Consider the following 44710-nt stretch of genomic DNA (forward strand, 5'->3'; position numbering starts at 1 on the left):
GCATCGGATACATTGAGGACTCCCAAATGAACTAAGCTTCGGTACGCACCAACCGGCGCAATTGCCATGCGATATAGACGAGCATGATCGCGAAGAGAACGACGGCGATAGCGGCCGAATAGCCTTCGCGGTAATACTTGATCGCCTGGTCGTACATGAAATAGGCGAGGACCGTGGAGCTGTCGAACGGGCCGCCGCCGCTCATGACCGAGATCAAATCGAAACTGCGCAGTGCGCCGATGACGGTGAGCACCACCGCCATGAACGTAGCCGGACGCAACTGCGGCAGGATGATGTGCCACAGAAGCGCCACACCGCGCGCGCCCTCCATGCGCGCCGCCTCGATAATCTCGGGATTGATGCCCGTGAGCCCGGTCAGGTAGAGCAGCATGCAAAACGGAATCTGCGGCCAAAGCGCGGCGAAGATAATCCCGTACGTCACGTACCGGGGATCGCCCAGCACCGGAATACCGTGCCCCACGATAATCTTCAACAAGCCGAACGTCGGGTCGTAGAACCACGAAAAGACGAGGCCGACCACCACGCCGGGCAACACGAACGGGGCAAAGAACAGCGACTTCACGAGCCGAATGCCGAACACGTTCTGATTCAGATACAAAGCCAACCCAAGCCCGGCAGGCGGGGCGAGCAAGAACAATGCGAGCCAGATCAAGTTGTTCTTCAGCGCAACGTAAAACGTATCGGCGGCGAATAGCTCGCGATAGTTGTCGAAGCCGGCGAACGTCTTCGCCGTCATGCCGTCCCAGTGATGAAAGCTGAGCCAAATGCTGCTCGCGATCGGATAAATGACGAACACGGAGAAGAGCGCGAGGCCGGGCAATAAGAACAGCAATGCCGCGCGCGTTCGCCGTCGACCGAGCGGGATCGGCTTCTTGGCTGCCGGCCGCGACGCTCGTCGCAACGTTCGCTGAGTAAGGGAAATCGACATGATGGAATGCTCCGACTGGGTGGGGCGGAGGAACAAACATGCCCCTCCGCTCGCCAAGCGCGCTTACTTTTTGTAGATGCGCTTACGCGTGGCTTCGAGGCGCTGCAGGATCGAATCGAGCTGCGTCGGATCGGAATAGAACTGCTGCATCGCCTTCATCCCTTCGTCGGCCATTTCCTTGGTCATGTCGCGGTCGTAGAACTGTGCGATTCCCCCTGTCGTGGTCGAAAGCGTATGGAAGCCGACTTTCGAAATCGGGTCCTGCGGCTCGGCGGCTTGATTGTTCGACGGCAATTGCCCCCAGCCTTTGGCGAGTTCGCCGTTGATTTGCGGCGTACCCATGAACGCGAGCAGGCGACGGGCATCGGCCTTGTTTTTCGCCTTGGCCGGCATGATCAACACGTTGACGGGCCCATCCTCGGCTACGGGTACCGACGCATCGATGATGGGGAAGCGGAAGTAGCCCATTTCGTCGCGTGTAGCCTCCGGCAGCCCCGCCGAGAAAAACGTCCCCATGAGCAACATCGCGGCCTTCCCGTTCACGAGCAGCGGGCTGGTGGAATCGACGTCGTAGGAGAGCGCGTTGTCGATGAAGTATTTGTCGTCGATCAATGTCTTCCACGTTTCGTACACGTGCTTGACGCGCGGGTCCGTATAGGCGATATCGCCCGCCATCAATTGCTGGTGGAATGCGTAGCCATTGACGCGCAAGTCGAGATAGTCGAACCACGCCGCGAGCGTCCAAGCATCTCTAGCGGGCACCGCGATCGGCGCAATGCCGGCCGCCTTCAGCTTCTTGCAGTCGTCCAGGAACTGCGTCCAATTCGTCGGCTCCGTCGCGATGCCGGCCTTCTGGAATAGGTCCTTGCGATAGAAGAAGCCGTAGGCATCGGTGCCCAGCGGCACGCTGTATTGCTTGCCCGCGTAGGTGGACGACGTCTTTACGGCGGCGTACGTCTGATTCCAGCCGTTCTTCTGCCAATCGCTCGTCAGATCCGCGAGCAACCCGCGCTTGGCGAAATACGCCATCCGTTCGCCGTTGTGCCAGCTCAAGACGTCGGGCGGATCGGTGGCGAGCCAGCCCGACATCTGGACTTTGTAGGCCTCTTCGCCGACATAGCTCACTTTCAGGTCGACGTCCGGATTCGCCTTCTTGAATTCGTCGAACGCGTTTTGCCAAGTGGCGCGCTGATTGCCGCGCGCCGATACAGTCACGTTCAACGTTCCGGCTTGCACCGGCGCGGTGGCGGCGAATGCCGCGCATGCCAAGCAAGCAAGCGCGAGCCTGCGTACGGGTTGCTTCATCTCTGTCTCCTTTCGTTGGTCTCGGGTGCCGCTGCGTCTACTGCCTAATTACTCTTGCCGAATGGCTCATGACTGTTGCCGAATGCCGTCGGTCGACTCGTCGTCGGTTCAAAGCATCGAATTCTTATGCGGCGACAAGCGCCGCTCGATCGCGATCGAAGACGATGGCATTCCCCCGTTCGTCGAACAGGTGCCATGCGTCGTGCGACAAATGAAAGGCGTGGCGATCGCCAGGGCGCAACGCAGTGGTGCCTTGCGCCTTGGCCAGCAGCGGTGTACCGCCCGGTTGATCGAGGTGAACGTAGGCCGCCTCACCCAATTGCTCCACGAGCTGTACGGTTCGTACGATCGAGCACGCCGGTTTGCCGGCATTAGCTTCGGTGTGCGCGTCGGGCTTAGCCGACAGATGCTCGGGCCGAATCCCGAGCGTCACGCGCGCCCCATTCGAAAGCGGTTGTCGCGACGCGCGGCCTGCCATCGTCAAGCGCTCGCCGCTGCCGTCCAATCGCAGGTCGATCGAATCGGCACCGACCGATTCGATCGACGCCGGAAGGAAATTCATTCGCGGCGTACCGATGAACCCAGCCACGAACAAGCTCGCGGGCCGATGATAGAGTTCGAGCGGCGCACCGGCCTGAGCGATGCTGCCCATGCGCGCGACGTCGTCGCCGGAACGCAGCAAGACGATCTTGTCCGCCAACGTCATCGCTTCGATTTGATCGTGTGTCACATAGATGGAACTCGCCGCCTTGAAGCGGCTGTGCAACCGTGCAATCTCGATACGCGTTTGTCCGCGCAAGGCGGCGTCGAGGTTCGAAAGCGGTTCGTCGAACAGGAATACCTTCGGTTCGCGCACGATCGCACGGCCGATGGCGACGCGCTGCCGCTGACCACCCGAGAGCTGCTTGGGTTTGCGCTCGAGCAACGCGTCGAGCTGCAGCACGCGCGCCGCTTCGGTCACGCGCCGCCGTATTTCGTCCTTCGGGACACCGGCGATGCGCAGCCCGAAAGCCATGTTGTCGAATACCGACATGTGCGGAAACAGCGCGTAACTCTGAAAGACCATCGCGACGCCGCGCTCCGCGGGCGGCGTCTCGTTCATCCTTTGAGCGCCGATGCGCACCTCGCCCGTGCTCGCTTCTTCGAGACCCGCAACGATCCGCAGCAACGTCGATTTGCCGCATCCCGATGGGCCCAGAAAAACGCAGAACTCGTGCTCGTCGATGTCCAGATTGACGTCGCGCAGCACGGGCGCATGCTGCCCATACTGCTTCGATACGTGCCGCAACGAAATGGCCGCCATCATGCCCTCCCGTGCTCGGCGACAACGCATCGGGCGTCGCGATTTAAGCGCTTAAATTTCTGTCGCCAACAAGAGAGGTTTGCTCGTACCATGTCGTCTCCGGTCTTTTTCGATGCTGTGTCGATGGACTGGAACGTAGCGCAATCGATCGCGATTGCGCAACTTTTGGGAAGCCGTCCCAGCATATGAGAAATCAACATTTTATGCGTCGATATACCGGCGCTCGATAAAGTCGGGGAGACAGGGTGTGGTGACGCTTGCCGAAGTCGCACGGCGCGCGAAGGTCACGGGTGCGACGGTATCGAACGTGCTGCGCAATCCGCAGAAGGTGAAGCCGGAAACCGTCGAACGGGTCATGGCGGCCGTTCGCGAACTCGGCTATCGGCCGAACTTGACGGCCCGCGCGCTTGCGCGAGGTCGCACTTCGACCCTCGCGCTGATGTTGTCGAACATCTCGAATCCGTTCTATCCCGAGTTCGTCCTTGCGGCCGAACGCGAAGCGCGCAAGCGCGGGTATTTTCTGCTCGTCTGCAATACCGATGACGATCCCGCGATTACGCGCGCCTATCTGGAGCAAATCGCCGGCTCGCTCGCATCGGGCGTCATCGTCATGAATACCGATCTGGGCGAAGGCGAATTGACGGATGTGGCGAGCCGGGGCGTGGCCGTCGTGCTCTGCATGTGGGAACACGTGAAGGCAACGCGTGCCCTACCCTGCGTGACGATCGATTTCGCGGCCGCCGGGGCGCTCGCCGCAGCGCATCTGTCGGGCCTCGGACATCGCAAGTTCGGCGCGATCGTCGGCGTCGGCTCGGGGGGCCCGCAAACGATCCGGCTCGACGGGTTCGCCGCCGCGCTGGCTGCGCACGGTCACGCGGAGAAAGCGCTGATCGCCGTTCAGTCGCACGATTCGATCGAAAGCGGATACGAAGCGGCCGTCGGCCTCATGCGCGCCAAGCCGGCCGTGACGTCGATCTTTGCAACGAACGACTTGATGGCGATCGGCGCGATGCAGGCGGCCGCCGACCTCGGCAAGCGGGTGCCCGACGATTTATCGGTGATCGGCCTGACGGACATTGCCCTCGCGCAACAGTTCCGGCCGGCGTTGACGACGGTCCGCCTGCCGACAGCCGAGATCGCGGCGCGCTCGGTTGCGCTCGCGCTCGAGATCGTCGAAGGCGGCACCCCGGCTCAAGAGCGATACGTCGTGCGGGCGCCCGAACTCGTCGTGCGCGAATCGACCGGGCCCGCCCCGCCGCGCAGACGCTGAGCCGCCCCATGGCCCATGCCGCCGTATGATCACTCGCTATGCATCAACCTTGCCAGTTCGGCTCGCACGGCTATACTTCGAACGAATGCCACAAAGAGATTCGTTTGGACCGTTTTAATCGTTTTGAACCTTTGAATCGTTTGAATCGGCTCGATGAGGCGGGCCATGGCCGTACCGCTATTACAGTCATCGCCGCGATAAAACAAGACGCATATGAGGCAGACGGGGCCGCCATCACGCGGCACTGCGTTGCACCGCCGACACGCTGACCGCCGCTGGACTGCCGTGTCGTATCTTCGAATTCGATCTCCGGTGTCGAGCCCGCTCGACACGGACAGCAACCGAGGAGGCGCGCATGGCAGATCAGTTGGAACAACGCGAGTCGCTCGCGTTGATGCACCAAATGGGGCTCAACAGCGCGACCATCGAACGGCGTAAGCAAATCGTCGGCCTGATGCCAGCCGATGTCGAGCGCATCTCGACGATCAGAGAGGTGATGCTGCGCCAGTTGGACGATTATGTGGCCGCGTTCTTCGATCACCTGGCGAGCCTCGATGAAGCGCGCACGTTGCTCGAGAACCGTGCGCTGGCCGAACGGGCACGGCACCTCAAGCGCGAACACCTGCTCGGCCTGGTATCCGGCGATTACGGCAGCCAATACGTCGAGCAGCGTCTCGAACTCGGCTTGCTTTATGCGGCCGCCGGCCTCGAAACGCGTGTCTTTCTCGGGGCCTTTCTGAATCTGCTCAAGCACATCGGCACCCAGGTCATGAGACATGCCGATCGGCCCGCGATGGAGGCGTTCGACGCGTTCGCGTCGCTCAAGAAAGTCGCCTTCTTCGACCTTGGGCTCATCGTCGATGTGCTGGTGTTCGAACGCGAGCGCGTGATTCGCCAGCAGCAAGAAGCGATCCGCGAACTTTCCACCCCCGTGCTCCAATTGCGCGAGCGCTTGCTGCTGCTGCCTATCATCGGCGTCATCGATACCTATCGGGCGCGCCTGATCACCGAAAGCCTGCTGGAGTCGATTCGCAAGAACCGCGCACGGATGGTCGTCATGGATATCACGGGGGTTGCGACGATCGATTCGCGCGTCGCCAACCATATCCTGCAAACGGTTACGGCGGCACGGCTCATGGGCGCGAAGGTGATCGTCACCGGCATCTCGGCGCCGGTGGCGCAATCGCTGGTATCGCTCGGCATCGAACTCGGCAAACTCGACACCGTGGGAGACTTGCAAGGCGGCATCGAACAGGCGGAGCGCAATCTCGGCTATCGCGTCGTGCCAGGGGAGTCGATCGAGGCTCATATCGACGAAGGGAGCTGACACGGTGGCCGTTCCCATCCTCAAGCAAGGCGAGATACTGATCGCCTCCATCCAATCGGTTCTCTCCGATCAGGACCTCATCCAGTTGCGCGAGGATTTCGCCGACAAAGTGGGACGCTTCCGCAGCAAGGGCGTCGTGATCGACGTCACGGCGCTCGACGTGCTCGACTCGTTCGCCACGCGCACCCTGCGCGGTATTGCCTACGTGGCGAAGCTGCGCGGGGCAACGACGGTCGTGGTCGGCATTCAGCCCGAAGTGGCATTCGCCATGGTGCAACTCGGGCTCGCGCTCGAAGGCGTGGCGACCGCGCTCGATCTCGAGGAGGGCCTGGATTACCTGCGCCACGCCGCGAGCGGGAGCCTGGGCCATGCCGGCTGAAATCCGCGTGCCGATCGAACGCGAGGAAGACATCGTCATCGCTCGCCAAAAAGGACGCGAATTGGCCGCGGAGACCGGCTTTTCCAATACGGACCGCACGATCATCGCATTGGCGATCTCCGAGATCGCGCGCAATATCATCAGCTATGCGCACCGCGGCGAAGTCACGATATGCCAGATCGACGACGGCGTGCGGCGCGGGATCCAGATCGTCGCCGAAGACGAGGGGCCGGGCATCCCGGACATCGAGCTGGCGATGCGCGACGGCTATTCGACGGCGAAGAGCCTTGGCGTCGGGCTGCCAGGCACGAAACGCATCATGGACGAGTTCGAACTCAGGTCCGTCGTCGGCAAGGGCACCACCGTGCGGATGAAACGATGGCTGAGATGAGCACGCAAGGCGCGCCGCGAACGCCCATCATCGAATGGGGCTGGGCCGGCCGCCCACTCGAACAGGTCTCGGGCGACCTGCATGCCGTCGTCGAGCGCGATGGCGGCGCACTCGTCGCCCTGCTCGACGGCCTCGGCCATGGGATCGAAGCATTCGAAGCGGTGCGCGCGGCCGTGCCGGTCATCGAAGCTCATGCGGGCGAAGCGGTCGTCGAACTCGTTCAGCGATGCCACGATGCCCTGCGCAAGACCCGCGGCGCCGTCATGAGCGCGGCATGGTTCGACGCGCTCGATTCGTCGATGACATGGACGGGCGTAGGCAACGTCGATAGCGTGTTGATTCGCGCAGCCAAACGCTTTCCGCCGCGCAACGAAGCGATCGCCACGCGCGGCGGCGTCGTCGGCTATCGCTTGCCCTCGCTGCATGCCGAACGGCTTCCCGTGGCGCCGGGCGACCTGCTCGTGATGGCGACCGATGGTATCCGCAGCACGTTCAGCTCCGGCATCGTCACGCAATTTTCCGTTCAGGAGATCGCGGAATCGATTTTGGCTAGGCATGCAAAGGGAACGGACGACGCGCACGTGGTCGTCGCCCGTTATGTTGGAGCACCACCATGACGACCAGGCTTGGCGCGCTGCGCGCCGAGTACCTGTCCGGTCTTCGCGCCTACCTCGAAGACGAAAGCGAGGTGGGACTCGCCTGCGCGTACGAACTGGGCCGGCGCGCCATGATGGAGCGGCTGGGATTGCTGGACATGGCGGCCTTGCACCGCGCGGCCCTCGATACGCTCGTCTTGCCGGCGACACCCAGCGATCAGCCGCGGCTCATGGAAGCATCGACGGCTTTTTTCAACGAATTGCTCGCGCCGTTCGAGCTGTCGATCGAGGGCTATCGCGCCGCGCTAGCCGCGAGCGAGGAGCGATTCCAGCTTGCCGTCAGCGGCGCGATGGCGGGCCTGTGGGATTGGGATCCGCAAACCGACGAAATCTTTTTTTCGCCGCACTTCAAGCGCATCATGGGCTATGAAGACAGCGAACTGCCCAATGAGCGCCAGGCTCATTTCGGTGCCATCGATGCGCAAGATTTCGAGCGAGTGACGCAATCGCTAAAGGCGCATCTCGAGCTGCGTACGCCATACGATGTCGAATATCGCATTCGCACGAAGTCGGGCGATGTGCGCTGGGTGCACTCGCGCGGCCAAGCGCTATGGAACGAGGCCGGCGTGCCGTACCGGATGGTCGGCTGGATCCTGGACATTACCGAGCGCAAGCGCGACGACGAGGCGCTTCGCATGTCCCGCGAGGAATTGCGGCGGTTGTCGGCGCACATTCAGCATGTACGCGAAGAAGAAAAAGCGCGCATCGCTCGCGAACTCCACGACGACCTCGGGCAGCAATTGACCGCGCTCAAAATGGCGGCGTCGCTGTTGGAGCACGGGACAGGCGACGGCCGGGGCCGGCCGAATCGCGAGGCGCTGAATGGCATCTACATGATGATCGACGACCTCGTTCAATCGGTGCGGCATATCGCGGCCGACTTGCATCCGGTCATCCTCGACGATCTCGGTCTAATCCCGGCGATCGACAATCTAGCCGACGAGTTTTCCGCGCGTTATGCGATCCGGGTCATTCGCCATATCGATCCAGACGCCATTTCATTCAATCGCGAATGTCGGATCGGTATGTTTCGAATGGTTCAGGAAGCGCTGACGAACGTGGCACGGCATTCGGGTGCGTCGGAAGTCATCTTGGATATCGTGCGCGCCGATCCGCATTGCATCGTCCGCATTGTCGACAACGGCCGCGGCGTAGCGGCAGAGGGGCCGAAAGGGCGGCATTCGTTCGGCCTACTGGGCATGCGCGAACGCGCGGCGCTGCTCGGCGGAGAGATACGGATCAGTACCGAGCCCGGCGCGGGGTTCGCGCTCACCGCCATCTTGCCGCTCAGCGCAGTGGAGGCGAAAGACGCAGGCTGAATCCGGCCGCGCAAGTCATGCTTCATCCGGGGTATCTTGCGCCCACTGCGTGAGCGTGACCGTCACGCCGGCGCCGACGGCCGATTCGATCTCGAACTCGTCCACGAGACGCTTGGCTCCGGACAACCCCATACCCAGACTGCCCTTGGTGGAGTACCCGTCTTGCATCGCACGTGCGATGTCCGGGATGCCGGGCCCTTCATCGCGCGCCACGACGACGATGCCGCGACGCGCCCCATCCGCCACGGGGGCGAACGATAGCGTTCCCCGTCCGGCATGCACGACGATGTTGCGGGCGATTTCAGACACGGCGGTGGCCAATGCCACGGCCCTCGCCTCCTTGAACCCCTCTCGCAGCGCCATCTCATGGACCGTATGTCGGGCCCAATCGACGTCGGACGTGCCGCTGACGAATACGTGCATGCCCGCGCCGGCCGTGCGGCGCGAGATCATGGCGTCGGTCCGGAAAACAAGGGCAACGGGATGCTGGGCGAAAGCATAGCGGGCCTCGTTGGCGGTTCGCGTTTTGCGCATCGTACCATCGCGATCGACGCACCGTGCGCCAACCTGTTCAAGGATATGGGACTACGCCGTTCGAGCGGGGGCATGTGCGCGGCGCTGCGCCGCAAGAAACATCTCGCGCAGCCGAGCGCGGTCTTCCTCGGTGAGGTGAGCCGCGGCAGCCGGCATGGTCAAGACTACGCGCAGCGTCAGATCGCCTCGTACGCCGGTGCGGTCGGATAGCCCCTGTCCGCGTAGCCGAATCGTGCTGCCAGGCCCGGAGTTCGGTTCGATCGTCATCGGCAGGACATGGCCCAGCACCCGCGCTTCGTAGCTGCCGCCGAGCATGGCCGTTACGAAATCGACTTCGATATCGCACGCGATATGCAGCCCGTCGCGGCGATAGGCCGAATGGCAGACGATCACGACCGAGAAAGTCGCGTCGCCCGGCGGCCCGCCGTTGATCCCGGGGTGCCCGGCGCCTTCGACCGCCACGCGCTGGCCGTCCCACGCGCCTGGCGCGATTGTCACGGTCTCCACTTTGCGGTGGGTGACCGAGCCCTTGCCGAAACACGCCGGACAGCGGCCGCGCGCGTGCCCGTGACACTGATCGCAAGGCCCCTTTACCGTGTAGCTGACCTCGACGTCGCCGCCGTAAATCGCGGCCTCCAGCGGGACGAAGAGTTCCGCCGTGCAGTTCGCTCCGCGCATCGGCTGGCCGCTGCGATGGCTGCGCGGCGGCTCCTTCTCGGCACTTGCGGTCTCGCCCCACGCCCATTCCCAGGTCGGTCTGGGCCCGGGCCCCGGCTCGCGGCTGGGCGCAGCGGCCGACGCAGGGGAAGAAGCGGCTTGAGCGGATGTCGGGCTGTGCGGTGCCGGCGCTTTGCGCTCGCCGATCAGAATCTCGAACGCTTCTTGGATGCGCTTGAATACCGGTTCGACCGTGGCTTCGCGCCCCTTATTCCGATCCGGATGGTACTTCGCTCTGAGCCGCCGGTACGCGCGCTTGATCTCGGCCGGGGACGCCGTGCCCGACAACTCCAGCCGTCTGTAATATTCGTCGAGGCTCACGCGCTCTCCCCCGTTCTCTTGCTCGAACCGGGAGTTTACCAAGAAGACATGCGGGTTCCGCCCCGGGCGGGCGGTCGCAGGTAAATGTTCAGCGAATCGATCCGGCTTTTCGCGGCCTATTGAAGATGGGTCTGAAAGAAACCGAGCACTTCTTCGTCCAATGCATGATGAAACGTCACGCGGTCGAACGAGGCGGCATCGACGCACAGTGCCGGCGCAGCCTTCGTGAGTTGAGGCGGGCAAGGTGTCAGAAACGCGAAATGCGCTGCATCCGGCACCACGTGAAAATCGGGCGGATTCGGCAAGGAAGCGGCTAGCGCGTGCATCGTTTCGGGCAATACGCCGTCTCCGCCGAACTCGGATGCCCAGAGCTGAATCGGCGCCTTGACGTTTTTCAGGCTCTCGGCCGTCGGGAATTCGTCGAGAGGATCCGCGAGCACATAGGCCTTGATCCGCGGGTCATGCGTCAGCGGGCCCTTAGGAACGATCTTGTGCCGTAGTTGCTTGCAAATCGGAAGCGCCGGATCGGGGCATGGGACGTTGGCATGGAGGAAATCGGGATTGCCGCCGGCCAAGACCAGCCCCGTGTAGCCGCCGCGCGAGAAACCGAAAAACCCGATCTTCGTCGGGTCGATCTTATGTGCGTCGGGTGAAGAGCCGAGCATATAGTCGATCAGCCGTTTGATATCCGTCGGACGCTCCACGAATACCGATTCGTCCGCATGGCGGCTCATGTCGGAGTAACTATCGCCGGGATGATTGATGGCGGCGACGATAAAGCCGGAATCGGCTAGTACTTCGGCAAGGTCATGGTGATTGAGTAGCGACCCAGCGTGACCGTGCGAAATGACGATCAAGGGGAGCTTTTGGCCGACGGTAAGACAGTTCTGTCTGCCGCGCAAGACATAGGGTCCAACCTCCATCGTTTCAGCCGGTATCGCACAGGGCGTCCAGATCACCGCCTTCAACGCCGGCCCTTCGGCGCTGGCGGGAATGGCGGCGAACTTGATGCCCGCCGCCTGCGAGACCGTAGCGAAAAGGCAAAGCAATAGAATCGATATGAATCTCATGTACGCCCTCGGTGGAATTCGAGGCGACAATATTTCATTTGCCGAGAAATGGCAATCGCTATCGACGAATGCGGGTTAGAGCGAGTCGATTCTAAGATGCATAAGCATGGCGCTCGCTCTCCGACTTGCGTTCGATCCAACGTTCGAACGCGACATACATGGCCTGCAACGATACTTCGTTGTCTGCAATGCGCTCGCTGCCATGGACGAGACAAATGCGAGCGCCAAGCTCCACCGATCCTGGCACGGCCTCAGTTCGATCGCAACGATTCAAAGCATCCTGTGCATTGCGCCACGCCGCTTCCGGAGACTGATTGCAGCGCGCGGCAAGATAGGTAGGATTCAGCGGCTCGCCGGTCAAAGCCGTCAGCGTTTGATCGAGCGTCGCGCTATTGCCTGGCGCCCAACAATGCAAGGCAAGCAAGCGCCCCACCTGCGGGTGATCGACGACATAGCCCAGCGCATCCATCAGGTAAGCGTGTGTCTGCGCAGCGGCCATCTTCGCCAGCAAGTAGCCGTGATAGTAAACCGCCATGTCATGGTAAATCGGGTGCGGCGTGGCGAGCACGTAATCGGTGTGCTCGGGAATGCCGAGAATCCTTTCGGTCACGGATTTCGCCAAGTCCAGTACCGAATCCGGGGTGCGCTCGGTATCGTCCATGCCGTACAGCGCCCATTCGAAGTACGTGGGCACCAGATCGCGCCGCTCCGCGTAGGCAAGCGACGCCTGGCGCGCTTCCAACTGTGCGCGAATCAATTCGTCGGGCATCGCGTTTCCTTCCGCGTCGGTTGCATAGCGCTTTAACCAGCAAGGATCCATTGGCAAAGCATCGAAAAATTTTGCCTGCGCTTCAAGCAGTGCGGGCGCACTAGGCGGGAACTCTTGCGAGAAACACGGCGAGTTCATCGTCACGTTGGCGAAGTGCGCCGCATGACCGGCTTCGTGGAACAGGACGGTGAGCGCGCGCAACCCCGCACCCGGTTGCGATGGTCGCGCTGTCGACGTGAAACGCACGTCCGCCGGTATCGCGCCGAGCGTGTCGTCGATATAGGCCGGATTGGGAGCCATGCAAAAGCCCGTGGGAAACTTACCTTCCCGGTCGATCAAATCGATCTCCATCCGCGCGCCACGGTACGACACCCCCATCCGACGGAACGATTCGGCCCATCGCTCGACGGCCTTGCTCAGCGGGAAATAGCGCTCCGCTTGCTCGCTAGCTTGACCATACATCCTGTACGCCAAATTGTGCGGTCGCAGCGCATCGGCGCCATGCCGGTCTACCAGCCGCCTCAACGCGTTTTGGTGCGTGTCCCGCGTACTCCGCTCGAATGCGTCGAACACGCCGAACAACTGTTCGGGCGTCATTCCGCTATTCGTCTTCAGCCGGTATTCGAAGAAATTGCGGTATCCGAGTTCGCGCGCCAGCGCGTTCCGTTTTCCGACGATATCGACGAAACCGCTCGACGCAATCCAACGCTCCAATCCGTGCAGTGCCTCGTGAGAACTCTTACGCGCAAGCTCGTTTGGATTCGAAGTCAGGTTGTTGCGCAGTGCCGACGGCGTTGCCGCCTCCCGCACCCCGTAGGCGTTGGTCTGCGTCATCTTGTAGGCCTGCCGCCTGACAAAGAGATCCGCATCCAGTGCAGTCAATTCGTTCAGTAGGCTCGCCGCACGAGGCGAGCCGATCTCGCTAGCTTCGAGAACGTTGGCCCACCCTTGGAAGCCTTTGATCAGCGCGTCGCGCTCGGCAGACGGATCGGCGGCACGAAGCTGTTCGCGCACTTGCGCGAGACGCGAAGCGTCGCCCGCAAACGTTTTGCGATTCAGCGTTGCGGCGGCTAGCGCATCGTGCACGTCGCTTTGGCCCGTATAGACGGACCAGTACAGTTCGCCTTCGGCTCGGAGCAGTTCGAGGTATTCGCGATTGAGTTCGTCGAAGTACAGACGTGCGCGTTTCATGAAGGGGTTTCGAGTGGGGAACGGGCAATGTCGACCGTCATTCTTCCACGACACATTGCATTGCGTCCGGTTTTCGGTCCGCACGCTTCGTCATTTGCTTCGTACTCCATTGCACGAGCATCGCCAAGCCCGCCGCCAAGACGAATGCGACGAGCGGATGCTCGCGCGGCAAGGCGAACATCAACGTCAAACAAAACGCAGCGAACGAAAATCTGCCGAGCACCATCCCGCGAAAGAGCGATATGACGAAGTCCGGACCGTGCGCGCGATGGGAAGACACCGAGAGAATGATGCCCAACAGGGGAAACACGGCAAGCAAGCCGCTCCATGCGGCGCCCGCCCAGCCGGATATCGATGTGACGATGAGCGTGAGGATCGCGCCCGCCGCCATCCTGCCGACGAGATCGATTCGCGAAAGCGAGGCACCCGGCGCGACCGAGGTGCTGCGCGGCAAGAACGATTGGCCGAAACAGACCGCCGCGAGCGCGACGATTGCAGCGCACCAAGGCGAATCCGGCAGAAACGACAGCCCGCATGCCGCGGCGAACCATGCGAGCAGCCCCGCCGCCAATGCCAGTGGCCATGCACGCGCACGGCAAGTCCACGCATAAGCGAAATTGAACGCCTCCGACGCCAACACGGCCGATAGAGCACGTTCGGCGGCATTCACTCCGAACGCCGAGCCGTGAGAAAGCACAAGCAGGTAGAGAATTGGCCCAGCCACGACAGGCAAACCGGCCAACCAACCGGCAACCGACGGTCCCCACCATTTCCCGGACATGGAGACGACTAGCAGGAATAACGGAACGAGCGTGAGTTTGAGCGCGAGCATGTCGGGATCGCGGAGATTTAAAGTCGCATGATACTCGCGCATAGCGGGCGGCAATCGGCAATCGGTCCAGCGCGACGGCAGCGAGGCGTACGTAGCGGCGCGAAGCAGGATGCGTCGCTCCCTGGCTGACTTCCTAGAGCCGGTATGATGGCGGGTTCGTGTGCCGACTTGCTCGCCACGATAGAGGGTCTGTAGTCCGTCTATCTCGGCCGCGCGGCACCCGCGAATCCATTACGACGACCAGGAGGAGCCGCCATGACGGCCGCAACGCAATTCGATCAAGTTTCCGTGATCAAACGGGCCAACGTTTACTTCGACGGAAAGTGCGTCTCGCACACCGTGCTGTTCGCCGACGGCACGCGCAAGACGCTTGGTGTGATTCTCCCCGGCACGCTGAACTTCGGTACCGACGCGCCGGAACTCATGGAAGTTCAAGCCGGCCAATGCCGCATTCGCCTCGAAGGTAGCGATCAATGGGCGACGTATAGCGCGGGCCAATCGTTCTCCGTGCCCGGGAAGAGCCGCTTCGATATCGAGGTCATCGAAACGCTCGATTACGTCTGCAGCTACTTGTAGGCCGAGCACCTGTCGCACCGACACGCTCATGCCTTCCTCGACGATGGCGGTCCCTCCCGCCATCGCCCGTGCAATGTCGTTTCGTTACGCGCCTAAGTCGGCTCGTTCGCCCATAGGCTCCGCACCCCAGCCGTCGCAATCGTCCTTGCTTTGAGCGTAGTATGTCGCTCAGCAGGCCAAGCCCTAGGCGACAGACACACCGCATCGCGAGCCCGCCTTATTGCCGCAATAGCGTAAGACCGGCAGGCCGGTGCCATCGAACCGTCTGCGCATTCCCCTGCGAAATGCGGCCGAGCCAAGCGCCGGCCCGCCGTCACCCATGCCACAAGCCTGGGCTGAACATTCGATCGATTCCGTACACGGAGGAGGTGCATCATGCTGGTCGGCGTTCCCAAAGAGATCAAGAACCAGGAATACCGCGTAGGCCTTACCCCGGCGGGCACACGCGAACTCGTGAGTCGTGGCCATCAAGTCCTCGTGCAAAAGGATGCGGGCGCCGCCGTCGGTTTACCCGACGATGCCTATGCCGCAGCCGGTGCAACCGTATGTGGCGACGCACAAGAAGTCTTCGCGCGCGCCGACATGATCATCAAGGTGAAGGAACCGCAGGCCGTGGAACGCGCGATGTTGCGGCCCGGGCAAATCCTTTACACCTACCTGCACCTCGCGCCCGATCGCGAACAGGCCACCGATCTGATCGGCTCCGGCGCCGTCTGCATCGCCTACGAGACGATCACCGGTCCGGGCGGAGGATTGCCGCTGCTCGCGCCGATGAGCGAGGTCGCCGGCCGGATGTCGATTCAAGTCGCTGCGGCGCAGCTCGAGAAACCGCGCGGCGGCATGGGCCTGCTGCTAGGCGGCGTGCCCGGCGTCGCGCCGGGCCACGTGGTCATCATCGGCGGCGGGATGGTGGGGACGAACGCGCTGCAAATGGCGGTCGGCATGGGCGCACGCGTCACCATTCTCGATACGAACGTCGATCGCCTGCGTCAACTCGATCTGACCTTCGGCAATCGCATCATGACGATGTTTTCTAGCGCCCATGCGATCGAACGATGCGTGGCCAGCGCCGATGCCGTGATCGGTGCCGTCTTGATTCCGGGCGCGACGGCGCCGAGGCTCGTGACCCGCGGCATGATTTCGACGATGAAGAAAGGCGCGGTCGTTGTCGATGTCGCCATCGATCAAGGCGGATGCTTCGAGACGTCCCATGCGACCACGCACGCCGAGCCGACTTATGTTGTCGACGGCGTGATTCACTACTGCGTCGCCAACATGCCCGGCGCCGTCGCGCGCACGTCGACGTTCGCCCTCACGAATGCGACGCTCGGGCACGCCATCGCGCTGGCGAACAAGGGATGGAAGCGCGCAATGTCGGACGATCCCCATCTTCGTGCGGGTTTGAACGTGTGCGAGGGACACGTCACGCACGAGGCCGTGGCGAAAGCCCTTGGGCAGCCGTATGTCCCGGCGGAAAACATGCTCGCGTAGCGAGCGAGCGTGATTACCGGCACGGACAGACCTCGACTTATACTTAGCGCTTGCACTTACCCAAACAGCGCCGTGCCCAACGCTTCCCGGCCGGATTCGTCCAAAGCGGATCCTCGTCCCACACCGCCCGAACGTCCAACGCAAGAAGATTGCTGCCACAGCGGCTGCTCGCCTTGCGTATTCGACTTGTACGACGAGGCGCTCGAGCGTTACGAAGCGGCGCTTGCGGCCTGGGAAGCGCGTCAAAAGGCGCGGAAAGCACGTTGACGAGAAACCGAGAATCCATCTATGCCTTCGACCGTTCGCAACTCGCTTGCCTGGATCCTCGATGCATTCGAGCGCGCTCCTACCTACGTTAGAAAGCGGATGTTCGGATGCGATGCAGCCTACATCGACGGGCTCCTTTGCATTGCCGTCGGGGAGCGCGAAGAACCGTGGAACGGCATGTTGGTCTGTACCTCGCAGGAGCACCACGCGGCACTCATGGAAGAGGTCCCCGCCTTGCAGCCGCACCCGATAATCGGCAAATGGCTTTATGTTTCGCAAAACGATCCAGCGTTCGAAACCGTCGTGCAGCAAGTCGTGTCTCTCGTACTAGCGCATGATCCGCGCATCGGCGTCGAGCCGAAACCGAAGCGTAGCCGCAAAGCGGCGCTGCCCTCATGAAACTCAAAATCGGCACCGTCCTCGAACTCGCCGTCAATCTCTTCCTGCCCTGGCTAGTCTATCGACTGACGCTGCCCTCGCTCGGTTCGCTCGGCGCGCTCTATGCCTCGGCGGCGCCGCCGCTCGTATGGAGCCTCGTCGAATTCGCGAAGCTGCGGCGCATCGATGCGCTCAGCGTCATCGTTTTGCTGGGCATCGCGTTGTCGATCGCGGCCATGGCGATCGGCGGCGATGCGCGTGTCCTGCTCGTGCGCGAATCGCTCGTATCGGGCTTGATCGGCGTCGCCTTCCTCGTCTCGCTGCTGCGTGAGCGCCCCATCGTCTACTACCTTGCGCGGGCCGCCATCGCGCGGCAGGAAGCCGATGGCATCGGCCGCTTCGAGCGCGTCTGGAACGAACGAGCGCTCCTTCGTGCAAACCTGCGGATGATGACCGCGATCTGGGGCTCGGCGTTGACCGCGGAAATGCTGTTGCGATGCTGGCTCGCGTGGCATTGGCCGGTCGAACGCTCGCTCGTCGTCTTGCCCATCGTCAGCTACGTCATTTACGGCGTGCTGATGGTCTGGACTTTGTGGATGCAGAAACGCATGCGCGCCCGTGAACGAGCAGCGCGCGAAGCCGGTGAACGATCAGCCGGCCTGCGCGAAGCGCCGTAAGCGAGCGAGGAGACGAGAACGTCGAACCCAAGGCGGTGCGAAGTGCGCTGCCAAACCGCCCCGAGTACCCCATGAAAATCGAACCCGCCATCGTTTCCGCGTTCACGGGCGCCGGCAAGCTCCGTGCGTCGATCAATCTCGGCAACCCCATTCTCGCGAACAAGCACGCCGACACCGGCGAACCGTTCGGCGTCTCGATCGACCTCGCTCGAGCCTTTGCGAAGCGGCTCGATGTCGAACTCGAACTCGTCGTATTCGATACGGCGGGGCAATCGGTCGAAGCAGTCAGCGACGAGCGCGCGGACATCGGATTCTTCGCGATCGATCCGAAGCGCGGCGAAAAGATCGAATTCACCGCGCCGTACGTATTGATCGAGGGCTTCTATCTCGTGCGCGACGATTCGCCGATCCGAACGAACGCCGAGGTCGATCGGTCGCATCACCGAGTCGCGGTCGGCAAAGGCAGCGCCTATGACCTGTTTCTCACCCGCGAGTTGAAATCGGCGCAAATCGTCCGCGCGCCGTCCTCGCCTACCGTCGTGCAAACGTTCCTCGACCAAAATCTGGAGGTGGCGGCCGGCGTCAAGCAACAACTCGAGGCCGATGCGCAACGTACCCCCGGCCTCCGGTTGCTCGATGAGCGGTTCATGGTGATTCGGCAAGCGATGGGCACCCCGAAGTCCCGCGGCCGCCAGGCGGCCGAAACGCTTTGCGCGTTCGTCGAAGAAATGAAGGCATCGGGTTTCGTGGCTCAGGCACTGAGCAGGCATGGAATCGTTGGCGCGTCAGTCGCACCTGCTCAGTAAGTCCGATCGGCTGCAAACAAGGACGATACATCGTTGTATCGCTGCTGAAATAGATCCGCGAACATCCAATGCGTCGTCGCCTGCATTTTTGCTCGTCAGCTAGGTGCCGTGCCCCGAGATCGGTCCCGCCTCGCCGGTCAGGTTCAAGATGCTGTCGACCCACGCAAGGAACGAGGATAACGTGAAATCCGACGATTGATCCGTCCGGAAAGCCTTCATCACGGGCGTATCCGCCGGGTCTTGCCGATTGAGCAAATCGGCAACGAAGGTGCCGACATCAGCATCGATACCATTTTCATGAATGCGCGATCCCGTGAAGCTGACGGCCGTCACCTGGTGGTTATGCATAAAATCGCCGCGGGCCCACGGCATGAAGTATCCGAAATTCGGTAGCGGGTTGAGCGTTTGCTTCAGTAGATCCAATTCCTTCGCGAACATCGCGAGCGAAAGTGCATCCTTGCTCGCATCGTCCGGCGCGGAGATCACGGCCGGGACAAACGCCCGATAGTGATACGCCGCAATGATCGCGTCGCGTTGGTAAGTCGTGTACCCGAAGCGATCGTGAGGGAACGTCTGCGACAACGCGGCATACGCACTGCCTATGTTGTTCGGATCGAAGTAGGGCGAAAGCCGGCTGTTGATCGTGATCATGCCGTTGGGGCCGGTCATATCCCACTCCGCCCGCACCTTGTCGTAGAGTCCCACAGAGGGATGCGCCGACGGATCGGCCCCAAACGGCGTATTGAAGACGGTACCGGCATCGTCGAGCATCGAACTATGCGCTTGCGGTTGCAGCAGGTTGCGCAACGTCGCATAGTTGGCGAGCGCCCCATAGCCGCCGGCGCTCGTCCCATAGACGAGCAACCGGTTCGGCTGGCCGAAGCCGTGGTCGACAAGCCACTGTCCCACCGCTTGCACGTTCTTCAAGCCGCTGTAGTGTTGCACGCGCCACTCGCCGGCCGGCGAAGTGTAGCCGCGCACGGCACTTCCCATATGGATGTCGCCCGTGCAATACGGCACGAATACCTGCGTCCAGTCTTGCGTTTCGATGCGCGGCTCGCCGATGAGGATATGGGCGAGATCCATTCGCACCATCAATGGCGAGAGCAGCGACGACATCAAACTCTGGCTGGCCGTACCGTTCATATAGTTGTGCGGGATGCCGTCCGGATTGAAGGCGCCAAGTCCGGCCTCGGGGCCCGTTGTCGCCGTCTCCGTGCACGTGGCGTAATCCCAGCAAGCCCCGCCGGGCTGCATCATGTACAGCATGTTGCTCGATTGCGCACGATTGATGTAAAAGCGCATCGGCGTCCCGTTTCCGCACGATGCGCCGGTGCTCTCCGGCAACACGACTTCATACCACGAGTAGAACGGAATCGACGGATCCGGTATGACGGTATCCGACGCGCGCGCGTTGAGCGTGGCTCCGATCAAGATGCCGCCGAGACAGACGGCTTTTAGCCACTGCGGTGCAAACATCGTCCCTCCCATTTCGTTTAATCGGCGCGATTCTTTCGGTACAGCCAACGAGCGTGCGCCGCACGGTCAATGCGTATCGGATGAAGCAGCCTGGTCGAACAACTCGACGCGCAGCGCTTGAAGACGCTGTGCGATGACGAGTTGCTGCTGAGCGGGGTCGGGTATCGTCGCTTGAGCTTGCTGGAAAATGGTTCGGCTTCGCTGCGCGTAGGCGAGGTATCGCGCGTCTTGCGCGGGAGACGGTCCCACCGTCTGCGCCGCATACGCGTCCCATTGCCGGCGCGAGGCAGCCAATTCGTCGCTGCGCGCGAGCGGATCCGGCTCGGCGTCGTTCAGCAACGTCGCTGTCATCGCTTCGGCTTGAAGGGGCAAGATTTCGTTGCTGGCGACATGCTCGGGCAACTCGGAAAGAATACGGCGCGCCAAGCGCATCCTTTCGGCGGCGGACATGCGGCCCTTGCCGCTCCCATATTCGCCGACGAGATCGCGAAACCGCGCGAACGCGATCACGCGCTGCATTTGCGCTTCGGCGTCCGATCGCCCCGCGAGCGCTCTGCGCAACGTCGCGAGGTCGAGCGCGCGTTCTGCCGGCCCCGCTTCCGGACGCTGCGTCGGCGTCTCGGCGGTCAGTAGCGCTTGCGAAGCGGCCGTCGTTGCGCCCCTGCGCGCGTGAGCGATCGTATCGGTCGCCGCTTCCGAAGTTTGCTCGTAGCGCCATATCGCGGCGACGATCATGACCGCCGCGACGACCAGCACTCGCCGCCAAAGCGTCGTTGTTGTTTTCACGCCGTGTCCTTGTGAGCCGCGGTGGATGTGGTCTACGTTGTAGGTCGAAACCGCCGCGTCGTCAAAACGGGCACTAAGCGTTCTACTCTAATTTCCAAGCACACAGATTGCGTTCACGCGAATCCGCTCGATGCCCTATGGATAGGGCCTCTTCGACATCCTCGTTCAATGTCGAACGCCCATGGGCACAAGACGACGTCTTGCATATTCCGCTTGATACCGATGCTCGTGTGCCGGCCCTGGCGCAAGCGCGTTTCGGTCGTCGACGGGGACCGTGTCGCCGAGAGAACTCGTTCGCGAGAGGGGGATCGAGGAGACATCGCCGCCGATGCCGCAGTGGTTGACGTTATGGTCGGAAAGCTGCGACGGGATGCGTCGCCGGTTGCGCGAAGAAGAAGGGCGGCCGATGGAGGCCGCCCTCGATATTGCCCCGTAGCCGAATCGTCGATGGCGCGTCAGTGGCCGATCTGCGTGCTGACGCGGTTTTCTTGCTGATTGAGCGTGCGTTGCTCTTGCTTCGTGATATGGCTGTTGTCTTGGTGGGCCATGAGCCGCTCTTCACGGCGAATCTGACGATCGTCGCGGTGCAGCGTCATAGCCTGTGCATGCGACAGCTCACCTTCGCGCACCTCGTTGTGGATGCGGCGATTCTGATTGGCGAGCCGATCGTTGACTTCGTCGCGGCGTGAATGCGCGGCGTCCCAATGAGTCTGCGCCGAAGCCGCGCCGGCAAACGAAAAAGCCAATGCGGCGACGGCCGCGATACGAAAGGCAAGGCGCTTCATGTTCATCTCTCCTGTCGAGTGAGAGCGGCTTCGTGCCGCTTATCCCCTCAACGTCGCGATGACGAGCGCCGATGACCCGAGATGTGTGACTTCTGCAAGCGAATATTTCAAGCGGGCTCGTTCGAGTTCGAAACGCTGGTCGATCCGAACGATACCGTTTCAGCGCGCCGCCTGAGCGCCGGCTTGGCCGCCCATTCGCTTTTCCCAGCCCGATAAGATGCGCTGTTCCAATTCGTCGTAACCGCGGCCGAAATGGTGTCCGCCCGACGTACGGATGACTTCCTGCTTATCGGCCAGCGCCGGGCATAGGGTATCGGTCTCCTGCGCACCGTAGAAGCATTGCACGAGACCGGCAGGAAGACGATCCACCGCCGGCTTCGCGGGCAACGCCTTGTCGCTGGCCGGCATGCCCAACCATCCCGTCACGCGGATCTGAAAATCCGCCGCCGGGGCGAAGCCCAGCAGCGAAACGATCGACACCTTATCGCGTAGCGCCGCGGGCAGCCGGTCATACGCGAACGGCATGACGTCGGCACCGAACGAGTAGCCGATCAACGCAAACGAATTCGCGTGCCAGCGCGCACCGTACACGCGCAACACGCGGGCGAGATCGCGGCTCACCTGCTCGGGCGTCTTCTCGCTCCAGAAATAGCGCAGGCTATCCCAGCCGACGACCGATACGCCGTCCTTGCTCAACTGCTCGCCGATCGTCTTGTCGAGATCGCGCCAGCCGCCATCGCCCGACATCACGATCGCCAGCATCCCGCGCGGATGCGCCGCGGGCAATTCGACAAGCGGCAAATCCGATACGTCCTGCTCCCCGCCGATGTTGGACTGCAAATGCGGCTCGATCAATGCAGCCAGTTGCGCAACGAGCGACGTCGTCTCGGCAAACACGCGCGGCGGCTTGGCCAAGATCGGCGCCATCAAGCGATCGGCGTCCTTGCCGAAGTGAAATCCCGGCGTATCGGCGCCTTCTTTCACCGCCGAGCGTTCGGCCTGCTGTGCCGCGGCAATCGCGCTTTGCGCCGTCACGCCCGTCTCGACGAAGCCGGGCAACGCGCTACCGCGACTGATGGTCGGATCGGGCGGACATTGCGCGAAGTCATGATCGAGCTTCGCTTGCGGATCGACCGCTACGGCCCCCGCAATGGTATTGGCCGGCGCTTGCGCCAGGACGTGCAACGCCAGTGTCGCGCCTTGGCCTGTCCCCGCCATAATCGGTGCGAAATACCGGTCCGATTTCAACTGACGTTCGAGCTGATGACTGACCGCTTCGGCATCGCCGTCGAGATGGCGGCAGGCTTGCCCCGTCGCGGCGAGGTTCGCCGCGTAACGGCCCGTGTCGACGCCGACGGTCAATGCGCCCTGCTCGGCCAATGCATGGGCCGCTTGGGCATCCGCCGCGCTCCAGCCCTTGCCCGCGGAAAACAGCACGACGAAGCCGCGCATGTCGCCTTGCGGCCATTCGACGGTGACCTCGCCGTACCGTCCGCCCGATACGCGCGATTCGGCCGCATGCGCGCCAACCCCGACGCACAACGACGATGCGCCCGCCAGCAAAGCCAGCCACTTAAATTTTCGAAATGCTGCGTGCAGTGTCATGAACGGCGTCCCCCCGCCAAAATTGAAAGGTCGAGCAGCGTCAGGACGGCGCTCGCCCAACCCGATACCGCGAGATAGCGCGGCTCCCAGCGCGGTTGAAACTTCCCCTTGAACGCACGTAAGCCTTGGAAGTTGTAGAAGCGCCCGCCGAATCGCCAAACCAGCGATCCCAGTTGGTGGAGCGGCGAGCCCAACGGCATCGGACGCACGCCGGAAAACGGCGCCACGCCAAGGCTCAAATGGCGATAGCCTTCGCCCTTCAAATACAACGCGAGTTGCACGAACAAATAGTCCATGACGAGCGGCGAGGCGTCGGAGACGTGACGCATGACGCCAACGGTCGCCTCGACGTTCAGGTCGGTCGTCATGAACGTCGTGAACGCGACCGGCACCCCGTTCTGGCGAACGAGCATCACCGGTTGCGCCGCTAGGTAAGGCTCGCTGAAAGCCGCCACGGAAAAGCTCTTTTCGCGCGCCGAGCGGCTATCGAGCCAACTGTCGGAAATTCGACGCAAGAGATCGAGATGCTCGGGCACGGCCGCGGCATCGATGACTTCCGACGTGCAGCCGTCGCGTTCGGCTCGGCGCAGCGAATAGCGCAAGGCGGCGCGCTTCGGCCCGTTCAGATCGAAGGTCTCGAGCGCCAGCCGAGCCTCTTCGCCGAGCTTCATCAGCGTCAATCCCGAGTCCAAGTACAGCGGCAGCGAATCGGCCCTGACCTGATAAAACGCGGCACGTCCCCCGTGTTTATGCGCAAGCATGACAAATTTGCGAATCAGCTCGGCCCACTGATCGCGCGGCCCGACCGGATCGTGCAAAGCCGCCCAGGTCCGGCCGTGCTTCGCGTACATCAAGAATGCTTCGCGCGAATCGGAAAACAGGAAGCTCTTGTCGCCCATCATCGCCAGGCCGGCATCGCTGCGTTCTTGCGCACGAACGATCTTCACGGCGTCGGTCAAGTCTTGCAGGCTCGGATGCACGAAACGTCCGGCCGCCGGACGCAGCAGTTGCCAGACCCCGAAGGCCATCGCGAACAAGCTCGAGGCGAGCATCGCGCGCAGCGATCGCGCGACGGGCTCATGAAACGCGAACTGCCACCATAGATCGGTCCGGTACGGCACATTGCGATAGGCGAAGAACATCACCCAAGCCGCGCAGATCAGCACGATCGCGACCGAGATCAGCCATCCGGGCGTGAACGGCTCCGCGAACAGCGCCGCTCGCCGGCCGAAGCTGCGGCGCGTGGCGAACAGCAGGACGAGCAGCGTCGCGAGCACCCCGGCCTCGACGAAGGCGAGCCCCTTGATGACCGAGAGCACGAGGCTAATTGCCGTCAGGACGACCGTCAGCCACCATGCGGCATCGAGCCTGCGCAGCAAACCGCGCGAGACGAACAGCAGCAATACGCCGAGCACGCCGCTCACCAATTGCGAGCTTTCGAGGGCCCAGAGCGGCACGAGTTCGCGCAGCAGCGCGAGACGGTGCGCCAATGCCGGGGTAGCGCTCGAGACGATCAACATCGAGCCGACCACAAAGGTGATCAAGCACAGAAACAGCGGCGCGAGGCGGCCGATACGCGCGACCTGTCCGAGCGGTAGGCGCTTGCGCAACGCCCTCGCCTCGTAGCCGACCAGCACGGCGGCGGACAACACGAGCGGCAACCCGAAATAGACGGCGCGATAGGCGAGCAGCCCCGCGAGCAGCGACGGCGTCGCGATGTCGTCGCGCAGCGCGAACATCATGACCGATTCGAACACACCGACACCGCCGGGCGTATGGCCCACGATCCCGAGCAACAGAGAGGCCGAATAAACCGCGAGAAAGCTGACAAAACTCGCATGCCCGGCGGGCAAGAAGACCCACAACGCAGCCCCGGCCGCGGCAACGTCGACCACGCCGAACACGATTTGCGAGACCAAGCCGGCGCGCGAGGGCACGTCGAGCGCGATGCGTCGCCAGCGGGTTTGAATGCGTCGGGTGGTCGCACCGCAGTAGGCGACGGCCCATCCCAACATGATGAGGACAATGAGACTACCGATCTGCAGGGCACGCGGCGCGATGTGCGTCATTGCCGAGAGCGGGCCCGTATCCCAGAGCGCGCCCAACGCGCTGATCAAGACGGTCGCCAAGACGAGCGAGCCACTGGAGAACAACGTGAGGCGACCGACTTGCGACGGCGTGACGCCCGCCGCGCCGTAGACTCGGCAGCGCACCGCACCGCCGGTGAGCGCGCCGAAACCCGCGATGTTGCCGAGCGCGGAGGCAGCCGTCGCGCCGATCCACAGCAAAGGCCGCGACACTTTGGCATCGACGTGGCGCAACCCGATTTCGTCGCGTGCAACGAGTGCGACGAAACTGAGCGCTGTGGCCGCAAGCGCGGCGGCCCACCTGCCAGGAGCGATGCAGAACAGTTGCCGGCTAACCGAGTGGTAATCGATGCTCTGCGAGATCTTCTGCAGTGCGAGCAGCAGCAAGACGCAGACGGCAAGCGCCAGCGCAGGCGAGACGAGACGCTTGTAGTGGATGTGGCGCGCCTTCGCGTAAAACGCAGCTACGACCTTCGAACCGCTATCTCGATGACTTCCGTCTTGCATTTTCTTTGGATCGATCGGACAAATCGACAGCGAGCGCGCCGCGACGACGGCATCGGCGTGCCGTTCGTCGAGGCAGCATGGCGGGGACCGCGCCGACCGATCGATATAGCAACTTGTGATCTGTTACAACGCATTAAGCGCGCAATCGGTTGACTCGAGCCCGCCGAAAAAAAACACGCCGCCGCCCGAGCGGCGGGGCGGCGGCGCGATTGAACGGTTGGGCGACGGGCATAGGGGTGCGCTACGAGAATGCCCGTTCGCGCCCTAATCGTCAAACGAATGGCTTGCCTTCGATTTGCTCGTAGACGACCGCCCCGTCCTCTCCTTCGAATTTTTCGACGTAGTTGCGCGCACCGCACATCGGGCAACGGAACAGCAAACCCTGTCCCTCATTCTTGATCACGACGTCCGCCAGTTCCCATTGCGCCTGGCAGCTCTGATTCCTGCACGTAAACACTGTCATTCTCCTGCCTTTTAGTCAGCCTATTCATCGGCCTATCAATGCCCGCCGTTGTTCTCGTCCGCGATCTTACGCGGACGGCTGGTCCTCTGTGCGGACTTGCGAGGGGCTCTTGCGGGTTTCGGTTTGGCGGGCGCCTCCGACGCAGGCACGGATGCGCTCGCTTGCGGCTGCGATGGCGCTTGCGGCTCCGACGCCTGCGCGCCCGTGCCTGCAGCGGTACCGGCATCGGTCCGTGCAGCCTTCTTCGCTGCGGTTTTGCGCGCGCGACGCGGTTTGGCCGGAGCCGGCTCTGCCACTTCGACCGGCAGTTCGGCCTCGGGCGAAGGCGTTTCGAGTGGCTCCTCCGGCTCCTCCCACCATGCTTCGGGTGCGGCCTCCTGCACCGCTATACTCGGTGTCGCGGGTGCGTGTTCGCGCCCCTGCTTGCGCGCGCCCTTGCTCTTTTTCCGGCCTTTATTGCCGGCCGGCTCCGCCGGTGCGCCAAGCTCCGGTGCGGCCGCCTCCGCGGCGGCTTGCCTGGGCGTCTCGGGCGTTGCGCTCTGGCTCGGCCGATAAACGAACGCGCCGGACTTATCGTCGCGACCGACTTCGAGCAAACCGCGCGCTTGCGCTTCGTCGAGCAAATTGCCGAACGCGCGAAAGCCGTAGTACGACTCAGTGAAATCGGGCTTGCGGCGCTTGATTGCGCTCTTGAGCACCGACGCCCAGATCTTGCCGCTTTCGCCGCGCTCGGAGGCGAGCGCATCGAAGGTCTCGACGGCGATCGCGATTGCCTTCGCCTTGCGCGACTCCATTTCGGCTTTCGGCTGCTTGTCTTCGTCGGCCACGCGTTTAGCGGCTACGCTCGCCTCGCGCGCTTCGCGCTTGGCATTTGCGCGTTGCTGCTCGCGCACGAGATCGTCGTAGAAGATGAATTCGTCGCAATTGGCAACCAACAGATCGGACGTCGAATTCTTCACGCCGACGCCGATCACTTTCTTCGCGTTCTCGCGCAGCTTCGAGACGAGCGGGGAGAAATCGGAATCGCCGCTGATGATGACGAACGTATCGACGTGCGATTTCGTATAGCAAAGATCGAGCGCATCGACGACGAGCCGAATGTCCGCCGAATTTTTGCCCGATTGCCGCACGTGCGGGATTTCGATGAGTTCGAAGCTGGCCTCGTGCATCGACGCCTTGAAGCCCTTATAGCGATCCCAATCGCAGTAAGCTTTCTTGACGACGATACTGCCTTTCAGCAGCAGCCGCTCGAGCACCGGCTTGATATCGAATTTTTCGAACTTCGCATCGCGAACGCCGAGCGCGACGTTCTCGAAGTCGCAGAACAGCGCCATGCTGACGCTATCTTGAGGGGAAGCCATAGAGTTCTCCAGCGATCGGGCGCAGTGGTTCTCGAATTTGAAATTGCGCACATGATAGCCGGTTGCGGGTATGGCTTGGCCGCGTTTGTCGCATTGATCGCGTTTATCGCCGTTGGCGCGTTCGTTGCGCCGACGTCCGCCCGGCGAACGTCGGCGCGAGCCATCGGCGCTTCGCCTCCCTCAGCTACGAGGACACAGGCACGGGGGACAAGACAGGCAGCGCCGCCGGCCAGCGCAAACGCTCGACCGTCACATGCCGATTCGGCGCATCGCGGACGAACGCATCGATCGCTTCGCGTATATCCGTATCGATGAAATCGGCGCGCTCGGCATCGATCAGCACGGTCGCCCGCTCCGGAATCTGGGCCAGACAGCGGGCAAGCATTGGCTTGGCGAAGAAGGTGGCATCCTTACGCACCGAGAGGAGGAAGTAGTCGTCGTGCCGCGTCAACACGAACGTACGCGCGAAACTCGCCTGCATCGCGAAGAGCGCACTCGTTGCGATGCCGATCGCAATACCGATCAATAGGTCGGTCGCCAGCACGCCGACGATCGTCGCGACAAACGGCGCGAGCCGGCCCACCCCTTCGCGCGCCGTTTCGACGAACAGCCGAGGCTTGGCGAGCTTGTAGCCCGTCTGAATCAAAATCGCCGCGAGGCTCGCCAGCGGAATCAGGTTCAATACGGCGGTCAGCACGAACACGCTCGCGAGCAGCAGCGCGCCGTGAATGACAGCGGACAAGCGCGTCTTCGCCCCGGCATGCACGTTCGCCGAACTGCGCACGATCACGGCGGTCAACGGCAACCCGCCCAACAACGCGGCCACGATATTGCCGGTGCCTTGCGCCTTCAGTTCGCGATCGGGCGATACGCGCCGGCGCTTCGGATCGATTTGCTCTAGCGCCTCGAGACTCAGCAACGTTTCGAGACTGGCGACGACGGCTAGCGTCATCGCGACCCGCCAAACATCGGGGCTCGCCAGTTGCGCGAGATCGGGCATCGAAACCGCGGCGAACAGTGCGCTTGGCGAATCGAGTGCGGCAAGCACGACACGATGTTCGGCGGGCGTCGCGAGCGAGGGTGCGATTCGGTCGAGCAACACAGTGACGATGATCCCGAGTGCCACCACGGCCAACGGCCCTGGCACGGCTCGCACGAGCCCGTAGCGCTTCGCGCGCGGCGTCTCCCATGCGAACAGCATCGCCACGGACGCGGCGCAAAGCGCGAGCGAAACCGGGAGAATCTTGCCGAACGGGGTCGAGACCGCAGCGGCGTGCGAAACGCCCGCATCGGCGCCGGCAACGAGCCCGGCGCCAAGCGGAATCTGTTTGACGATCAAGAGGATGCCGATCGACGCCAGCATCCCTTTGACGACGGCGGCGGGCACATAGCTCGCGATCCGCCCGGCGCGCAGCAGACCGAAACCGATCTGAAGCGCTCCGGCGATAAGCACGGCGGCGAGAAACGCCGAAAAACTACCGAGCGAAGCAATCGCGGTGACGACGATAACGACGAGCCCGGCGGCAGGGCCGCTGACGCTCAAATGCGAGCCGCTGAGCAATGCGACGACAAGGCCGCCGACGATGCCCGACACGAGGCCCGCGAACGGTGGGACCCCGGACGCGGTGGCGATGCCGAGGCACAAGGGCAGTGCCACCAAGAATACGACGATGCCGGAGAAGACATCGCTGCGCAGCGTCGAGAACGATAGGGACAAGCTCGAATCGGAAGATTGGGGCATGGTCGTGCGAAGACGAATAGCGCCGCGCCGCGAACAGGCGGCGGGCAGTGAATCGGAAAGGATGATCGGCCGGACTGTTCGACGCGGACGTCAACCCTCGGCAATCGCCGCGAAGGATGAACGCGGCGCTTCTTCGGTATCGGTTAGAGACGTGAGCAGCCCTTCGCGCAAGCCGAACACCCAACCGTGGACCGTCGGCGGACGCGGTGCGCTGCGTACGATCGGCGATTCGCGCAGCAGCGCCACCTGCTCGATGATGTTCAACTCCGCCAGGCGGTCGACGCGCGCCTCGAAATCGTCGATGGCACTCAAAGCTTGCCGATGACGATGCGCGAGCTGGCGCAAGCCGGCGATGCGGCGATTCACGACGGGCAGCGCGTCGGAGGGCTCCGATAGCGCCGCGCGCACGCCACCGCAATGATGGTGGCCGCAAATGACGATGTGCTCGACGCCGAGCGCGTGGACGGCGTATTCGACGACGCTCGAGGTATTGCCATCGTCGGACGTATAGAGATTGGCGATGTTGCGATGGACAAAGAGTTCGCCGGGCTGCGCGTTGGTGATGCGCTCGGCGGGGACGCGGCTATCGGAACAGCCGATCCACAGCACGCGGGGCTGCTGGCCCTGCGCGAGTCGTTCGAAAAAACCGGGATCCCGGGCCGTCGCCTCTTGCGACCATGCGCGATTGGCGAGCAGCAGCCGCTTCGCGTAGTTCATCGATTTCCTCCTGCCGTAGTTCCATAAGGGCACGGACATCATTCTTTCAAATGATTTCCGCATCTCTTACGAAAATCTTACGAACAAAAGGTTCCAAAAAAAATCAAAAAAAATCCCGTTAGGCGTTTTCGCTCGCCCCTCTGATCGCGGAATAGCGATCGATATCGGTGCGCAGCGTCCAGCCTTGGCTTTTCCAGAAAGCTGCGGCGGCGTCGTTGTGTTTGAAGATATCGATATGGCTTTTGCGTATGCCAAGCGCATCGAGCGCGGTTAAGCAACGTTCGACTAGCGCGCGGCCGATTCCCAGACGGCGATGGGCAGGAAGCACGACGAGGTGTTGAAGATAGCCGCGGCGGCCGTCGTGGCCGCACATGAGGCATCCAACAATGCCAGCGTCGATCTCCGCGACAAAGCTCAGGCCAGGGTTGCGCTCGAGGTATCGGGCCGTCGCCTCTCGGGAATCGGCATCGCGCAGCGACACGCCTGGGGTCGCGCGCATAAGAGCGATAACGGGGTCGTAATCGCCGATTTGCATGGGGCGGAAGGTAACGTTCGAGGCGCTATGCGGATTCATCGTTCAGTGTTTTTTGCATCGGGGAATGAGGGTGACACAAGCATCCGTCGCCGGCTTATCTCCCCTCGCCTCGGACGAAGCATGCATCATTACGGTGAAGATAACGCGTTTGGATGAACGCACGACCGCTCGACAGCGCCCCGAAAATCGCTAACAATCCGCCACCCTTGAATCGGACGGCAAACGAAAAATGAATCCGAAACGCTTATTGCTCGTGTCGACGCTAGCACTGCTGATGCTGCCGCTGGCTGCGCTCGCTGTGGTCAAACCGCTTCGCGTCGTTGTACCGTCATTGATGCCGGGAATATCATGCCCGCGCCCTAACATGTGCACCGACAGCGTCGCACAAATCGAAGAGGCGCAACAACTGTACGCTGACGGAATCGCGAAGGCAGCGGCCGCGGTCGGCCCATTTCAACGGGTGCCCCGGGTCGTATTTTGTACGACACCTTCCTGTGCCGATTTGTTTGGACTTGGGCGGCGTGCGGCCGAAACGGTGGGTGACTTCGGACTGATTGTTGCGCCTCGTGGCTGGAAGACATTTTATCTGGCGCACGAGTTGATCCACTATCGGCAAGCGGAATCATTGGGCAATCTGGCCGTCGCCACGAAGCCGAAATGGCTGATCGAAGGCATGGCGTATTCGTTGAGCGCAGACCCTCGGCGTCCGCTAGCCGCCCCCTTCGAACAATGGCGCGCTCAGTTCGAAACATGGCACGTAGGCTTGGGTGGCCGAGATCTATGGGACGCGGCGAGGAGCGTGCCTGCTTACTGAAACGCCCCCACGTCAGCGCGGGTTTACAGGCGCGCGGTAGCTGCGCGAACCGGCAGCCCCGTTTCGCGCACGGCGCGTTGTCGTCCAATCTGCAACAGCGCGATACTCGCTAAAATCAACGCGACAGCCGCTAGTTCCAGCACGCCAACACGTTCGCCGGCGACCCAGCCTATGAGCAGCGCTACGGTGGGTGTGATGTAGGTCGAGCCCGAAGCCGCTACAGCGCCGAGTTCCCGGAGCAAGTAGTAATAAATCAAGAACGCAACGCCGGTGCCTAGAATGCCCAGGCCCACCACAACACCGGCGGTTGCACGCCAATCCTGAAGGATGCGTGCCATCCCCGAGGCATTCGTCGACGCCGCTAGCATGACTAGGGCCAATCCCATCTGCCACGTGACCAAGGCCAAAGGCGGAAGATTGAAGGGGGACAGGAAACGGCGGACATAAACGTACGACAGCCCGAGGATGATCGCGCCTGCCAGCATCCAGAAAACACCGGCAAGATCGATAGGATTGTCTGCCCCTTCCCAGGGCCGAGCGATCAGCACAATGCCGGCGAAGCCGAGCACCACGCCTGCCACCATCAATCCATTCACTCTTTCCGTTCGTAGGAACAGTAACGAGAAGATTGCCGTGAATATCGCGATAGAGCCACCTAGGACGCCGGCGATGCCCGACGGGAGCAGCGCGGTGCCTTTCACAATGGCCACGTAGTAGAAAGCTGTCGCGACGGCCGCCATGACGAAAAAATGCGGCAGATGACGAAGCTGGCTACGGTGAATGACTCTCTGGTGCCATGCGGCGAACGCCAGTGGTAGGAAGCCGAAAAACACCCGCAATAAGGCGATCTGCATTGGGCCGATCAACGCCGTGGCCCATTTCATGTAAATAAAGTTGGATCCCCAGATGAGGCCAAGGAGCACGAAAGAAGCTTTGGTCAGTTTCATCGTATTCCTTGCCGGCCGGTCGCGTTGATCCTCAGTTAATCAAAGCCTAGCAACCGCCGATAGAATAAAAGCGGCATCGCCGTGGGACACGCTGGCCGCGACGCGGCGGCTCATCGCCCAACTCGAGCCGGCGAAGCGTAGCGATAAGAGCGGACTCACAGGCAGAAACCGCAACGCGCCGAGAAACCCGCGCCCCGGGGCGCCACTTTAGATTGCGCCGACCATCCCCCCAGTTTCCCTACTGAAACGCCACCTCCGCAAAACTCCGCAGTTTCCGGCTATGCAGCCGATCGAGCCCGTTCATTCGCAACAGCTCCATCGCCTTCACGCCGATCTGCAAATGCTGGTCGACCTGCGCACGGTAAAACTGATCGGCCATGCCCGGCAACTTCAACTCGCCGTGCAGCGGCTTATCCGACACGCACAGCAGCGTCCCATACGGTACCCGGAATCGAAAACCGTTCGCGGCGATCGTCGCGCTCTCCATATCGAGTGCAATCGCACGGCTTTGCGAAAGGCGCTGCACCGGTTCGCGATGGTCGCGCAATTCCCAGTTGCGGTTGTCCACGCTGGCCACCGTGCCCGTACGCATCACGCGCTTGAGTTCCGCGCCTTCGAGCTTCGTCACCGATGCGACGGCACGCTCGAGCGCCACCTGCACTTCGGCCAGCGCCGGAATCGGCACCCAGAGCGGCAAGTCGGCATCGAGCACGTGATCCTCGCGCACATAACCGTGGGCCAGCACGTAATCGCCGAGCCGCTGCGTATTGCGCAGGCCGGCGCAGTGACCGAGCATCACCCAAGCATGCGGGCGCAACACCGCGATGTGATCGGTGATCGTCTTCGCATTGGACGGCCCCACCCCGATGTTGATCATCGTAATGCCGCTGCCGTCGGCACGCTTCAAGTGATAAGCCGGCATTTGCGGCAGCCGTGTCGGCGCCGTCCCTTCGTCGGGCTGCTCGCCGAGATTCGCGTTGTACGTAACGACGTCGCCGGGTTCGACGAACGACGTGTACTCGCTTCGGTACGCACGCAACTCTTCGTCGTCCGTATGCGCCATCAATTGACGGCCGAGTTTCGTGAACTCGTCGATATAGAACTGGTAGTTCGTATAGAGGACGTAGTTCTGAAAGTGCGTAGGCGACGTCGCCGTGTAATGCTTCAGTCGATGCAGCGAAAAATCGACGCGTGGCGCCGTGAACAAGGCGAGCGGCAACGGCTCGCCGGGCAGCGGTTCGTACGTGCCGTTGACGATGCGATCGTCGAGCGCGGCCAGATCCGGCGTATCGAACACGTCGCGCATCGCCATCAAGCGCTCGCGCCCGAGATCGCCTTCGAGGTGGATCCCCTCGGCGAAGGCGAAGTGAATCGGAATCGGCTGCTGCGATACGCCAACTTCGATCGAGACATGATGATTCTTAGCCAGCAAGCGCAACTGCTCGCGATAGTAGTTGCCGAATAAATCGGGGCGCGTCACCGTCGTCTCGAATACGCCGGGCCCCGCGACGAACCCGTAGGAGCGGCGCGAATCCACGTGCGTGTTCACTTCCGTGTGCAGGCGCACGAACGGGTAGCAAGCGCGCACACGCTCGTGGAACGGCTCGTTGCGCCGGTAGCGGGCGAACGCGTCGCGCAGGAACGCCGCGTTCGCTTCGTAGATCTCGGATAGACGCGCGACGGCGTCGGTGGCGTCCGTGAACGCCTCGGTCGGGAAATCGGTAGGATGCATCGCGCGCGCGTGCTGTGCGTGTTGTGTCAGATCGTTTTTCATCGTTCGCTTCGCCTCGTTCGTTGCAACGACATTACCACGAAGCGCCGTCATCCGGCCCTCTCGCCGCCCACCGCCGCGTGCGCCCGCACGCGGTGCTCGATCGGCGAGCGAGGCGCCGATCGGAGGGGCGCATTTGCTAGAATTCAGGGATCTTCCGGAGACCCATCATGAAGCCGTACTTTTCCGCCGCCGTTTGTGCCGCGTTAGCCGCCGCCAGTTTCGCGGCCGCACCGCGCCTCGCGCTCGCGGCGCCCGCCGACGACGCGCAAGCGCGCGAGGCGCAGCGTGCCGCCAACGAGGCCGCCGGTTTGCCCGACCTCACCAAGATCAATCGTCCCGCGGCGCAGGTGACCTCGAAAGTCGATATCAACGACGTTCCGCGTAAGCCGAGCTTCCACGAGAAAAGCCGCAACGGCACCGAAATCACCGAGTATCGCGATCGCGGCAAGCCGGTCGAGATCGACGTCCACTCGAACTTCGGCACGCACTACCAAATGAGTGCTTCGCCGGACACGTCGCCCCAGGTCCACAGCAGCGCCCAACCGAGTACGCGCCTGCCGTCGATCGGCCTGCACTACTAATCATCGCCCCGCTCGGCAAGCCGCGCGCGGGCCGTCCACGGCCGCACGCGCGGCGGCCACGTGCGGCCTGCCGCTGCCGCCGCACGCCGCCTCCGTTCAATCGCACTCGAAGCTCTTCGCATGGCCGTCTTTACCGTCGTCAATGAAACCGATCTCGCGCACTGGATGCGCCACTACGATCTCGGCGATGTCGTCGATTTCCGCGGTATCCCCTCCGGCATCGAAAACAGCAACTTCTTTTTGACGACCACGCGCGGCGCCTATGTGCTCACGATCTTCGAGAAGCTGACGGCCGAGCAGTTGCCGTTCTACCTCGAACTCATGCGCCACTTGGCGCATCACGGGGTACCCGTGCCGGATCCCATGCCGCGCACCGACGGTGCGCTGTTCGGTCTATTGCACGGCAAGCCCGCCGCGATCGTCACCAAGCTGCCCGGTCGCGCCGAACTGTCGCCCGGTGCCGAGCATTGCGCGGAAGTCGGCCAGATGCTCGCCCGCATGCATCTGGCCGGACGCGATTTCAAGCCGTATTTGCCGAATTTGCGCAGCCTGCCGTGGTGGCAAGAGACCGTGCCGCAGGTGCTGCCCTTCCTCGCGGATGCGCAGCGCGACCTCTTGACGTCCGAACTCGCTCATCAGTCCGCCTTCTTTGCGTCGGTCGATTATGCGGCGCTGCCGGGCGGCGCCTGCCACTGCGATCTGTTTCGCGACAACGTGCTGTTTGCGCCGGCTTCCCCGGGCACGGACCACACCGTCAGCCTCGGCGGCTTCTTCGATTTCTACTTCGCGGGCTGCGACAAGTGGCTGTTCGACGTGGCGGTGACGGTCAACGATTGGTGCGTCGATCTTGCAACCGGCGCGCTCGATTCCCAGCGCACGAATGCATTGTTGCGTGCGTACCAAACGGTGCGGCCGTTCACGGCCGAGGAGCAGCGCCATTGGGCCGACATGCTGCGGGCGGGGGCGTACCGGTTCTGGGTGTCGCGCCTGTACGACTTCTATCTGCCCCGGGCGGCCGAGATGCTCAAGCCGCACGATCCCACCCATTTCGAACGCATTTTGCGCGACCGGCTTGCCGGTGTCGCTCCGATGAGTGCGTCAACGCCATGCAACTAACTGAAGTATCCGCAAAGACCGGCTATGTCTGGTACCGGCAAGGTATTTGGCTGTTTCGTCGAAACCCGCTCGGGTTTCTGACGATTTTCTTCACGTATCTGCTGGCGATGATGGCGATATCGCGGATTCCGCTGGCTGGCGCGGTGCTGTCGCTCGTGCTGATCCCGGGCATGGCCGTCGGCTTGATGACGGCCTGCCGAGATACGATTGCCGGGAAAATCGTATTCCCCACCGTACTGCTGGATGGATTCCGGTCTTACGGCGCGGCCGGCGCGGTGCGCCTGCTCGAACTCGGCGGCTTTTACGTCGTGGCGATCGTGCTGATTGTTGCGGGGTCGTCGCTCGTGGATGGCGGCGTGTTTTTCAAGCTGATGATGGGCACGGGGCCGGTTTCTTCCGACGCGCTCGTCGCCACCTCGCTCGCTCTGACGGAACTTGTGGTGATCGCCTGCTATTTGCCGGTGGCGATGCTGTTCTGGTTTGCACCCGTCTTGACGGTGTGGCACGATGTCCCGCCCGTCAAGGCGCTGTTCTTCAGCTTCGTCACGTGCTGGCGCAACCGAGGCGCCTTCATCGTGTTCGGCGCCTTGTGGCTCGTCACCGCGATCGTGGTGCTGTTCGGGATCTTGGCGCTGATGATCGCCATCGGCGCGCACGAGTATGCGTTCACCGTGCTATATCCGGCCACGGTCACGCTGTCGGCCGCACTCTACTGCTCGTTCTACGCCACGTATCGCGGCTGCTACGGTGTCCAAGAAACGAACACCGGAAACGGCGCCCCGAAAACGCCCGGCGTTTAATTCACGGCGGCTCGCGCGATCGCCCGGTTCCGAGCGATCAGCGTGCGATTTGCCAGGAGGGATGCGCGACCGCGGCTTCGCGGTCGAGCTTGCGCATGCGGAACTCGAGATCGTACAGATCGGAGGCTTCGGCAAGGTAAGCGTCGTTGCGCGCCTTTTGGCGTGCTTCGGCCGTTTGGGTCAGAAGAAGGAACAGGCGGCTGAATAGGAACATGATGACCTCGTGCAGTAGTAGGTGTTAACACCTAAGCGATAACCCGCATTATAGGGAAAACCCTAGACCTGCGCTAGGGGGATCCGAGGCTGTGGTTTTTCCGCATCACCGAAAGACGTCATTGCCGCTGGGTTGGCCGCTCAAGTGGCACCGTTATCGCCCCGCTACCCGGCGCGCGGGGGCGGGCTGACGTCGGCGCAGATCGCGCAGGAAAGCCCAGATCCATTCGCTCGCATCGGGCCCTTTTTCGGAATGGAACGGCACGGCCTCGTCGCCGCCGGCCCAGGCATGTCCCAGACCGGCGACGCGGCAGACCCGCAGCAGGCACCGGCCGTTCATCGAGTAATCCTGGATCTGCGCGTCGCCCGCTTGCGTCTCGCGCGCCGCGCCTGCCGTCCAAGCGCCCGTGCGGTCGACAAAGCCGTTCAAGCGAAGAAACGCCAACCCGAGCTGCTCCGCATTCTTCGGGGCAACGACCCGATCGGCTTCGCCGTGAACGATGATGGCCGGCATCCCGGGATAGTGCGCGACATCGACGATTGCGTCGACGAGTGCGATGGGATCGCGCCGCACGCCGCGCCGCATCACATCCATCGCCGTCATGCCGGAATGGGCCTCGCCCAGCGCCGGTGCAGAATGCAGCGCGATGCCGGCGAACCGGTCGGGATAATTGAGCGCGAGCAACGCGGCCAACCCCGCGCCCGCGGATAGTCCGGCCAAATAAACCCGCTCGGGATCGACGCCGTGGTGAGCAATCAGCGAATCGACGAGCGAGACGACCGCTCGCGCTTCGCCTAGCCCAGCCGTCTCGCGATCGTCGTACCAATGCCAACATCGATGCGCGTGCGCGTGTTTCGACTGTTCGGGATAGACGACGGCGAACCCGTGCTCGTCCGCCACGACATTCATGCGTGTGCCCATCGCAAACTCGTCGATCGTCTGTTTGCATCCATGCAGCATGACGACCAGCGGCATGGGGCCTTTCGCGACTTTCGGCGGCACGTACAAGCCGTAAGACAAATGGTTGACGAGACGGCCCGGCACCGGCGGAGCCGAGTGGTACGAGCGGGTCCATTGACCTTTCGTCCAGGCGCCGGTGCGGGGGCGAACGAGCGACTCGCGCGCTTCGGGTGCGCCGGGCGCGTCGCGTTTGGCGGCGCGTCGCACCGGATCGGCACGTGGGCGGCGCTTCGGTTTCGGCTTTGTCACCTGCTTCAGGTACTCGGCCTGTGCCTTGGGAACGCCCGACATCATGCGTTTGAAACCCTGCAGCCAAAGTTTGGTCAAGCTCTTGGTCATTGGACGTGGCTCGCTAAAAGGGGACAGTTAAACAGTGCGGCGCAGTGTTATGACGCAATGCACAATATACCCTCTTCGCATGTTGCTGCCCCGGCGTCGCTCGCACCAACTGGGACGCGTACCGCGTGCGCGGGCGCACGTGCGGGCGCCACCACGAGCCGCGGTGCCTCGTTATACTGTCCCTTCACGCGCCGGCTGTCGCCTTTTCGGGCCGCTCGCGCGTTAAGCAAATAGGAGTTGTGCGGTCGAGTTGTCCGGCCGTGCCCAATATGTACGATCTGCCTCTTCACCTCTGGTTTTCGATTACGCGCCTCGGCGGCGCGGGCCTGACCTTGCCGCTCGCCATCGCGATTGCGCTTTGGCTCGCGCTCGGTTATTCGCGGCGCCTCGCCCTCGGGTGGCTCGTCATCGTCGGCGCGGCGGCCGGCGTCGTCACGCTCACGAAGATCGCGTTTCTCGGCTGGGGCGTCGGCATTCGCGAATGGGATTTCACGGGCGTCAGCGGGCACGCGATGCTGTCCACGGCCGTGTACCCCGTCGCGTTCTTCTTGACGCTGCTGCCCACCCGCACCAGCGTTCGGCTGGCCGGTTTCGCCTGCGGCTTGGCGGCTGGGCTCGCCGTCGGGCTGTCCCGCGTCGTGCTCAGCGCTCACTCGCCGTCCGAGGCCGTGGCCGGCTGCATCGTCGGCGCACTCTCGGCCGTCCTGTTCGTTTGGTGGGCTTGGGACGCCAAACCCAGCAAGCTGTCGGCCGTGCCGGTTGCGGTCAGCCTATTGATGCTGACGGCGGCGCTGCACGACGTGCGGGTGCCGACGCAGTATTGGATCACGCATATCGCCCTGCATCTATCCGGCCGCGAGCGGCCTTACATTCGCGCCCGTTGGAAAGCGGGACATCACATACCGCACTCGATCCCCGCCTCGCCAATGGGCCACAGCGCGGCGCTCCCATCCCCTTTCGCCTGATCCGTCCCCGCCGGTAATCGGGCCGCACCGGTTGCCGATCCGCGTTCTTGCCCGGCTTGCTGCACCATAGGTGCGACCCTATGTCCGTCATCGGCCAATGCGTTATTACCTTCGGTATATTACGATGTCGGTTTCGGTCCCTCTTCGTCCTCACGCTCATGAACGCACGCATGACTGCCGTCCGCCGCCGGCTTCGCACCCTCGCGCTTTGCACCGGTGCGGTCGTGGCCCTTTGCGCCCAGAGCGCCGCTCGCGCCGATGAACTCGTCGTATCGGCCGCCGCTAGTCTGACGAATGCCTTCCGGGAAGTGGCGACCGCGTTCGAACAAGCGCATCCGAACACGAAGGTCGTGCTCAATTTCGGCGCCTCCGACGTGCTGTTGCAGCAGATCGTCAACGGCGCGCCCGCCGACGTCTTCGCGTCCGCCGACGAAACCGCGATGGACAAGGCCGTCGAGGCGAAAGCCGTCGTGCCCCATACGCGGCACGATTTCGCGACGAATTCGCTTGTCATGATCGTGCCTGCCGATAGCCGCCTGAAAGTACCGTCGGTGGGCGAAACGATTGCCTTGCCGCAGGTGAAGCGCATCGCCGTCGGCGATCCGGCATCGGTGCCCGTCGGGCGCTATACCAAGGCGGCACTTCAGCAGGAAGGCACATGGGACGCCGTTAGCGCCAAAGCCGTACTGGCCGCCAATGTGCGGCAGGCGCTCGATTACGTGGCGCGCGGCGAGGCCGACGCCGGCTTCGTGTACAGCACGGACGCCGCGTTGATGCCGAAGAAGGTCAAAATCGCGGCGACCGTGCCGACCGCCCAGCCCGTGGCCTACCCGATCGCGCAAGTGAAAGGCAGCGCGCACGCCGCGCAAGCCGATGCATTCGCGGCCCTCGTGCTCTCGCCGCAGGGCCAAGCCATCCTAGCCAAGTACGGCTTCAAGCCGCCGGCAGGCCGTTGAGCGACGAGATTCGGATCGCTCGTATCGTTTGGATCGTTCGGATAGCCACCCGCCATGCAAGACGCCTGGATTCCGCTTGCGTTATCGCTCAAGGTCGCCGGATGGGCGACGGCGCTCGATGCGCTGCTCGGCGTCGCCGCGGGCCTCGCGTTGGCGCGCTGGCGTTCGGGCGCGCGCGACATCGTCGACGCCTTGCTGACGCTGCCGCTCGTCATGCCGCCGACGGTGCTCGGCTACTACCTGCTCGTGCTGCTCGGCCGCCGCGGCCCGATCGGCGCGTGGCTCGATACGTTCGGCGTGCGGCTCGTCTTCACGTGGGAGGGCGCGGTGATCGCCTCCATGCTTGCGGCGTTTCCGCTCGTGCTCAAATCGGCGCGGTCCGCCTTCGAGGCCGTCGATCCGCAATTCGAACACGCGGCAAGAACGCTCGGCATTGGCGAAACCGCCTTGTTTTTTCGCGTGACGTTGCCGCTCGCGGCGCGCGGCATTCTCGGCGGAGCGCTGCTTGCGTTCGCGCGCGCGCTCGGCGAATTCGGCGCCACGCTCATGATCGCCGGCAACCTGCCGGGGCGCACGCAAACACTGTCCGTCGCCGTCTATTCGGCCGTGCAGGCAGGCGACGATCATACGGCGAACGTGCTCGTCCTGATCACCTCCGTCGTTTGTGTGATCGTGCTGCTCGTGGCCGGGCGGCTCATCCCGCAGCACAAGCTATCGATGTCGCAGTAGCTCAGGACATTGGCCATGACGTTGACCGTCGATATCCGCAAAACGCTCACCGCGCGTGAACGTCGCTTCGAACTGTCCGTGTCGTTCACGGGAAGCTGTCAACGCATCGTGCTGTTCGGGCCGTCGGGGGCGGGCAAAACATTGACGCTCAAAGCCGTGGCGGGGCTGCTCAAGCCCGACGCAGGGGCCATCACGCTTGGCGGGGCACCGCTGTTCGATGCCGCGCGCGGCATCGATATCCCCACGCGGGAGCGCGCAGCCGCCTATTTGTTTCAGGACTACGCGTTGTTTCCGCATTTGAACGTGCGGCAAAACGTCGGCTTCGCGCTGCGGCGCGGCTGGCTCAATCCGCGCTCGCGCGAAAGCTCGCGCGAAGTCGAGTATTGGCTCGACGCCTTCGATTTGACGGCCGTCGGGAGCAGCTATCCCGCGCAGCTATCGGGCGGACAAAAGCAACGCGTGGCGCTCGCGCGCGCGCTCGTCGCCGAACCGCGGATCCTCCTGCTCGACGAGCCGTTCGCCGCGCTCGACGCCGGCATGCGCGAACGGATGCGCCGCGAACTATCCGATCTGCAAACGCGGCTCGATATTCCGATGGTGCTCATCACGCACGACGAAGCCGATGTCGCGGTATTCGGCGATCAAGTCGTTCAGTTGGCGGGAGGCAGCGTGCAAGAAGTTGCCCACTACGAAGGGTTCACGGCTCGCAACCTGCCGCGCCGATAAACGCCGTTTCGGGATGCGGCCAAAGGCTCGGGCCGTCTGACGCACTCACTCGGCGGTGCCGAGAATGACGCTCGATGCCTTGAAAACGGCCACTGCCCGTTTTCCCTCGGCAAGGGCCAGCGTGGCGGCGCTCTCGTTCGTCACCACCGCCGTGACGACGGTCGAATCGAGATCGGGCGATGAGCCCGTCGCACCTTCGAGCGCGAGCGAGACTTCCGTGTTCACCGCGCCGCGCGTGACTCGCGTCACCACCCCGCGCAGTTGATTGCGAGCGGATAAGCGCAGCGGTTGCCCTGCATCGGCGTCATCGGCCATCAGCATCACCCACGATGCCTTCACGAGCGCAAACGCCGGTGCGCCCACCGCTAGGCCGAGCGTTTCCGTGCTTTCGTGCGTGACCACCGCGACGATGGTCTGCCCGCCCGGTAGCGCCAACGCTATTTCGTCGTTGACACTGCCGCGCGTCACGGCCGACACCGTGCCGTAGAGCTGATTCCGAGCACTCGTTTTCATGCCGATTCTCCCGATCAATGCCCAATCGCCGGCGAAATGCTCGATCGCCGCGCTCGCCCGTTCGATGAACTTGCCGTGTTCGCGCTCGATCGCATGGAACGTTTCGATGAGGCGGTGAGCACGCGGGGTCAGCGTCGTGCCGCCCCCGCCCTTGCCGCCCGCTGCTCGCATGACGAGCGGCTCGCCCGCAAGATTGTTCATCGCATCGACGGCGTCCCACGCGGCCTTGTAGCTCACACCCACCGCCTTCGCCGCGGACGTGATCGATCCCGTGTCGCGAATCGCAGCCAGCAGCGCAATGCGCGCCGCGCCCCCGAGCGTTTGCTGCCCCGCTCGCAGCCAGAGCGAGCCGCCGAGTTCGAGCGGGGCGCCCGAGCCCTCGCCGATGACGGATTGGGGCGGGGTCGGGGGACGATCGCTCATGAGGGCAAGCCGCGCGGCGCAGGCAGAGGGAGGCAGACGGAGATAGAGTCGGCATTATAGGCGCCGGTCTCATCGCCGAGCGGATAGACGTGCTGCTACGTGTTGCGCACGATCTTGGGTTTGCCCAACGCCTGCAACAACCGTTCGCCTTCGATGGCGGACCAGCGGTTCACCGCCTCGCACCAGCCTCGCGCGAAGCCGTGCTGGTAGGGGGGCACGTCGAGCGCCTCGAGAAAATGCAATGCCGCCGTGGCATCGCTGCCGTCTCCCAGCACGCTTTGGATCCGGCCGAGCTGCTTCGCGACTTCGCGCCGTGTCTTGCGCGACGCCAGCGATTCGAAGAATTCCAGCGTGTAACGCAGACGTTTGGCTTCGATGCGCCGGCGATGACGCTCGGCGGGAGTCAGGGTCGTCAGTGCCGGCTTCGCAATCAGGCGTGCGTAGTGCTTGCGCACCCGCTTGACCGCATAGCCGACAAGCGGCTTATGCGCCATCGCGGCCGGCCCTGCCGAAAAGCGCCGAGCAGCCAGCCAATGCAGCCAAGCCAGGGAAAGCGCGGCGTAGCGGCGAGTCCGCAAGGCGGCGCGTACCTGCGCGCGCGCTTCGTCTCGCGACGCCACGGCTCGTGCTTGGAGTGGCGCCCAGGCCGAGGCATCGATATCAGCCTCGGCCAGCGCGGGCAGCGTGGCATCGACGAAGACGTCGAGATCGCGCGCCCGACCGAGCAAGCCGCCAAGCCAATCGAGGTCGGGGACCATCGCACGTTTCCACGTTTCGTCGGCCCAGCGCGGGAACGTCTTAAGCAAGGTTTTCAATCGGCGCAAGGCGACGCGCATCTGGTGCACGTATTCCGTATCGCCACCCGTATCGCCGCCCCTATCGTCGCGCACGCCGGCGTCGTTGCCGAACCACTGCCGCGCGATACTCGCCCCCGCTACGATCAACGCGTCGTGCGGCGTCTTGGCATGGGACAGATCGATGCGCGCCGCACGCACGGGCTCATCGCCTGCGGCGCGTGTACAGGCACTCGCATAACCGTCCGTCAGCGTCGGGAAAACGGGCAAGACATCGGCCAAGGCGGTCGCGGCCGCAAACAGCACTTGCACCGTCGACCATTCCGTCCGGGCTCGCTGATCGAGTACGGCATCGGTGGCGTGAGGTCCGTCGGCGCGCCCGCGTGCGTCGGTTGCCGGCGTCGAAGCCGCTTCGCCGTCGTCCGTCTCGGTCGAAGAGGTTGAAGAGGTTGAAGAGGCTGCGGAGGCCGCGCCGCGCGATGGACCGAGGTACGCGACGAGCCGCAATTCGCAAAACGCGATCGGCACCGGGCGTCGGTCACGCGACGGGGCCGGCGCAGCCGAACCTCGCTCGCCACGGGCGGAGGAATCGGTGCAATCCGAGGAGGGATCGTCGGTTGCATCAACGGTATCCGCGGTATCGAACGCCGCGCGAGCATCACGGAGTTCGATGTCGACGACGCTGTCGTCAGGCCCGGTCCATCGCCAGACACCACGCCGGGCGATCAGCGCGGGAGATGGCGCGAGTTCGCCGGCTTTGCCGAGCACATCCTTGAGCGCTCGCGGCAGCGCGTCGCTGAACGCGAGCGGCGTCCCCGGTTCGAGCGGCGCCTCGCAGACGGTTTCGCTTCGCCAAACGCCGGGCGTCAAGGCGTGCATGCGCATGGCCTTCACGCGCCGCGCCCCGTCCGGAGCCGACGCGAGCAAAACGCGCCACCCGCCGCGCGGTTCGATGAACGCGCGGACCGTCGACATCTCGAAGGCCTCGGTCTGCGCCGCCCCGGGCATTCTGCTCAGTGCATCCGCAATCGCTGTCGCCACGTCCGGCTGCTGCGCGGTGCTCCCCGCGGCGGCATGGCGACGCGCTGCTGCCCGCCTTGGCTTGTGAGTAGCGCGCTTACCGGCGTCCGCTTGGGCCGCGATGCGATCGACTGCCTTGGCTGCCGGCCCCGCCGCGAGGGGGCCGGCCAGCCATTCGCTTGCGGCCGCGGGCTCGACCGCAAGCACGAGTTCGACGGTATCCGACATCCCTGCTCCCCAGCTCGATTGCAGCGTCCATGATATACACGCTAGCCGCCAGGGACATCCACGCAACGTGAGCCGGCCGTTCCGTCAGACCTACGCAAACCTGCTCATTGCTGAGCAAATCCGCCGCTGACTTCCTGCTTCACCGAGGCCGGTTTCACTCGGGCCGCAAGACCCGAGCCAGAGCCTTCCTCTCCACAGGCTGCAACCGTGGAACTCA

General features: G+C 63.2%; 45 protein-coding genes (1 of these 45 running past the window's edge). 20 read left to right on the forward strand and 25 right to left on the reverse strand.

The window, feature by feature from the left end; all coding sequences use genetic code 11:
• From ACTHN9_RS27595 to ACTHN9_RS27610, 4 genes are all read right to left on the reverse strand, one after another.
• On the reverse strand, positions 1 to 13 hold the beginning of the coding sequence (locus ACTHN9_RS27595) for a carbohydrate ABC transporter permease (protein WP_440540006.1). 839 nt of this gene lie to the left of the window's left edge; the window shows 13 of its 852 coding nt (coding positions 1–13); its start codon is at positions 11 to 13; its stop codon lies beyond the left edge, outside the window.
• 18 nt (positions 14 to 31) lie between these two features.
• Entirely contained in the window at positions 32 to 949 is a 918-nt protein-coding gene (locus ACTHN9_RS27600) for a carbohydrate ABC transporter permease (protein ID WP_440540007.1), read from the reverse strand.
• 63 nt (positions 950 to 1012) lie between these two features.
• The gene (locus ACTHN9_RS27605; RefSeq protein WP_440540008.1) at positions 1013 to 2254 is read right to left on the reverse strand and encodes an ABC transporter substrate-binding protein; all 1242 of its coding nucleotides are present in this window, start codon (positions 2252 to 2254) and stop codon (positions 1013 to 1015) included.
• 124 nt (positions 2255 to 2378) lie between these two features.
• On the reverse strand, positions 2379 to 3557 hold the full coding sequence (locus tag ACTHN9_RS27610; protein WP_440540050.1) for an ABC transporter ATP-binding protein: 1179 nt from the start codon (positions 3555 to 3557) through the stop codon (positions 2379 to 2381).
• Positions 3558 to 3804: 247 nt separating this feature from the next.
• On the opposite strand from ACTHN9_RS27610, the gene ACTHN9_RS27615 reads away from it, so the two are divergent.
• The 6 genes from ACTHN9_RS27615 to ACTHN9_RS27640 all read left to right on the forward strand — a co-directional run bounded on the left by ACTHN9_RS27615 (position 3805) and on the right by ACTHN9_RS27640 (position 8899).
• Positions 3805 to 4827 (forward strand): LacI family DNA-binding transcriptional regulator, encoded by a 1023-nt coding sequence (locus ACTHN9_RS27615; RefSeq protein ID WP_440540009.1) that lies wholly within the window; start codon positions 3805 to 3807, stop codon positions 4825 to 4827.
• Positions 4828 to 5182: 355 nt separating this feature from the next.
• The gene (locus ACTHN9_RS27620; RefSeq protein ID WP_440540010.1) at positions 5183 to 6154 is read left to right on the forward strand and encodes a protoglobin domain-containing protein; all 972 of its coding nucleotides are present in this window, start codon (positions 5183 to 5185) and stop codon (positions 6152 to 6154) included.
• 4 nt (positions 6155 to 6158) lie between these two features.
• Entirely contained in the window at positions 6159 to 6533 is a 375-nt protein-coding gene (locus ACTHN9_RS27625; RefSeq protein WP_440540011.1) for an STAS domain-containing protein, read from the forward strand.
• Complete coding sequence (locus ACTHN9_RS27630) at positions 6523 to 6924, forward strand: anti-sigma regulatory factor (RefSeq protein ID WP_440540012.1); 402 nt, start codon at positions 6523 to 6525, stop codon at positions 6922 to 6924. The genes ACTHN9_RS27625 and ACTHN9_RS27630 overlap by 11 nt, the downstream gene beginning before the upstream one ends.
• Positions 6921 to 7541: a SpoIIE family protein phosphatase gene (locus tag ACTHN9_RS27635; protein ID WP_440540013.1), complete on the forward strand. Its 621-nt coding sequence runs from the start codon at positions 6921 to 6923 to the stop codon at positions 7539 to 7541. The genes ACTHN9_RS27630 and ACTHN9_RS27635 overlap by 4 nt, the downstream gene beginning before the upstream one ends.
• Positions 7538 to 8899 (forward strand): PAS domain-containing protein, encoded by a 1362-nt coding sequence (locus ACTHN9_RS27640; protein WP_440540014.1) that lies wholly within the window; start codon positions 7538 to 7540, stop codon positions 8897 to 8899. The genes ACTHN9_RS27635 and ACTHN9_RS27640 overlap by 4 nt, the downstream gene beginning before the upstream one ends.
• A 15-nt stretch (positions 8900 to 8914) precedes the next feature.
• On the opposite strand, the gene ACTHN9_RS27645 is transcribed toward ACTHN9_RS27640, so the two are convergent.
• From ACTHN9_RS27645 to ACTHN9_RS27665, 5 genes are all read right to left on the reverse strand, one after another.
• Positions 8915 to 9433 carry an anti-sigma regulatory factor gene (locus ACTHN9_RS27645; protein ID WP_440540015.1) on the reverse strand — a complete coding sequence of 173 codons (519 nt, stop codon included), beginning with the start codon at positions 9431 to 9433 and terminating at the stop codon, positions 8915 to 8917.
• Positions 9434 to 9484: 51 nt separating this feature from the next.
• A complete protein-coding gene (locus ACTHN9_RS27650; protein ID WP_440540016.1) occupies positions 9485 to 10471 on the reverse strand; it encodes a DnaJ C-terminal domain-containing protein in 987 nt (328 codons plus the stop codon).
• Positions 10472 to 10587: 116 nt separating this feature from the next.
• Complete coding sequence (locus ACTHN9_RS27655) at positions 10588 to 11541, reverse strand: alpha/beta hydrolase family protein (protein ID WP_440540017.1); 954 nt, start codon at positions 11539 to 11541, stop codon at positions 10588 to 10590.
• Positions 11542 to 11632: 91 nt separating this feature from the next.
• Positions 11633 to 13501 (reverse strand): M3 family metallopeptidase, encoded by a 1869-nt coding sequence (locus tag ACTHN9_RS27660; RefSeq protein ID WP_440540018.1) that lies wholly within the window; start codon positions 13499 to 13501, stop codon positions 11633 to 11635.
• Between the two features lie 37 nt (positions 13502 to 13538).
• A complete protein-coding gene (locus ACTHN9_RS27665; protein ID WP_440540019.1) occupies positions 13539 to 14333 on the reverse strand; it encodes a hypothetical protein in 795 nt (264 codons plus the stop codon).
• Positions 14334 to 14588: 255 nt separating this feature from the next.
• Here ACTHN9_RS27665 and ACTHN9_RS27670 point away from each other — a divergent pair, with 255 nt between their 5' ends.
• From ACTHN9_RS27670 to ACTHN9_RS27695, 6 genes are all read left to right on the forward strand, one after another.
• Positions 14589 to 14909, forward strand: coding sequence for a pyrimidine/purine nucleoside phosphorylase (locus ACTHN9_RS27670; protein ID WP_440540020.1), 321 nt, complete (start codon positions 14589 to 14591; stop codon positions 14907 to 14909).
• Between the two features lie 375 nt (positions 14910 to 15284).
• Positions 15285 to 16400 (forward strand): alanine dehydrogenase, encoded by a 1116-nt coding sequence (ald, locus tag ACTHN9_RS27675; protein ID WP_440540021.1) that lies wholly within the window; start codon positions 15285 to 15287, stop codon positions 16398 to 16400.
• A 72-nt stretch (positions 16401 to 16472) separates the two neighbouring features.
• On the forward strand, positions 16473 to 16667 hold the full coding sequence (locus ACTHN9_RS27680) for an oxidoreductase-like domain-containing protein (RefSeq protein WP_440540022.1): 195 nt from the start codon (positions 16473 to 16475) through the stop codon (positions 16665 to 16667).
• Between the two features lie 21 nt (positions 16668 to 16688).
• On the forward strand, positions 16689 to 17066 hold the full coding sequence (locus ACTHN9_RS27685) for a hypothetical protein (RefSeq protein ID WP_440540023.1): 378 nt from the start codon (positions 16689 to 16691) through the stop codon (positions 17064 to 17066).
• Positions 17063 to 17722 (forward strand): VC0807 family protein, encoded by a 660-nt coding sequence (locus tag ACTHN9_RS27690; protein ID WP_440540024.1) that lies wholly within the window; start codon positions 17063 to 17065, stop codon positions 17720 to 17722. Before ACTHN9_RS27685 ends, ACTHN9_RS27690 begins: the two co-directional genes overlap by 4 nt.
• A gap of 71 nt (positions 17723 to 17793) precedes the next feature.
• The gene (locus ACTHN9_RS27695) at positions 17794 to 18528 is read left to right on the forward strand and encodes an ABC transporter substrate-binding protein (protein WP_440540025.1); all 735 of its coding nucleotides are present in this window, start codon (positions 17794 to 17796) and stop codon (positions 18526 to 18528) included.
• A gap of 99 nt (positions 18529 to 18627) precedes the next feature.
• On the opposite strand, the gene ACTHN9_RS27700 is transcribed toward ACTHN9_RS27695, so the two are convergent.
• The 10 genes from ACTHN9_RS27700 to ACTHN9_RS27745 all read right to left on the reverse strand — a co-directional run bounded on the left by ACTHN9_RS27700 (position 18628) and on the right by ACTHN9_RS27745 (position 30594).
• Entirely contained in the window at positions 18628 to 20007 is a 1380-nt protein-coding gene (locus ACTHN9_RS27700; protein WP_440540026.1) for a pectin acetylesterase-family hydrolase, read from the reverse strand.
• 66 nt (positions 20008 to 20073) lie between these two features.
• Complete coding sequence (gene plcR / locus ACTHN9_RS27705) at positions 20074 to 20793, reverse strand: phospholipase C accessory protein PlcR (protein ID WP_440540027.1); 720 nt, start codon at positions 20791 to 20793, stop codon at positions 20074 to 20076.
• A 455-nt stretch (positions 20794 to 21248) separates the two neighbouring features.
• Positions 21249 to 21578, reverse strand: a complete 330-nt coding sequence (locus ACTHN9_RS27710; RefSeq protein ID WP_440540028.1) for a hypothetical protein — start codon at positions 21576 to 21578, stop codon at positions 21249 to 21251.
• A gap of 159 nt (positions 21579 to 21737) precedes the next feature.
• Positions 21738 to 23183: a virulence factor family protein gene (locus ACTHN9_RS27715; RefSeq protein ID WP_440540029.1), complete on the reverse strand. Its 1446-nt coding sequence runs from the start codon at positions 23181 to 23183 to the stop codon at positions 21738 to 21740.
• A complete protein-coding gene (gene mprF / locus ACTHN9_RS27720; RefSeq protein ID WP_440540030.1) occupies positions 23180 to 25777 on the reverse strand; it encodes a bifunctional lysylphosphatidylglycerol flippase/synthetase MprF in 2598 nt (865 codons plus the stop codon). The genes ACTHN9_RS27715 and mprF overlap by 4 nt, the downstream gene beginning before the upstream one ends.
• A gap of 271 nt (positions 25778 to 26048) precedes the next feature.
• On the reverse strand, positions 26049 to 26234 hold the full coding sequence (locus ACTHN9_RS27725; RefSeq protein WP_440540051.1) for a hypothetical protein: 186 nt from the start codon (positions 26232 to 26234) through the stop codon (positions 26049 to 26051).
• Between the two features lie 41 nt (positions 26235 to 26275).
• Entirely contained in the window at positions 26276 to 27601 is a 1326-nt protein-coding gene (locus tag ACTHN9_RS27730) for an NYN domain-containing protein (protein WP_440540031.1), read from the reverse strand.
• A 184-nt stretch (positions 27602 to 27785) separates the two neighbouring features.
• Positions 27786 to 29342 (reverse strand): SulP family inorganic anion transporter, encoded by a 1557-nt coding sequence (locus tag ACTHN9_RS27735; protein ID WP_440540032.1) that lies wholly within the window; start codon positions 29340 to 29342, stop codon positions 27786 to 27788.
• Between the two features lie 90 nt (positions 29343 to 29432).
• Positions 29433 to 30059, reverse strand: coding sequence for a carbonic anhydrase (locus ACTHN9_RS27740; protein ID WP_440540033.1), 627 nt, complete (start codon positions 30057 to 30059; stop codon positions 29433 to 29435).
• Between the two features lie 118 nt (positions 30060 to 30177).
• The gene (locus tag ACTHN9_RS27745; protein WP_440540034.1) at positions 30178 to 30594 is read right to left on the reverse strand and encodes a GNAT family N-acetyltransferase; all 417 of its coding nucleotides are present in this window, start codon (positions 30592 to 30594) and stop codon (positions 30178 to 30180) included.
• Between the two features lie 229 nt (positions 30595 to 30823).
• Between ACTHN9_RS27745 and ACTHN9_RS27750 the strand changes: the two genes are divergently transcribed.
• Positions 30824 to 31408 carry a hypothetical protein gene (locus tag ACTHN9_RS27750; RefSeq protein WP_440540035.1) on the forward strand — a complete coding sequence of 195 codons (585 nt, stop codon included), beginning with the start codon at positions 30824 to 30826 and terminating at the stop codon, positions 31406 to 31408.
• A 23-nt stretch (positions 31409 to 31431) separates the two neighbouring features.
• Here the strand turns inward: ACTHN9_RS27750 and ACTHN9_RS27755 are convergent, their stop codons facing one another.
• Together ACTHN9_RS27755 and ACTHN9_RS27760 are read right to left on the reverse strand one after the other, a co-directional pair.
• The gene (locus ACTHN9_RS27755) at positions 31432 to 32355 is read right to left on the reverse strand and encodes a DMT family transporter (protein ID WP_440540036.1); all 924 of its coding nucleotides are present in this window, start codon (positions 32353 to 32355) and stop codon (positions 31432 to 31434) included.
• A gap of 238 nt (positions 32356 to 32593) precedes the next feature.
• Positions 32594 to 34087: an AMP nucleosidase gene (locus ACTHN9_RS27760; protein WP_440540052.1), complete on the reverse strand. Its 1494-nt coding sequence runs from the start codon at positions 34085 to 34087 to the stop codon at positions 32594 to 32596.
• 209 nt (positions 34088 to 34296) lie between these two features.
• Between ACTHN9_RS27760 and ACTHN9_RS27765 the strand changes: the two genes are divergently transcribed.
• The 3 genes from ACTHN9_RS27765 (at position 34297) to ACTHN9_RS27775 (ending at position 36626) form a co-directional block, all read left to right on the forward strand.
• On the forward strand, positions 34297 to 34710 hold the full coding sequence (locus ACTHN9_RS27765; RefSeq protein ID WP_440540037.1) for a hypothetical protein: 414 nt from the start codon (positions 34297 to 34299) through the stop codon (positions 34708 to 34710).
• Between the two features lie 120 nt (positions 34711 to 34830).
• Positions 34831 to 35826 carry a homoserine kinase gene (locus ACTHN9_RS27770; RefSeq protein ID WP_440540038.1) on the forward strand — a complete coding sequence of 332 codons (996 nt, stop codon included), beginning with the start codon at positions 34831 to 34833 and terminating at the stop codon, positions 35824 to 35826.
• Positions 35817 to 36626, forward strand: coding sequence for a BPSS1780 family membrane protein (locus ACTHN9_RS27775; protein ID WP_440540039.1), 810 nt, complete (start codon positions 35817 to 35819; stop codon positions 36624 to 36626). Before ACTHN9_RS27770 ends, ACTHN9_RS27775 begins: the two co-directional genes overlap by 10 nt.
• A gap of 37 nt (positions 36627 to 36663) precedes the next feature.
• Here ACTHN9_RS27775 and ACTHN9_RS27780 read toward each other — a convergent pair whose 3' ends face one another.
• Both ACTHN9_RS27780 and ACTHN9_RS27785 read right to left on the reverse strand, forming a co-directional pair.
• Positions 36664 to 36840 (reverse strand): DUF3563 family protein, encoded by a 177-nt coding sequence (locus ACTHN9_RS27780; RefSeq protein WP_440540040.1) that lies wholly within the window; start codon positions 36838 to 36840, stop codon positions 36664 to 36666.
• Between the two features lie 153 nt (positions 36841 to 36993).
• The gene (locus ACTHN9_RS27785) at positions 36994 to 38139 is read right to left on the reverse strand and encodes an extracellular catalytic domain type 1 short-chain-length polyhydroxyalkanoate depolymerase (RefSeq protein ID WP_440540041.1); all 1146 of its coding nucleotides are present in this window, start codon (positions 38137 to 38139) and stop codon (positions 36994 to 36996) included.
• 269 nt (positions 38140 to 38408) lie between these two features.
• Between ACTHN9_RS27785 and ACTHN9_RS27790 the strand changes: the two genes are divergently transcribed.
• The 4 genes from ACTHN9_RS27790 (at position 38409) to ACTHN9_RS27805 (ending at position 41515) form a co-directional block, all read left to right on the forward strand.
• Positions 38409 to 39104 (forward strand): phosphatase PAP2 family protein, encoded by a 696-nt coding sequence (locus tag ACTHN9_RS27790; RefSeq protein WP_440540042.1) that lies wholly within the window; start codon positions 38409 to 38411, stop codon positions 39102 to 39104.
• A 170-nt stretch (positions 39105 to 39274) separates the two neighbouring features.
• A complete protein-coding gene (modA, locus tag ACTHN9_RS27795; RefSeq protein WP_440540043.1) occupies positions 39275 to 40060 on the forward strand; it encodes a molybdate ABC transporter substrate-binding protein in 786 nt (261 codons plus the stop codon).
• A gap of 54 nt (positions 40061 to 40114) precedes the next feature.
• Positions 40115 to 40789 carry a molybdate ABC transporter permease subunit gene (gene modB / locus ACTHN9_RS27800; RefSeq protein ID WP_440540044.1) on the forward strand — a complete coding sequence of 225 codons (675 nt, stop codon included), beginning with the start codon at positions 40115 to 40117 and terminating at the stop codon, positions 40787 to 40789.
• Between the two features lie 15 nt (positions 40790 to 40804).
• A complete protein-coding gene (locus tag ACTHN9_RS27805) occupies positions 40805 to 41515 on the forward strand; it encodes a sulfate/molybdate ABC transporter ATP-binding protein (RefSeq protein WP_440540045.1) in 711 nt (236 codons plus the stop codon).
• Positions 41516 to 41560: 45 nt separating this feature from the next.
• Here ACTHN9_RS27805 and ACTHN9_RS27810 read toward each other — a convergent pair whose 3' ends face one another.
• Both ACTHN9_RS27810 and ACTHN9_RS27815 read right to left on the reverse strand, forming a co-directional pair.
• Positions 41561 to 42451: a TOBE domain-containing protein gene (locus tag ACTHN9_RS27810; protein WP_440540046.1), complete on the reverse strand. Its 891-nt coding sequence runs from the start codon at positions 42449 to 42451 to the stop codon at positions 41561 to 41563.
• A gap of 95 nt (positions 42452 to 42546) precedes the next feature.
• Entirely contained in the window at positions 42547 to 44493 is a 1947-nt protein-coding gene (locus tag ACTHN9_RS27815; RefSeq protein ID WP_440540047.1) for a CHAD domain-containing protein, read from the reverse strand.
• Positions 44494 to 44710 lie beyond the last annotated feature (217 nt).

Source organism: Trinickia sp. (assembly GCF_051953405.1).
GTDB lineage: Bacteria > Pseudomonadota > Gammaproteobacteria > Burkholderiales > Burkholderiaceae > Trinickia.

Coding starts and splice junctions, on each gene's coding strand:
- ACTHN9_RS27695 (WP_440540025.1), top strand. CDS start 17,794: ATGAAAATCGAACCCGCCATCGTTTCCGCGTTCACGGGCGCCGGCAAG.
- ACTHN9_RS27785 (WP_440540041.1), bottom strand. CDS start 38,139: ATGACCAAGAGCTTGACCAAACTTTGGCTGCAGGGTTTCAAACGCATG.
- ACTHN9_RS27790 (WP_440540042.1), top strand. CDS start 38,409: ATGTACGATCTGCCTCTTCACCTCTGGTTTTCGATTACGCGCCTCGGC.
- ACTHN9_RS27775 (WP_440540039.1), top strand. CDS start 35,817: ATGCAACTAACTGAAGTATCCGCAAAGACCGGCTATGTCTGGTACCGG.
- ACTHN9_RS27710 (WP_440540028.1), bottom strand. CDS start 21,578: ATGAAGCGCCTTGCCTTTCGTATCGCGGCCGTCGCCGCATTGGCTTTT.
- ACTHN9_RS27605 (WP_440540008.1), bottom strand. CDS start 2,254: ATGAAGCAACCCGTACGCAGGCTCGCGCTTGCTTGCTTGGCATGCGCG.
- ACTHN9_RS27630 (WP_440540012.1), top strand. CDS start 6,523: ATGCCGGCTGAAATCCGCGTGCCGATCGAACGCGAGGAAGACATCGTC.
- ACTHN9_RS27620 (WP_440540010.1), top strand. CDS start 5,183: ATGGCAGATCAGTTGGAACAACGCGAGTCGCTCGCGTTGATGCACCAA.
- ACTHN9_RS27780 (WP_440540040.1), bottom strand. CDS start 36,840: ATGTTCCTATTCAGCCGCCTGTTCCTTCTTCTGACCCAAACGGCCGAA.
- ACTHN9_RS27765 (WP_440540037.1), top strand. CDS start 34,297: ATGAAGCCGTACTTTTCCGCCGCCGTTTGTGCCGCGTTAGCCGCCGCC.
- ACTHN9_RS27815 (WP_440540047.1), bottom strand. CDS start 44,493: ATGTCGGATACCGTCGAACTCGTGCTTGCGGTCGAGCCCGCGGCCGCA.
- ACTHN9_RS27660 (WP_440540018.1), bottom strand. CDS start 13,501: ATGAAACGCGCACGTCTGTACTTCGACGAACTCAATCGCGAATACCTC.
- ACTHN9_RS27685 (WP_440540023.1), top strand. CDS start 16,689: ATGCCTTCGACCGTTCGCAACTCGCTTGCCTGGATCCTCGATGCATTC.
- modB (WP_440540044.1), top strand. CDS start 40,115: ATGCAAGACGCCTGGATTCCGCTTGCGTTATCGCTCAAGGTCGCCGGA.
- ACTHN9_RS27665 (WP_440540019.1), bottom strand. CDS start 14,333: ATGCTCGCGCTCAAACTCACGCTCGTTCCGTTATTCCTGCTAGTCGTC.
- ACTHN9_RS27635 (WP_440540013.1), top strand. CDS start 6,921: ATGAGCACGCAAGGCGCGCCGCGAACGCCCATCATCGAATGGGGCTGG.
- modA (WP_440540043.1), top strand. CDS start 39,275: ATGACTGCCGTCCGCCGCCGGCTTCGCACCCTCGCGCTTTGCACCGGT.
- ACTHN9_RS27670 (WP_440540020.1), top strand. CDS start 14,589: ATGACGGCCGCAACGCAATTCGATCAAGTTTCCGTGATCAAACGGGCC.
- ACTHN9_RS27760 (WP_440540052.1), bottom strand. CDS start 34,087: ATGCATCCTACCGATTTCCCGACCGAGGCGTTCACGGACGCCACCGAC.
- ACTHN9_RS27735 (WP_440540032.1), bottom strand. CDS start 29,342: ATGCCCCAATCTTCCGATTCGAGCTTGTCCCTATCGTTCTCGACGCTG.
- ACTHN9_RS27640 (WP_440540014.1), top strand. CDS start 7,538: ATGACGACCAGGCTTGGCGCGCTGCGCGCCGAGTACCTGTCCGGTCTT.
- ACTHN9_RS27600 (WP_440540007.1), bottom strand. CDS start 949: ATGTCGATTTCCCTTACTCAGCGAACGTTGCGACGAGCGTCGCGGCCG.
- ACTHN9_RS27715 (WP_440540029.1), bottom strand. CDS start 23,183: ATGACACTGCACGCAGCATTTCGAAAATTTAAGTGGCTGGCTTTGCTG.
- ald (WP_440540021.1), top strand. CDS start 15,285: ATGCTGGTCGGCGTTCCCAAAGAGATCAAGAACCAGGAATACCGCGTA.
- ACTHN9_RS27810 (WP_440540046.1), bottom strand. CDS start 42,451: ATGAGCGATCGTCCCCCGACCCCGCCCCAATCCGTCATCGGCGAGGGC.
- mprF (WP_440540030.1), bottom strand. CDS start 25,777: ATGCAAGACGGAAGTCATCGAGATAGCGGTTCGAAGGTCGTAGCTGCG.
- ACTHN9_RS27610 (WP_440540050.1), bottom strand. CDS start 3,557: ATGGCGGCCATTTCGTTGCGGCACGTATCGAAGCAGTATGGGCAGCAT.
- ACTHN9_RS27745 (WP_440540034.1), bottom strand. CDS start 30,594: ATGCAAATCGGCGATTACGACCCCGTTATCGCTCTTATGCGCGCGACC.
- ACTHN9_RS27730 (WP_440540031.1), bottom strand. CDS start 27,601: ATGGCTTCCCCTCAAGATAGCGTCAGCATGGCGCTGTTCTGCGACTTC.
- ACTHN9_RS27655 (WP_440540017.1), bottom strand. CDS start 11,541: ATGAGATTCATATCGATTCTATTGCTTTGCCTTTTCGCTACGGTCTCG.
- ACTHN9_RS27755 (WP_440540036.1), bottom strand. CDS start 32,355: ATGAAACTGACCAAAGCTTCTTTCGTGCTCCTTGGCCTCATCTGGGGA.
- ACTHN9_RS27690 (WP_440540024.1), top strand. CDS start 17,063: ATGAAACTCAAAATCGGCACCGTCCTCGAACTCGCCGTCAATCTCTTC.
- ACTHN9_RS27645 (WP_440540015.1), bottom strand. CDS start 9,433: ATGCGCAAAACGCGAACCGCCAACGAGGCCCGCTATGCTTTCGCCCAG.
- ACTHN9_RS27805 (WP_440540045.1), top strand. CDS start 40,805: ATGACGTTGACCGTCGATATCCGCAAAACGCTCACCGCGCGTGAACGT.
- ACTHN9_RS27700 (WP_440540026.1), bottom strand. CDS start 20,007: ATGTTTGCACCGCAGTGGCTAAAAGCCGTCTGTCTCGGCGGCATCTTG.
- ACTHN9_RS27750 (WP_440540035.1), top strand. CDS start 30,824: ATGAATCCGAAACGCTTATTGCTCGTGTCGACGCTAGCACTGCTGATG.
- ACTHN9_RS27770 (WP_440540038.1), top strand. CDS start 34,831: ATGGCCGTCTTTACCGTCGTCAATGAAACCGATCTCGCGCACTGGATG.
- ACTHN9_RS27740 (WP_440540033.1), bottom strand. CDS start 30,059: ATGAACTACGCGAAGCGGCTGCTGCTCGCCAATCGCGCATGGTCGCAA.